Annotated in this window: 52 protein-coding genes (2 of these 52 cut by a window edge); 23 read left to right on the forward strand and 29 right to left on the reverse strand. The window is 65.0% G+C overall.

Features of this window, described 5'->3' with window-relative positions; translation table 11 throughout:
• Nucleotides 1–167: the 5' end (the start) of a CGNR zinc finger domain-containing protein gene (locus tag CT676_RS02965; protein ID WP_135213791.1), read on the reverse strand. Its footprint begins 427 nt before the window's first position; the window shows 167 of its 594 coding nt (coding positions 1–167); its start codon is at nt 165–167; the stop codon falls past the left edge of the window.
• 139 nt (nt 168–306) lie between these two features.
• Between CT676_RS02965 and CT676_RS02970 the strand changes: the two genes are divergently transcribed.
• On the forward strand, nt 307–1722 hold the full coding sequence (locus CT676_RS02970) for an amidase (protein WP_135213792.1): 1416 nt from the start codon (nt 307–309) through the stop codon (nt 1720–1722).
• Nucleotides 1719–2975 (forward strand): MFS transporter, encoded by a 1257-nt coding sequence (locus CT676_RS02975; protein ID WP_135213793.1) that lies wholly within the window; start codon nt 1719–1721, stop codon nt 2973–2975. The genes CT676_RS02970 and CT676_RS02975 overlap by 4 nt, the downstream gene beginning before the upstream one ends.
• On the opposite strand, the gene CT676_RS02980 is transcribed toward CT676_RS02975, so the two are convergent.
• Nucleotides 2956–3120, reverse strand: coding sequence for a Flp family type IVb pilin (locus tag CT676_RS02980; protein WP_028149628.1), 165 nt, complete (start codon nt 3118–3120; stop codon nt 2956–2958). The genes CT676_RS02975 and CT676_RS02980 overlap by 20 nt on opposite strands.
• A 312-nt stretch (nt 3121–3432) precedes the next feature.
• Between CT676_RS02980 and CT676_RS02985 the strand changes: the two genes are divergently transcribed.
• Complete coding sequence (locus CT676_RS02985; RefSeq protein WP_167767927.1) at nt 3433–6165, forward strand: EAL domain-containing protein; 2733 nt, start codon at nt 3433–3435, stop codon at nt 6163–6165.
• A gap of 90 nt (nt 6166–6255) precedes the next feature.
• Here CT676_RS02985 and CT676_RS02990 read toward each other — a convergent pair whose 3' ends face one another.
• A complete protein-coding gene (locus CT676_RS02990; protein ID WP_028149630.1) occupies nt 6256–7593 on the reverse strand; it encodes a S41 family peptidase in 1338 nt (445 codons plus the stop codon).
• Between the two features lie 306 nt (nt 7594–7899).
• Between CT676_RS02990 and CT676_RS02995 the strand changes: the two genes are divergently transcribed.
• The 8 genes from CT676_RS02995 (at nt 7900) to CT676_RS03030 (ending at nt 14605) form a co-directional block, all read left to right on the forward strand.
• Nucleotides 7900–9033, forward strand: coding sequence for an alpha-hydroxy acid oxidase (locus CT676_RS02995; RefSeq protein WP_135213795.1), 1134 nt, complete (start codon nt 7900–7902; stop codon nt 9031–9033).
• Nucleotides 9034–9046: 13 nt separating this feature from the next.
• The gene (locus CT676_RS03000) at nt 9047–9673 is read left to right on the forward strand and encodes an HAD family phosphatase (RefSeq protein WP_135213796.1); all 627 of its coding nucleotides are present in this window, start codon (nt 9047–9049) and stop codon (nt 9671–9673) included.
• A gap of 197 nt (nt 9674–9870) precedes the next feature.
• Nucleotides 9871–10023 (forward strand): hypothetical protein, encoded by a 153-nt coding sequence (locus CT676_RS03005; RefSeq protein ID WP_244623050.1) that lies wholly within the window; start codon nt 9871–9873, stop codon nt 10021–10023.
• Nucleotides 10024–10254: 231 nt separating this feature from the next.
• Complete coding sequence (gene glp / locus CT676_RS03010) at nt 10255–11466, forward strand: gephyrin-like molybdotransferase Glp (RefSeq protein ID WP_135213798.1); 1212 nt, start codon at nt 10255–10257, stop codon at nt 11464–11466.
• A gap of 176 nt (nt 11467–11642) precedes the next feature.
• On the forward strand, nt 11643–12344 hold the full coding sequence (gene lexA, locus CT676_RS03015) for a transcriptional repressor LexA (protein ID WP_014494969.1): 702 nt from the start codon (nt 11643–11645) through the stop codon (nt 12342–12344).
• A gap of 207 nt (nt 12345–12551) precedes the next feature.
• The gene (locus CT676_RS03020; protein ID WP_135213799.1) at nt 12552–12812 is read left to right on the forward strand and encodes a hypothetical protein; all 261 of its coding nucleotides are present in this window, start codon (nt 12552–12554) and stop codon (nt 12810–12812) included.
• A 192-nt stretch (nt 12813–13004) separates the two neighbouring features.
• Nucleotides 13005–13439, forward strand: coding sequence for a hypothetical protein (locus CT676_RS43850; protein ID WP_167767913.1), 435 nt, complete (start codon nt 13005–13007; stop codon nt 13437–13439).
• A 224-nt stretch (nt 13440–13663) separates the two neighbouring features.
• On the forward strand, nt 13664–14605 hold the full coding sequence (locus CT676_RS03030; protein WP_135213800.1) for a GAF domain-containing protein: 942 nt from the start codon (nt 13664–13666) through the stop codon (nt 14603–14605).
• 9 nt (nt 14606–14614) lie between these two features.
• Here the strand turns inward: CT676_RS03030 and CT676_RS03035 are convergent, their stop codons facing one another.
• The 4 genes from CT676_RS03035 to CT676_RS03050 all read right to left on the reverse strand — a co-directional run bounded on the left by CT676_RS03035 (nt 14615) and on the right by CT676_RS03050 (nt 19415).
• Nucleotides 14615–16921 (reverse strand): ComEC/Rec2 family competence protein, encoded by a 2307-nt coding sequence (locus CT676_RS03035; protein ID WP_135213801.1) that lies wholly within the window; start codon nt 16919–16921, stop codon nt 14615–14617.
• 95 nt (nt 16922–17016) lie between these two features.
• Nucleotides 17017–17250: a DUF2171 domain-containing protein gene (locus CT676_RS03040; RefSeq protein WP_028149639.1), complete on the reverse strand. Its 234-nt coding sequence runs from the start codon at nt 17248–17250 to the stop codon at nt 17017–17019.
• Between the two features lie 88 nt (nt 17251–17338).
• Nucleotides 17339–17725 (reverse strand): nuclear transport factor 2 family protein, encoded by a 387-nt coding sequence (locus CT676_RS03045; RefSeq protein WP_135213802.1) that lies wholly within the window; start codon nt 17723–17725, stop codon nt 17339–17341.
• 13 nt (nt 17726–17738) lie between these two features.
• Entirely contained in the window at nt 17739–19415 is a 1677-nt protein-coding gene (locus CT676_RS03050) for a glutamine--tRNA ligase/YqeY domain fusion protein (RefSeq protein ID WP_135213803.1), read from the reverse strand.
• A gap of 143 nt (nt 19416–19558) precedes the next feature.
• On the opposite strand from CT676_RS03050, the gene gltX reads away from it, so the two are divergent.
• From gltX to CT676_RS03095, 9 genes are all read left to right on the forward strand, one after another.
• Nucleotides 19559–20986 (forward strand): glutamate--tRNA ligase, encoded by a 1428-nt coding sequence (gene gltX / locus CT676_RS03055; RefSeq protein WP_135213804.1) that lies wholly within the window; start codon nt 19559–19561, stop codon nt 20984–20986.
• Between the two features lie 162 nt (nt 20987–21148).
• Nucleotides 21149–22453, forward strand: coding sequence for a citrate synthase (gltA, locus tag CT676_RS03060; protein WP_071913479.1), 1305 nt, complete (start codon nt 21149–21151; stop codon nt 22451–22453).
• Between the two features lie 123 nt (nt 22454–22576).
• The gene (locus CT676_RS03065; RefSeq protein ID WP_244623051.1) at nt 22577–23026 is read left to right on the forward strand and encodes a GFA family protein; all 450 of its coding nucleotides are present in this window, start codon (nt 22577–22579) and stop codon (nt 23024–23026) included.
• 123 nt (nt 23027–23149) lie between these two features.
• Nucleotides 23150–24328 (forward strand): ROK family transcriptional regulator, encoded by a 1179-nt coding sequence (locus tag CT676_RS03070; RefSeq protein WP_193560866.1) that lies wholly within the window; start codon nt 23150–23152, stop codon nt 24326–24328.
• A 58-nt stretch (nt 24329–24386) separates the two neighbouring features.
• A complete protein-coding gene (locus CT676_RS03075; RefSeq protein WP_135213806.1) occupies nt 24387–25673 on the forward strand; it encodes an ABC transporter substrate-binding protein in 1287 nt (428 codons plus the stop codon).
• The gene (locus tag CT676_RS03080) at nt 25670–26590 is read left to right on the forward strand and encodes a sugar ABC transporter permease (RefSeq protein WP_167767914.1); all 921 of its coding nucleotides are present in this window, start codon (nt 25670–25672) and stop codon (nt 26588–26590) included. Before CT676_RS03075 ends, CT676_RS03080 begins: the two co-directional genes overlap by 4 nt.
• On the forward strand, nt 26583–27440 hold the full coding sequence (locus CT676_RS03085) for a carbohydrate ABC transporter permease (protein ID WP_167767915.1): 858 nt from the start codon (nt 26583–26585) through the stop codon (nt 27438–27440). Before CT676_RS03080 ends, CT676_RS03085 begins: the two co-directional genes overlap by 8 nt.
• Before the next feature lie 10 nt (nt 27441–27450).
• The gene (ugpC, locus tag CT676_RS03090) at nt 27451–28560 is read left to right on the forward strand and encodes a sn-glycerol-3-phosphate ABC transporter ATP-binding protein UgpC (protein WP_135213808.1); all 1110 of its coding nucleotides are present in this window, start codon (nt 27451–27453) and stop codon (nt 28558–28560) included.
• Nucleotides 28557–29324 carry an SDR family oxidoreductase gene (locus CT676_RS03095; protein ID WP_135213809.1) on the forward strand — a complete coding sequence of 256 codons (768 nt, stop codon included), beginning with the start codon at nt 28557–28559 and terminating at the stop codon, nt 29322–29324. The genes ugpC and CT676_RS03095 overlap by 4 nt, the downstream gene beginning before the upstream one ends.
• Nucleotides 29325–29427: 103 nt before the next feature.
• Here the strand turns inward: CT676_RS03095 and lpxB are convergent, their stop codons facing one another.
• The 3 genes from lpxB to lpxA are packed head-to-tail and all read right to left on the reverse strand — an operon-like array spanning nt 29428 to nt 32274.
• The gene (gene lpxB / locus CT676_RS03100) at nt 29428–30606 is read right to left on the reverse strand and encodes a lipid-A-disaccharide synthase (RefSeq protein ID WP_135213810.1); all 1179 of its coding nucleotides are present in this window, start codon (nt 30604–30606) and stop codon (nt 29428–29430) included.
• Nucleotides 30603–31460: a UDP-2,3-diacylglucosamine diphosphatase LpxI gene (gene lpxI / locus CT676_RS03105; protein ID WP_049807903.1), complete on the reverse strand. Its 858-nt coding sequence runs from the start codon at nt 31458–31460 to the stop codon at nt 30603–30605. Before lpxI ends, lpxB begins: the two co-directional genes overlap by 4 nt.
• A gap of 19 nt (nt 31461–31479) precedes the next feature.
• On the reverse strand, nt 31480–32274 hold the full coding sequence (gene lpxA, locus CT676_RS03110; protein ID WP_135213811.1) for an acyl-ACP--UDP-N-acetylglucosamine O-acyltransferase: 795 nt from the start codon (nt 32272–32274) through the stop codon (nt 31480–31482).
• A 277-nt stretch (nt 32275–32551) separates the two neighbouring features.
• Between lpxA and CT676_RS03115 the strand changes: the two genes are divergently transcribed.
• A complete protein-coding gene (locus tag CT676_RS03115) occupies nt 32552–32875 on the forward strand; it encodes a KTSC domain-containing protein (RefSeq protein WP_135213812.1) in 324 nt (107 codons plus the stop codon).
• Between the two features lie 24 nt (nt 32876–32899).
• Here the strand turns inward: CT676_RS03115 and fabZ are convergent, their stop codons facing one another.
• From fabZ to CT676_RS03190, 15 genes are all read right to left on the reverse strand, one after another.
• Nucleotides 32900–33361: a 3-hydroxyacyl-ACP dehydratase FabZ gene (gene fabZ / locus CT676_RS03120; RefSeq protein ID WP_028151691.1), complete on the reverse strand. Its 462-nt coding sequence runs from the start codon at nt 33359–33361 to the stop codon at nt 32900–32902.
• A complete protein-coding gene (gene lpxD / locus CT676_RS03125) occupies nt 33358–34425 on the reverse strand; it encodes a UDP-3-O-(3-hydroxymyristoyl)glucosamine N-acyltransferase (protein WP_135213813.1) in 1068 nt (355 codons plus the stop codon). The genes fabZ and lpxD overlap by 4 nt, the downstream gene beginning before the upstream one ends.
• A gap of 128 nt (nt 34426–34553) precedes the next feature.
• Complete coding sequence (gene bamA / locus CT676_RS03130) at nt 34554–37094, reverse strand: outer membrane protein assembly factor BamA (RefSeq protein WP_135213814.1); 2541 nt, start codon at nt 37092–37094, stop codon at nt 34554–34556.
• A 174-nt stretch (nt 37095–37268) separates the two neighbouring features.
• Complete coding sequence (rseP, locus tag CT676_RS03135) at nt 37269–38420, reverse strand: RIP metalloprotease RseP (RefSeq protein ID WP_028151694.1); 1152 nt, start codon at nt 38418–38420, stop codon at nt 37269–37271.
• 44 nt (nt 38421–38464) lie between these two features.
• A complete protein-coding gene (gene dxr, locus CT676_RS03140; RefSeq protein ID WP_028151695.1) occupies nt 38465–39688 on the reverse strand; it encodes a 1-deoxy-D-xylulose-5-phosphate reductoisomerase in 1224 nt (407 codons plus the stop codon).
• Between the two features lie 4 nt (nt 39689–39692).
• A complete protein-coding gene (locus CT676_RS03145) occupies nt 39693–40535 on the reverse strand; it encodes a phosphatidate cytidylyltransferase (protein ID WP_135213815.1) in 843 nt (280 codons plus the stop codon).
• Nucleotides 40532–41290: an isoprenyl transferase gene (locus CT676_RS03150; protein WP_014494938.1), complete on the reverse strand. Its 759-nt coding sequence runs from the start codon at nt 41288–41290 to the stop codon at nt 40532–40534. Before CT676_RS03150 ends, CT676_RS03145 begins: the two co-directional genes overlap by 4 nt.
• A 92-nt stretch (nt 41291–41382) precedes the next feature.
• Nucleotides 41383–41946 carry a ribosome recycling factor gene (frr, locus tag CT676_RS03155; RefSeq protein ID WP_014494937.1) on the reverse strand — a complete coding sequence of 188 codons (564 nt, stop codon included), beginning with the start codon at nt 41944–41946 and terminating at the stop codon, nt 41383–41385.
• 63 nt (nt 41947–42009) lie between these two features.
• Entirely contained in the window at nt 42010–42726 is a 717-nt protein-coding gene (gene pyrH, locus CT676_RS03160) for a UMP kinase (protein ID WP_028151698.1), read from the reverse strand.
• A 60-nt stretch (nt 42727–42786) separates the two neighbouring features.
• Entirely contained in the window at nt 42787–43710 is a 924-nt protein-coding gene (tsf, locus tag CT676_RS03165; protein ID WP_028169462.1) for a translation elongation factor Ts, read from the reverse strand.
• A 134-nt stretch (nt 43711–43844) separates the two neighbouring features.
• Entirely contained in the window at nt 43845–44840 is a 996-nt protein-coding gene (locus CT676_RS03170; RefSeq protein ID WP_028151700.1) for a 30S ribosomal protein S2, read from the reverse strand.
• Nucleotides 44841–45059: 219 nt separating this feature from the next.
• The gene (locus CT676_RS03175) at nt 45060–47567 is read right to left on the reverse strand and encodes a caspase domain-containing protein (RefSeq protein ID WP_135213816.1); all 2508 of its coding nucleotides are present in this window, start codon (nt 47565–47567) and stop codon (nt 45060–45062) included.
• A 175-nt stretch (nt 47568–47742) separates the two neighbouring features.
• Nucleotides 47743–48498, reverse strand: a complete 756-nt coding sequence (locus CT676_RS03180; protein ID WP_135213817.1) for a carbonic anhydrase — start codon at nt 48496–48498, stop codon at nt 47743–47745.
• A gap of 325 nt (nt 48499–48823) precedes the next feature.
• Complete coding sequence (gene dnaE / locus CT676_RS03185; protein ID WP_135213818.1) at nt 48824–52327, reverse strand: DNA polymerase III subunit alpha; 3504 nt, start codon at nt 52325–52327, stop codon at nt 48824–48826.
• Between the two features lie 472 nt (nt 52328–52799).
• Nucleotides 52800–53519 (reverse strand): outer membrane beta-barrel protein, encoded by a 720-nt coding sequence (locus CT676_RS03190; RefSeq protein ID WP_063983028.1) that lies wholly within the window; start codon nt 53517–53519, stop codon nt 52800–52802.
• Nucleotides 53520–53773: 254 nt separating this feature from the next.
• Between CT676_RS03190 and CT676_RS03195 the strand changes: the two genes are divergently transcribed.
• Complete coding sequence (locus CT676_RS03195) at nt 53774–54094, forward strand: DUF3551 domain-containing protein (RefSeq protein WP_135213819.1); 321 nt, start codon at nt 53774–53776, stop codon at nt 54092–54094.
• 1 nt (nt 54095) lies between these two features.
• The gene (locus CT676_RS03200; protein WP_135213820.1) at nt 54096–54350 is read left to right on the forward strand and encodes a DUF3551 domain-containing protein; all 255 of its coding nucleotides are present in this window, start codon (nt 54096–54098) and stop codon (nt 54348–54350) included.
• 89 nt (nt 54351–54439) lie between these two features.
• On the opposite strand, the gene CT676_RS03205 is transcribed toward CT676_RS03200, so the two are convergent.
• From CT676_RS03205 to CT676_RS03220, 4 genes are all read right to left on the reverse strand, one after another.
• Entirely contained in the window at nt 54440–55090 is a 651-nt protein-coding gene (locus CT676_RS03205; protein WP_135213821.1) for a hypothetical protein, read from the reverse strand.
• Between the two features lie 29 nt (nt 55091–55119).
• Entirely contained in the window at nt 55120–55680 is a 561-nt protein-coding gene (locus tag CT676_RS03210) for a papain-like cysteine protease family protein (RefSeq protein WP_135213822.1), read from the reverse strand.
• A gap of 113 nt (nt 55681–55793) precedes the next feature.
• On the reverse strand, nt 55794–56633 hold the full coding sequence (locus CT676_RS03215) for a phosphatase PAP2 family protein (protein WP_135213823.1): 840 nt from the start codon (nt 56631–56633) through the stop codon (nt 55794–55796).
• A 49-nt stretch (nt 56634–56682) separates the two neighbouring features.
• Nucleotides 56683–56860: the 3' end of an adenylate/guanylate cyclase domain-containing protein gene (locus tag CT676_RS03220; RefSeq protein WP_135213824.1), read on the reverse strand. 1700 nt of this gene lie beyond the right edge of the window; 178 of the gene's 1878 nt are visible here — the last part of the coding sequence; its start codon lies off the right edge, out of view; the stop codon is at nt 56683–56685.

Below are 56860 nucleotides of genomic sequence, written 5' to 3' on the forward strand. Positions count from 1 at the left end.
CCGCGTTCCCGCATCCAGTCCGCAAGTTCCTTCGGCCCGCCGAGCTCATCGCTCTCCGGGTGCTCCACGCCGAAATGCATGAAGTGGCGAACATCGAGCGTGTTGGCGAAATCGTAGACGTTCGCCAGCGTGTCGGGAACCTGGAATTTGCGCGACTCTTTCGACATCGGAACACCAAAGATTGGAACACCAGTAAAACAGATTTACTGGTTGACAGCAAGCGACACCTGTATCCTAATTATACTGGTGTCGAATCCTTCGGGATCGAGCGCCCATTGCGATCACCAGAACGGAGACCCCGAGCCGATGGCCGATGCCCTGCACTATCTCGAACTCACCGCGCTCGCAGCGCGCCTCAGGGCGCGCGACATCTCCGCGCTGGACGTGACGCGCGCGCAACTCGACCGTATCGACGCCATGGACCGGGATCTCGGCAGCTACGTTCATGTGATGGCGGAAACCGCCATCGCAGAGGCAAAAGCCGCGGACGCCGAAATCGCACAGGGCCGGTATCGCGGACCGCTGCATGGCGTGCCGATTGCGCTCAAGGACCTGTTCTGGACCAAGGGCATTCCGACGGCGGCCGGCACCATGCTTCATCGCGACTTTCGTCCCCACGAAGACGCAACCGTCGTGCGCCGGCTCAAGGACGCAGGCGCCGTGATACTCGGCAAGCTGCAACTCACCGAGGGCGCCTATTCCGATCACCATCCATTGGTGACGCCGCCGAAGAATCCGTGGAATGCGAGTTACTGGCCGGGCATTTCGTCCAGTGGCTCGGCGGTCGCAACCGCTGCCGGGCTTTGCTTCGGCTCGCTCGGCTCCGACACCGGCGGTTCGATCCGCTGGCCCTGCGCCGCCAACGGGCTGACCGGATTGAAGCCGAGCTGGGGTCGCGTCAGCCGACACGGCGCCTTCGAGCTGGCCGCGACGCTCGACCATGTCGGACCGATCGGCCGCAGCGCGGCCGATGCGGGCGCGCTGCTCGGCGTCATTGCCGGACACGACCCCAACGACCCCACCTCGGTGTTCAATCCGGTGCCCGACTATCTGGCCGCGGCCGCACAGGACGTGCGGGGCTTGCGGATCGGCGTCGATGCCGCCTGGAACAGCGACGACGTGGACGTTACGACACAGCACGTGCTGGCAGACGCCATCGACGCGTTCCGCGCGCTAGGCGCCGACATCGTCGATGTCAGATTTCCTGACGTAGTGCAGGCGATTGCCGACTGGACACCGAATTGTGCGGTGGAGGCTGCGGTCGCGCACGAGACGACCTATCCTGCCCGCAAGAACGAGTACGGCCCGATGCTCGCCTCGCTGATCGAGGCCGGCCGCGCGCTGTCCGCTCTCGATTATCAGAAGATCCTGCTGCGGCGGCTGGCGCTGCGCGGCCGCGTCACCGCGCTGTTCGAGACCATTGACCTGCTGCTGATCCCGGTACACCCGTTCCCGCCGGTGACGCTCGCCATGATCCAGACGCTCGGCGAGCAGCCGGATCTGATCGCGAAGCTGCAGCGCTACACCTGTCCGTTCGACATGACCGGTCATCCCACGATCACGCTACCGGGTGGTGCATCGGCAGACGGACTGCCGATCGCGTTCCAGCTCGTCGCCGCTCATCTCGGCGAGGCCATGCTCGTGCGCGCCGGCGCGGCGTTCCAGCGTGCCACGTCCTGGCACCGTCGCCATCCTTCCCTCACCTCGCGGAGGCAGCATTGACCATTCAATCCACGCTCGCTCAGCGAGGCATTTTCCATGGCTGGTTCGTCGTCGCGGCGGCATTTGCCGTCATGTTTGTCGGCTTCGGCTCCGCCTACACGTTCAGCGCATTTCTGGAGCCGCTCCAGCGCGATTTCGGCGCCTCGCGCGGTTCAATCTCGCTCGTGTTTTCGATTGCGGGCTTTCTGTACTTCGCGCTCGGACTCGTCAGCGGTCCCCTCGCCGACCGGTTCGGCTCGCGTCCGCTGGCCATAGCCGGCATGATCCTGATCGCGGTCGGACTTGCGGCCGCGAGCGCGGCACGTTCCCTTGTCGAGGTCTATCTCGCCTACGGGCTGGGCGTCGGCCTCGGCCTCGGCTGCGCCTATGTTCCCGCGATCGGCGCGGTGCAGCGCTGGTTCGTCAAGCGCCGCGGCTTCGCCTCCGGGCTCGCGGTGAGCGGCATCGGGCTCGGTACGCTGGCGATGCCGCCGCTCGCCTCATTGTTGATCGCATCGGTGGGCTGGCGCGGCGCCTATCTGGTGCTGGGCGCGATCGCGCTGGTGCTGGGCGGCGGAGCGTCGCTGCTGATCGAGAACGATCCGAAGCACCGCGGCCTCGGACCCGACGGTGATCCGCCTCGCGAGGCCGCGGGCGCAAGCAATGCCGGCGGCGCTTCGGTGCGCGAGGCCGTCCGGTCGACGCGGTTCATCGCCCTCTACGCATCGTGTCTGGTCTGCTCGTTCGGCGCCTTCGTCCCGTTCGTCCATCTCGTGCCTTACGCGCGCGACCACGGGGTCGCGGCGTCTTCTGCGGTGCTGCTGCTCGGCGTGATCGGGGCCGGCAGCACCGCTGGCCGCTTCTTTCTCGGCGCGCTCGCCGACCGGATGGGCCGCGATCGCTCGCTCATCATGGTCCTGGTCGGAATGGCGTTCGCGATGGCGATCTGGGCCATCGCCGCCGATGTCTGGACCCTCGCCGCTTTTGCCTTCGTCTACGGCGTGTTCTACGGCGGCTGGGTCGCGGTGCTGCCCGCGGTGGTCATGGACTATTTTGGCGGACGCAACGTCAGCGGAATCATCGGTATTCTCTACACCAGCGTGGCGTTCGGCACGCTGGTTGGTCCGAGTGCGGCCGGCTTCGCCTATGACGTCAACCACAGCTATACGTTGCCGATCCTGATCAGCGCCGCCGCGAACGTCGTCGCGGCGCTGATCGTGGCGGCGATACTGGCGCGCAGCGGAGCCCACGCGATCAGCGCAGCGAAGAGCTGATCGACCCGAATTTGGCGTTAAGCTTGGAGCCCATGCCGTTCACGACGGAAATGATGGCCAGCGCGATGCCGGCGGCAATCAGGCCGTATTCGATCGCGGTCGCACCACGCTCGTCGGCCAGGAAGTTCTTCAAGGTGTTTGTCATCGTTCGTGTCCTCTCTGTGTCGTCGGCAGGCATGTTCGCAAATCACGTGCCAATGCCGACTCGAGGATCGCCAACATCTTAGATGGTTAAGCCTTGGTTGACCGTGGCACGACCGGCAGGAATTGACCGGCATCGCGAGAGCTTGCGGCAATTCCTGCACGTCCTGCGTCGCGCGCATCGATTGCTTTTGTGCGCGGCCGTTCATGTCGCATTAACCGCGCTTCCTAACTTCGCCTCCATATCGTTTCCGTAAACCAATGGATGTTCTCGGGATCAAGAAGCGATCCTGACGTGTGCGCGGCAACGATCGACATGATGACGAAATACGGCAGTCGCCTCTTTGACCAGGTCTTCGTGCGCAGCGGACCGATCCGCTGGCTGGTCGTGGGCGGCACGTTGCTGATCGCGGCCATCGCCATTGGCTCGGTCCTGATGGCGCAGAATTTCCGAGAGCGCGCGCTGCGCAACAGCGGGCGCGAGCTGGAAAACACCGTCCTTCTGCTCGCTCATCATTTCGATCAGCAGTTGCAGGATTTCGCGGTCATCCAGAAGGATTTCGTCGACCACGTCCGCGCGACCGGCATCGCAAGCGCCGAGGACTATCGCAAGCGCCTCTCCGGCCAGGACGTCCACCGGATGCTGCGCTCGAAGATCGAGGCGCTGCCCTACATGGGCGGCGTCAACATCATCGATGCCGAAGGCAATCTCATCAACTCCTCGACGGCGTGGCCGGCCCCCAAAGTGAACGTCGCCGATCGCGCCTATTTTCGTACTTTCAAATACGATCCTTACTCGCCGAACGTGCTGATCGAGCCGGTGCACAGCCGCGTCTCCGGCGCCTGGACCATCCTGATCGTGCGCAAGATCGTGGGACCGAACGGCGAGTTCATGGGCGTGGTCGGACGCGGCATCGAACCGGCCAATTTCGAGAAGTTCTTCGCCTCCGTCGTGCTCGGCGAAGGCGCCACGATCTCGATGCTGCATCGCGACGGCACGCTGCTCGCTCGCTATCCCCATTCCAGCGAGCAGATGGGCAGGAATTTCAAGACCGGCCCGTTCGAGCAGCAGAGGATATTCGGGCTCGATCACTTCGCCGGCCGCATCATGAGCCCCGTCGACGGAGAAGACCGTCTGATCTCCTCGCGTGCCCTGCCCCACTTCCCAATCCTGATGATGGCCACCACGACGCGCGCGGCGGCGCTAACGGACTGGCGCGAGCAGATCGGCATCCTGATCTCGGTTGCGGGCGCCTCCGCGCTCGCCATCGCGGGCGTGCTGATCGCGATCGTGCGCAAGCTGCTGGAGCAGCACCGCGCCTCCCGCGAGCGGCTGACGCTGGAGAAGCAGCGCCTCGACCGCGCCGTCAACAACATGACGCAGGGCCTGCTGCTGTTCGATGCCGAGCGGCGGCTGGTGATCTGCAACCAGCGCTACATCGAGATGTACGGCCTGTCGGCCGAGGTGGTGAAGCCCGGCTCAAGCTTCCACGACATCATCGCCCACCGCAAGGCGACCGGCTCGTTCACTGGCGACATCGGCGACTATGTCGTCCGTGTGCTGCGCGACATCCATGTGCGTAACTCCATGGTGGTCGACACCTCCGACGGGCGCTCGATCCACATCCTCAACGAGCCGCTCGCGGACGGAGGCTGGGTGGCGACCCACGAAGACGTCACCGAGCGCCGGCGCATCGAAGAGCGCATCACCCACCTCGCCCATTACGACGCGCTGACCGACCTGCCCAACCGCACCATGTTCCACGAGCACCTGCGCGCGGAGCTCGCCGCCATCGCCGGTGGCGAAGAGATCGCGGTGCATTACATCGACATCGACGAGTTCAAGGGCGTCAACGACGCGCTCGGCCATCTCGTCGGCGACGAGCTGTTGAAATCGATCGCGACGAGCCTCAGCCGCTGCGAGGGTCCGCAGGACTTCGTGGCGCGGCTCGGCGGCGACGAATTCGCCATCGTACAGAGCGCGGTGACGTCGCTGGAGCAGGTCAACGAGCTCGTCGCGCGGGTCTTCCAGGCCATCCGCGCGCCGTTCGACTGCATGGGCCATCATCTCACCACGGACGCCAGTATCGGCATCGCGCTGGCGCCACGACACGGCACCGCGCTGGACCAGATCCTGAAGAACGCGGACATGGCGATGTATGCCGCCAAGGCCGCCGGACGCCGCACCTATCGCTTCTTCGAGCCGGAGATGGACGCCAAGGTCCAGGAGCGCCGGCAGCTCGAGATCGATCTGCGCCATGCCATCGCCCAAGGTGGGCTCGAAGGCGGGCTCGAGGTCTACTACCAGCCCTGTCTCGCCCTGAAGGACGACCGCATCACCGGCTGCGAGGCGCTGGTGCGCTGGCGCCATCCCGAGCGCGGCATGGTCTCGCCCGCCGAGTTCATCCCGATCGCCGAAGACACCGGCCTGATCAACGAGATCGGCGAATGGGTGCTGGCCACCGCCTGCCGCGATGCCGCCAACTGGCCCGACGACATCCGCCTCGCCGTCAACGTCTCGCCGGTGCAGTTCAAGAGCGGCACGCTGGCGCTGAAGATCATGGCGGCCCTTGCCGCCTCCAATTTGCCGGCGAGCCGGCTCGAGCTCGAGATCACCGAGGCCGTGCTGATCCGCGACGACGACACCGCGCTTGCGATCCTGCATCAGCTCCGCGCCATCGGCGTGCGGATCGCACTCGACGATTTCGGCACCGGCTACTCCTCGCTGAGCTATCTGCACCGCTTCCCGTTCGACAAGATCAAGATCGACCGCTGCTTCGTCAGCGACATCGCCGGTCCCGACGGCTCCGCCAGCATCGTGCAGGCCGTCGTTAACCTGGCTGCCGCCCGCCGCATGACCACAACGGCCGAGGGCGTCGAGACCGAGGAGCAGCAGCGCTTGCTCCGCGCGCTCGGCTGCTCCGAGATGCAGGGCTACCTGTTCAGTGCCGCAAAACCGGCCGGCAAGGTGCTGGAGCTGTTCGCGCTGCATCGCAGCCGCCTCGCCCAGCGCGGTGGCGAAGGAAGCCGGCGCCGCGAGGCCAGCTAGGGCGGTCTTCCCAACAATTGGAAGCGTCACCGCACGAATTCGCCCGGGAGCGGTCATCCGCTCCCGGGCGATATCTGAACGTCGTAAGGCTTAGTTCGGTACCGCCGCCTTCGGCGCAGGCTTGGCGGCGACCGCATTCGCGGTCACGCCGTGCAGGAAGTCGTAGGCCGCATGCAGGGCCTTGTCGTCCTTCTCTTCCGGCGGGACATAGGACTGCGATCCGGTCTGCTCGGTGCCGTCGGCGGCCTGCAGATGGCCGCGCATCTGGGACTCCGCCATGGTGTCCATCCGGCCCTTCAGCTCGGGCGGCACATCCTGGAGGATCTCGATGTCGGGCGCGATGCCCTGGGCCTGGATCGAGCGGCCCGACGGCGTGTAGTAGCGCGCCGTGGTCAGCGCCAGCGCGCCATTGCCGGCGCCGAGCGGAATGATGGTCTGCACCGAGCCCTTGCCGAACGAGCGCGTGCCGATGATCGTGGCACGCTTGTGGTCATGCAGCGCGCCTGCGACGATCTCCGAGGCCGAAGCCGAGCCGCCATTGACCAGAATCACCAGCGGCTTGCCTTTGGTGAGGTCGCCGCCATGCGCGGTGAAGCGCTGGGTCTCTTCGGGATTGCGGCCGCGGGTCGAGACGACCTCGCCACGCTGGAGGAACGCGCTCGACACCGACACGGCCTGGTCGAGCAAGCCGCCCGGATTGTTGCGCAGGTCCATCACGTAGCCGACCAGCTTCTCCGGCGGGACCTCCTTGGAGATCGACGCGATCGCCTTCTTCAGGCCGTCGGTGGTCTGCTCGTTGAACGAGGTGACGCGGATATAGCCGATGTCGCCGTTCTCGACGTGGAAGCGCACCGGACGCACATGGATGATCTCGCGCTTGATCGCGACGTCGAGCGGAGCGTCGGCGCCCTTGCGCACGATGGTGAGCTTGGTCTGGGTATCGACCGGCCCCTTCATCTTGTTGACGGCCTGCTCGAGCGTCATGCCCTGCACGGCATCGCCGTCGATCTTGCTGATGAGGTCGCCGGACATGATCCCGGCCTTGGACGCCGGCGTGTCGTCGATCGGCGAGACGACCTTGACCAGGCCGTCCTCCATCGTGACCTCGATGCCGAGCCCGCCGAACTCGCCGGAGGTGGTCTCCTGCATCTCGGTCCAGGCCTTGTCGTTCATGTAGCGTGAATGCGGATCGAGCGAGGTCACCATGCCGGTGATCGCGCCTTCGATCAGCTTGGAATTGTCGGGCTTCTCGACATAGCTCGCCTTCACCCGCTCGAACACTTCGCCGAACAGATTGAGACGGGAATAGGCATCATCCGCGCTCGCTGCCGCCCGTGCCGCCCATACTCCACCGTGCGGGCTGGCGACCAGAAGGGTTAGACACGCTCCCGTGAGTGCGCCCAGGGGGAACAGCAGGTTTTTCCGCATGGATAGGCTGGCCTTCTTGCTGGAGCTTTGCTTTGGGCTTGTGAGGCGCCATGCAAATGGCGATCCAGCCCGCTGTTCACAATACCATTCTGGTTTCTTCAAGGCCGGGACGCCACGCCGGCGGGTACATCGTAAAAATCCCTTCGCCCGGGCCTAAACTTTTGGCAACGTTCCGAGACCGTTTCGCGCAAGGCGGGAATCGGCCGGCCGGCCCACGCCTCTCAGCTATGCGATTTTAGGATGGTTTTGGAGGGCCGGACACGATAGGCGATGACAACAAGGCTTCAAATTCTCGGGAGGACAACAATGAACGACGCGCCCCGCATCCGGCCGGAAAGGAACGTCGAACTCGGCGCCAGCGCCGAGCCATTCCAGAACCTGCACGAATTCATCCGCAAGGCGCGCGCCAACCTCAACCAGAACGCCTGGGACTATATCGTCGGCGCCGCCGAGACCGAGACCACGATGCGCCGCAACCGCATGGCGCTGGACGAGATCGCCTTCCGGCCGCGCGTGCTGCGCGACGTCCGCGAGGTCGACGGCTCGGTCGAGCTGTTCGGGCGCAGGATGCGGCTGCCGGTGGTGCTGGCCCCTGTCGGCGCACTGGAGATCTTCGATCCGGATGGCGCGGCGAGCGTCGCCCGCGCCTGCGGCACCTTCGGCGCGGCGCACATGCTGAGCTCGGTGTCCGAGCCCGGCCTGGAGAAGACCGCCGAGGCCGCCCCTGACGCGCTGCGGCTCTATCAACTCTATGTGCGCGGCGACGACGATTTCGTCGCCGATGTCGTCAGCCGGAGCGAGAAGAACGCCTACGCCGCCTTCTGCCTGACCGTTGACACCGCCCATTACAGCCGTCGCGAACGTGACATTGCCAAGCGCTATGTTCGCGAGAGCCGCCTGCGCGCCACCGGCGGCGATTACCAGAAGGGCCTGGAGTGGCGGACCGTGAAGATGATCAAGGACAAGTTCAAGATCCCGCTCATCCTGAAGGGCATCGCCACCGCCGAGGACGCCCGGATCGCGGTCGACCACGGCGTCGAGTGGATCTACGTCTCCAACCATGGCGGCCGCCAGCTCGATCACGGCCGCGGCGCCATGCATGTGCTGCCCGAGATCGTCGACGCCGTGAAGGGACGCGCCAAGATCATGGTCGACGGTGGCTTCTGCCGCGGCACCGACATCGTCAAGGCGATCGCGGCGGGCGCGGACATGGTCGGCATCGGCCGGCTGCAATGCTGGGCATTGGCGGCGGCCGGCGAGGCCGGCGTGAGGCGAATGCTGGAGCTGCTCGAGGACGAGGTGCTGCGCTGCCTCGGCCTCTTGGGCGCCACCTCATTCGCCGAGGTCGACAAGTCCTGCCTGCACCAGGCGACTGCAACGAATGCGCCGAGCGTGTTCAGCGCGTTCCCGCTGTTCGACCATGACCCCTATCGATATTGAGTGAAAGGATGCAATGAGCTCGCTCTCTCCCGGCAGCGCGGACGCGCTGCTGTTCGATCTCGGGCGCGTCGTGCTCGACATCGATTTCTCCAAGGCGATCGCCTGCTGGGCGGGACATGCCGGCTGCAAGCCGGACGCCATCGTCGCGCGCTACGTGCGGGACAGCGAAGCCTACCGGCTGCACGAGGTCGGCAAGATCAGCGACGAGGCCTATTTTGACTCGCTGCGCGCCTCGCTCGGGATCGGCATTTCGGACGCGCAGTTCCTGGAGGGCTGGAACGCGATCTTCGCCGGCGAGATGCCCGACATCGCCGAGCTGCTGCCGCGTGCGGCGAAGCAGTTGCCGCTCTACGCCTTCTCCAACACCAACCGGCCGCATGTGGACCACTTCTCGAAGGAATATGCCGGCCTGCTCGGCCATTTCCGCGAGCTGTATCTGTCGTCCAGCATCGGCCTGCGCAAACCGGATGTGGAGGCCTTCGACCATGTCGTGGCCGCGATCGGCGTGCCGGCGAACCGTATCGTGTTCTTCGACGATCTTGCCGAGAACATCGAAGGAGCGCGGTCGCGCGGCCTGACCGCGGTCCACGTGACCTCGCCCCGCGACGTCGGGAATGCCCTCAAGGCGCTCGGAATCTGACCTCTGGCCGGCAAGCCGACGGGCCGCGAGTGGAACTATTTTGCCTGGGGGCGAGGAACCAAAACCCTTTGTGCATTTTTATACGGAGTTCCCGGAACGATTGCCCCTCTCGGGACTCATGAGTCCGTTGGGAATTCTACATCGGGCTTATCGTCGTGTTGGGCAAAACCTACCTTACCAAGCAAGCCTCTCTGCTGATGAAATTCGCCAGAACCACCTCGGATTCTGACCTCTCCGCAAAACTGATCAGCAAGGCCGCCGACCTGAAATCCCAGGCCGACCCGCTGCCTGACAAGGATCAGGGCCCCGCAGCGCCGGACGTCAGTCCGTACAAGCCGCCGGGGAGTTGACCGATGCTGGCCGTGGCTCTCGTCCTTCTCGTCCTCGCCATGGCCATCCTCGTACCGGTCTGTCTCGCCTTCTGGATCATGCCGCGGCGGACTTGATGCTCACCCTTCATCGCAGAGCGGATGACGCAGGATAAATCATCCTGCGCGGCCACTGTTTTGCCTCTGCGCCTGCACTCGGCTAGAACTCTCGCCGCCGATTTGCCCGAACGGGCCCAGCAGGAGTTTTCACCCGTGGCCCTGATGCCGGTTTCCGACGCGCTCGCTGCGGTGCTGGCGGGCGCAGAGCCGCTGCCTGAAGAGATGATCGCGCTCGACGCAGCCTTCCACCGCGTGCTCGCGCGCGACGTCGCCGCGCGGCGCACGCAGCCGCCGCAGGCGATGTCGGCAATGGACGGCTATGCGGTGCGCGCGGTCGATGCGGCGAAGATCGACTCCCAGCTCACCCTGATTGGCGAGGTCGCGGCGGGCCGCCCGTTTGCGGGATCGGTCGGCGCCGGCGAGGCCGTGCGTATCTTCACCGGCGGTGTCGTTCCCGATGGCGCTGATGCGGTCGTGATCCAGGAGGACACGATCGCGGACGGCAAGCGCATAACGATCAAGGAAGCCGCCGTAACGGGGCGGCACATCCGCCCCGCCGGCGTCGACTTCTCGGAAGGCGACGTGCTGCTGCGCAAGGGAGCCCGGCTCACCGAGCGCGACCTCGCGCTCGCCGCCGGCATGAATTACCCGCAATTGCCAGTCCGGCGACGCCCGAAGGTCGCGATCCTCGCGACCGGCGACGAGCTGGTGATGCCGGGTACGACGCCGGGCCACGGCCAGATCGTCTATTCCAACGGCTACGCCCTGCACGCGCTCGCCCGCAGCGAGGGCGCCGATACCATCGACCTCGGCGTTGCCGCCGATACGCTGGAGGCCACCACGGCCGGCATCGGCCGCGCGCGGGAGAGCGGCGCCGACATCCTGATCACGACCGGCGGCGCGTCGGTCGGGGACCACGATCTGGTCCAGCAGGCGCTGAGGGACGAAGGTATCTCGATGGCGTTCTGGAAGATAGCGATGCGGCCGGGCAAGCCGATGATGAACGGGCGGCTCGGCGCGATGCGCGTGATCGGCCTGCCCGGCAATCCCGTGTCATCCTACGTTTGCGGCTTCCTGTTCATGGTGCCGTTGATTCGCGCGCTTTCGGGCCGTTCGATGATTCATCACCGCCGCGAACGCGCGGTGCTCGGCCGCGATGTCGGCGCCAACGACCAGCGCGAGGATTACCTGCGCGCACGCCTCGAGCTCCGCGATGACGGCACGCTCGTCGCCCTTCCGGTCAATCACCAGGATTCCTCGCTGCTTGCGAATCTCGCTGCGGCACAGGCACTTCTCGTGCGCGCGCCATTCGCGTCGAAGGCCGAAGCCGGCACGCCTTGCGAGGTCTTGCGGCTGCCCGTCTGAGCGCTTCGTTCGCGTGCGTTCCGCGAACTTTGTCGCGTTCACGGTAAATTAAGCAGTTGCGGAACATGTATCGAACATATAGTGTCTGTTCATGATTTGTTTCGAGAATGTAGCGGCTTACTGCTGAATTCAGCGTCTCGGAATCGAACGACATCAACCGGGGGATTTTGGTCGAGATGTTAACGCGCAAACAATACGAGCTCCTGCGGTTCATCAGCGAACGGCTGAAGGAAAGCGGCGTGCCGCCCTCCTTCGATGAGATGAAGGACGCGCTCGACCTGCGCTCGAAATCGGGCATCCATCGCCTGATCACTGCGCTCGAGGAGCGCGGCTTCATCCGGCGCCTGCCCAACCGGGCCCGCGCCATCGAGGTGATCAAGCTGCCCGAGCTTCAGGCCGCTGCCGGCAGCCGCCGCGGCTTCACGCCGAGCGTCATCGAAGGCAATCTCGGCAAGGTCCGCACGACTTCGAGCCCGCCGGCGGACGAGGGCGAGCGCCCCGTCGCGGTCCCCGTGATGGGCCGCATCGCGGCCGGTACGCCGATCGAGGCCTTGCAGACCCGCAGCCACACCATCAGCGTACCGCCTGACATGCTCGGCTCGGGCGAACATTACGCGCTCGAAGTGCGCGGCGATTCCATGGTCGAGGCCGGCATTCTCGACGGCGACATGGCGCTGATCCAGCGCAACGAGAGCGCCGATACCGGCGATATCGTGGTGGCGCTGATCGACGACGAGGAGGCGACGCTCAAGCGCTTCCGCCGCCGCGGCGCCTCGATCGCGCTCGAGCCCGCCAATGCGGCCTATGAGGTCCGCATTCTGCCGCCCAACCGGGTGAAGATCCAGGGCAAGCTGATCGGGCTGTACCGGAAGTATTGATACCGGACGTGCCGGTATCGGTTATTTGGCGCCCCGCGCGCTTTCGATCGGCGGCGCCGATCCGAGATTGGAGCGGACGATTGTCCGCTTCCGCTGGATAGTCTTTCTGGTTTCGCGCAGATTATCCGGCCCCTCCTCCAGCGGTAAATCCTCGGCACGCCGCACGAAGCAGCCCTGCTTCGCGGCCTTCAGGTTCGAGGAGAAGTCATGCGCCGGATCGTTCTGAGCACAATTGCTGTGGCGCTGATCGCAGCATCAGCGTCGCAAGCCTTGGACGTACAAGCCTTGGACGTACAAGCCTTGGCCGTGCAAGCCTTGGCCGTGCAAGCCTTGGCCGCGCAATCGCGGCCCCATGTCCGCAAGGACACCGCCGTAAGCGAGCAAGTCCGCAAGGCCCTCGACGCCGTCGACCAACCGTCGCGGCCGGGCTGGCACTATTCCGGCTGGTCGGCGCCTGCGGGGCGCTGACACGCGCCTGCAGAATGCAAAGGGGCGGGCTTTGTTCCTGGCGGATTCGGGAAAGTTAATGTGATTGCGGCCTGCGGCGGCGAGCCGTAGATTTGCCTACAACCCGGCAGAACGTTTGGTATTTCCACTCTGATAGAGGCCTGCGCCTCGATTAAGAGACGTGGGTCGCCATCCCTGCATGAGGAGCACCCGATGTGTGACTACAGCCTGCATGCCGTCGCGTCGCGTCCCGCCGAAGTCGGCGAGACGATCGTCACGACAACTTTCCGCGGCACCTCGACGCGCGGCTTTGCCTCCGCGGCCGATCCGACCGTCGCGGTCTGCCTGCTCCCGGGAACGGAGCTCGCCTTCGCCGACAACGTCCGCTACGACAATCGCTGGATCTGGACGCGCACCGTCAATTCGCGCGTCGGCAAGTTCGGCAAGATCGATCCGCACATTCCCGATCGCCATCATGATGCGATCGAATTCCCCGACGGCAAATCCGTGCTGGTGACGCAGCTGGTCGAAGGCCAGCGTGCGACCGTGCTGCAGCTACCGGTGACCCAGCCGCTCGGCGATCGCGAGCACAAGCCGCAGACCATCACCGACAGCCGGCCAACCATCACCCGCCTGCCGATCGGCTGACATCGCCATTCCCGACCGGCAGGTCGGGCCAGGATTGAAAATCGCCATCGCCGGCCGAGGCCGGCGAGATGGTGTTGCTCGTGCCCCGCGAAACGCCATCGGGCGGACCACGCCGTTGCGCCTCCCACCGCACGAAGTTTGCGCTGTCCTGCCTGAATTTTGAACGTCCGTTCCGCAGCCAAATGGCCGATGCTTGGTGCGGTTTGGGACGGCGGGCACGTTCGATGAAGACCTTCATTCGCGTCGTTGAACTCTGGGTGCCTGACCGCACGCGCATGCGGCTGGAATTCGGCGGCGGCCTCTACGGCGAAGGGTTGTCCGCGTTTAGGGACGTGAGCGAAGATTTGCACTTCGCATATGACGAGGGGCTTCCCGGCAAGGCCTGGGCCAGCGGCCACCCTGTGATCCTCACCAGATTCACCGATTCCTATTTCAAGCGGACCGATCAGGCCATCGCCGCCGGGCTGACCTGCGGCGTGGCGGTGCCCGTGTTTTCAGGCGAATTCCTGCAAGCCGTCATGGTGCTGTTCTGCGGCGATGACGAGGCCCATGTCGGCGCGATCGAGCTCTGGCACAACGATGCCGAAACCTCCCACGAGATGGGGCTCGTCGACGGCTATTACGGCACCGCCGACATGTTCGAATTCAACTCCCGCCACACCAGATTTCCGCGCGGCTTCGGCCTTCCAGGCCGCATCTGGAAAGCCAGCCTGCCGCTGATCATCAAGGACCTGCACGATGCCAGGAGTTTTCTGCGCTGGGAGGACGCCGCCAAGGTCGGAATCAATCTCGGCGTCGGCGTTCCCTACCGGACCGGCACCGATCAGACCTGGGTGCTGACATTCCTCTCCGCGCAGGCGACCCCGATTGCGCGACGCTTCGAGATCTGGGTCCCAGACGAGGCCCGTTCGGCGCTGGTCTTCCGCGCCGGCGATTGCAGCGCGCAGACCGACCTCGCCGCGCTCTATGCGACGAAATCCATCGCCAAAGGCGAAGGCAGTATCGGCGGGGCCTGGGCCACCGGCATGCCCGCACTCAACGACGATCTCGCGCGTGACGTCTCGGTCGCGGCCTCGCAGGCCTGCGCCTCTGGACTGAGCCAGATGGTCGTCCTGCCGGTGATCGGCAACGCCAGGCTCGACGCCGTGCTGGCCTGGTATCTGTAACCCGTCCGCTCAATCCTCGGCCTGCAGGTCGGCTTCCGATGGCGTCGCGTCGCGGTTGCGGGGAGCCGCCGCCTGCGGCGCAAGGCTCGCGCTGAAATCCGCCTCGCCGGCCGCCGCCGGCGACCACGGACGGTCTGTCCCCCTCGTCTTCGCCGCCTGAACCGCAAAACCGTCGCCGCTTCGCGTCAGCGCCAGCGCCAGCGCGCCCTGCCTTGCGAGACGCTGACGGTCGACAACCATCGCCGCGCAATCCGGCGGCGCCGGCCGCGCCGTCACCACCAGCGCGGCACGGCTGCAATCGTCAGCCAGTGAATCGATGCGCAAGGCCAGCGCGACCAGGCGCCCGTCGGCGAGCGGCGTCACGCAGGCGGCTTCGTCGCACGACACGCCGGCGGCCAGTGAGGCACTGCCGGCATCGCGCGGATCGGCGTCGGCGGCGAGCCATTCCTTCAGAAGAAAACTGTCCTTGCTCGACCTGATCAGATGCAGGTGCCCATCCCTGCCCCGCACCGCGACGCTCTGGCCGTCACCGGCGATCAGGACATCGGGCTGCCGCGGACACAGTCCCCAGAGGATCGCGGCTAACAGCACCACCGCGCCGGCCCAGCGCAACGGCGTGCGCAGCAAGCCCATCACGATGATTCCCAAGCTTGCAGCGATCAGCGGTGCGATGCCGAAAGCCGAGATGCGGCCGACCGCGCCCGGCAAAGCGGCCACCCAGCGCGACACCGCAACCATCCAGTCGATGCCGATCCCCATCAGCCACCAGAACGGACCATCAAGTCCAAACGGCGCTGCAATCAAACCCAACAGGCCCGCGGGCATCACCAGGGCCGAAACCACCGGCATCGCCCCGAGGTTAGCGAGCACGCCGAACGGGGTGACACGGTGAAAGTGGAAGGCGGCATAGGGCGTGGTCGCGAGCCCCGCGATCAGCGAGGCCAGGAACAGCATCGCGATCTCACGCCCGCCCCACATTGCAATCCGCGCGGTCGCGGAATGATCGGGCGACGCAAACAGGTTCGGCATGCCGATCTGCACCAGTGCCACCAGTCCGAGCGTCGCAGCGAAGGACATTTGAAAACTCGGATGCACAAGTGCTTCCGGTGCGACCGCGAGCACGATCAGCGCGGCCACCGCCAGCGTGCGGAAGGTGATGGCACGGCGATCGACCATGACCGCGATCAACACCACCGCCGTCATGAAGAACGAGCGTTGCGTCGCGACCTCCGCACCCGACAGCAGCAGATAGAACGCGGCTGCGACCAGCGCAGCGGCCGCCGACCATTTCTTGATGGCAAAGCCGGCCGCCATTCCAGGGATCAACGCCAGCAGCGCGCGCACCGCGAAGAAGACCACGCCGGCGACGACCGCCATGTGATAACCGGAAATCGAGAGCACATGTCCGAGCCCCGAGATGAACATGGCGTCGTTGACGGGCGTGCTGATCGCATCGCGCCGGCCCGTGAGCAGCGCGGTCGCAATCGCCCGGTTGTCGCCCTTGAGCGTGGCTCGGATGCGCGCGTCGATCGCATCGCGCAGACCCTGCATGAAGGCGGCATAACGCAGCCGCAAGCCACCGGCATCCGGCGGCACCGATGCCGCAATCGTACCCATCACGAAGCCGGAGGCGCCGATGCCCTGGAAGAACATGTCGCGCGAAAAGTCATAGCTGCCGGGGCGCACCGGCGACAACGGCGGCAACAGCCGCGCCTTCAACTGCACGAAGCTGCCGACCTCGGGCGCAGTCCCCTTGCGCACGGAGAGGCGCACGCGCTCGAGCTTGACGTCGCTGCGCTGCGCCTCCATCGCGGTGACGCGCAGCACGAAGCGGTCAGTGCGCTCTCGGATGTCGCGGGTCTCGACGAAGCCCGACAGCGAGACGGAATAGAGCGGCTTTGCCAGCACCGTGTGCGCGATCCGCGCCGTCTTCCAGGTCGCCGTGGCAAGGCCGGCCGCGACCGCCGCGATCATGATCGCCGGCGCAAGCAACCGGCTCCGCCGCAACAGCACGGCGCCAAGCGTGAGCGCGATGGCCGTTGCGGCAACGACCCACAGCACCGGTTCATGATCGGCGGCAAAGTAGAGCGCGATGCCGCCGCCGAACGCGACCGGCACCCACGGCAACAACCGCCCGGCGCCGGCCTCGGCGCGCGCCCATTCGCGCAGGGTCCCGGCCAGCGACGTCCAGAGGTCAAACCCTGCCGGCACGAGGCCGCCCGCGGATGCGGATGCAGCTCGGCCGACGGGCCAAGTCCCCGCGATCCAAGTCCCCGCGATCCCCTGGGACCGAACTGGCCGGCCCGGCTCCGCCATTCCCTGCACCTTACGATACGCGACAGGCCAGGAGGCTACCGGAACGTGCGGCTGCGCGAATAGCGGTACGGATCAGGAACGGAGCGAACGTCCCCCTACTTTTCCTCTTCCATCGTCACGGCGACGTCCGCCTTGGCCGAGAGCCGAACCTTGTTGCCCTCGACACCGGCGACGAGGCCCTTGTCGATGAAGTGATGGTGGCCCTTGTGGCTGCCCTCGCCGCTGTCCTTCTTGGTCAGCTTGATGCGATGGCCCTCGACCTTGTCGACCGTGCCGATGTGGACGCCATCGGCGCCGATGACTTCCATATGCTCTGCGATGTTCTGCATGGTGGGTTCCTTGTTGGACCCACCCCAACGCGCGGGGGCAGCGTTCGTTGCTATCGCCGCAATGACGATGCCGTGCGCGGCAGCAGCATCAGATCAACGGCGCGCGCGACGAGGCATGGTGATTGACGATCTTCCAGTCGCCGTCCTCGCGGAGGATGACCCAGCTCATCTTGACCGAGAACTCCTCCCTCTCGCCGGCGAGGTCAAACGACACGATCGCGGCCATGTTGATCAGGTCCGGGCTGGCTTGCGCGGCGCGCACCTCGGAAAACACGGCACTCGGCTTGCGCCAGCGCGGCAGGCCGTTGAAGTAGTCGGCGACGCCGTCCCTGCCCCGATAGAGTCTTGGATTCGAGCCGAAGAAGAACGCGTTCTTCGCATAGAGCGACGACAGCGCAGCCGCATCGAGCGTCGCGAAGCCGGCGCACCATTTCGCGATGATGGCGGAAACGATCGCGTCGGCTTCACTGCTCATAGGCCCAATCCCCTCAGCCCTTGGCGACTTCCTTCGCGAACGTGTCGCGCAGGCCGATGGTGCGCGAAAACACCGGCTTGCCCGGCGTCGAGTCCTTGTCGCGCACGAAATAGCCCTGACGCTCGAACTGCATCGGCTCGGTCGAATTGCTTTCCGCAACCGATGCCTCGATCCGCGCGTTGGAGAGGATCTCCAGCGACTGCGGATTGAGATCGGCCGCGAAGTTCGAGGCGTCCGGGATCGGATTGGAGAACAACTGGTTGTAGATGCGGATCTCCGCCGGCACCGACGTCGCCGCCGGCAGCCAGTGCATGGTCGCCTTGACCTTGCGGCCGTCGGGCGCGTTGCCGCCCTTGGTCGCGGGATCGTAGGTGCAGCGCAGCTCCACCACTTCGCCCGCGTCGTTCTTGATCACGCCGGTGCACTTGACGAAATAGGCGTAGCGCAGCCGCACCTCGTTGCCGGGCGACAGGCGGAAGAACTTCTTGGGCGGGTTCTCCATGAAGTCGTCCTGCTCGATATAGAGCTCGCGGCCGAACGTGATCTTGCGCGTGCCGGCCGAGGGATCGTCGGGATGGTTGATCGCCTCAAGCTCTTCAGTCTGCCCTTCCGGATAGTTCTCGATGACCACCTTGAGCGGCCGCAGTACGCCCATGCGCCGCTGCGACGTGCGGTTCAGCTCCTCACGGATGCAGAACTCCAGCATGCCGACGTCGACGACGCTGTTGGCCTTGGCAACGCCGATGCGCTTGACGAATTCGCGCAAGGCCGCCGGCGGCACGCCGCGGCGGCGCATCCCCGCTACAGTCGGCATGCGCGGATCGTCCCATCCGGCGACATGACCGTCGCGGACGAGCTGGGTCAGCACGCGCTTGGACAGCAGCGTGTAGGTCAGGTTGAGCCGCGCCATTTCGTACTGGTGCGGCTTGGACGGCACCGGCAGCTTTTCGATGAACCAGTCGTAGAGCGGCCGATGATCCTCGAACTCCAGCGTACAGATCGAGTGCGTGATGCCCTCGATCGCGTCCGACTGGCCGTGCGCATAATCGTAGCTCGGATAGATGCTCCACTTGGTCCCGGTGCGCGGATGGTGCGCATGCAGGATGCGGTACAGCACGGGGTCGCGCAGGTTGATGTTGCCCGCGGACATGTCGATCTTGGCCCGCAGCACGCGCGCGCCGTTCGGGAATTCACCGGCCTTCATGCGGCGGAACAGGTCGAGATTCTCGTCCACGCTGCGGTCGCGGAACGGCGAGTTCTTGCCGGGCTCGGTCAGCGTGCCGCGCGCGAGGCGGATCTCCTCCTGGGTCTGGTCGTCGACATAGGCGAGCCCGTCGCGGATGAGCTTCTCCGCCCATTCGTACAGGCGGTCGAAATAATCCGAGGCGAAGAACAGGTTCTTGCCCCAGTCGAAGCCGAGCCAGTGCACGTCGGCCTGGATGGAATCGATGTATTCCTGCTCTTCCTTGACCGGGTTGGTGTCGTCGAAGCGCAGGTGGCAGCGGCCCGGAAACTCCTGGGCGATGCCGAAATTGAGCGCGATCGACTTGGCGTGGCCGATATGCAGGTAGCCGTTCGGCTCCGGCGGGAACCGGGTCACGATCTCCTGGTATTTGCCCTGATCGAGGTCGGCCTGGATGATGTCACGAATGAAATCGCGCCCAACCTCGTTCGCCACCGGTTCTGTCATTACGAAAATCCTGTAGGGAAATCAGCGGCCCTTCTGCCAAATTCGTTTGGCTGAGCCAAGAGCTTAGCGGTCCGCTGCCGGGCTTTAGTTATGCTCCGGTCCTGTTATATACCACCGCCTCCAATGCATAGGCCCTGCCAAGAATGACCTCCTCCGTCGTTACCCGCTTTGCTCCCTCGCCGACCGGCTTCCTCCATATCGGGGGCGCCCGCACGGCGCTGTTCAACTGGCTCTATGCGAAAAAGCACGGCGGCAAGATGCTGCTCCGGATCGAGGACACTGACCGGGAGCGCTCCACGGAGGCTGCGATCGGCGCCATCCTCGACGGCCTCAAATGGCTGGAGCTCGGCTGGGATGGCGACGTCATCTACCAGTTCAGCCGCGCCGCGCGTCACCGCGAGGTCGCCGAGCAGCTCCTCGCCGAAGGCAAGGCCTATCGCTGCTACGCGACCGCAGAGGAGCTCACCGCCATGCGCGAGAAGGCGCGCGCGGAGGGCCGCACCCGCCTCTATGACGGCCTATGGCGCGACCGTGACCCGGCAACCGCGCCTTCCGACGTCAAGCCCACCATCCGCCTGCGCGCGCCGCAGACCGGCGAGACCGTGATCGAGGACCAGGTCCAGGGCCGCGTGGTCTGGCAGAACGAGAACCTCGACGACCTCGTCCTGCTGCGCGGCGATGGCAATCCGACCTACATGCTCGCGGTGGTCGTGGACGACCACGACATGGGCGTCACCCATGTTATCCGCGGCGACGACCATCTGATCAACGCCGCCCGCCAGAAGCAGATCTACGACGCGATGGGCTGGGCGCTGCCGAGCATGTCCCACATCCCCCTGATCCACGGCCCGGACGGCTCAAAACTGTCGAAGCGCCACGGCGCGCTGGGCGTCGATGCCTACCGCGCCATGGGGTACCTCCCGGCCGCGCTCCGCAATTACCTCGTCCGTCTCGGCTGGAGCCATGGCGACCAGGAGATCTTTTCGACCGAGGAGATGATCGCCGCGTTCGACCTCGCCAGCGTCGGCCGCGCCGCCGCCCGCTTCGATTTCGCCAAGCTCGAAAACCTCAACGGCCACTACATCCGCCACGCCGACGATCAATCACTCGTGAAGATGTTCGAGGACGTGCTCGACCACGTCGTGCCCAGCCGCAACGAGCTTAAGGCCAAGTTAAACGACACGACGCGGGCGCAGCTTCTCAAGGCCATGCCGGCCCTGAAGGAGCGCGCCAAGACGCTGATCGAGCTGATCGACAGCGCCTATTTCATCTTCGCCGACCGGCCGCTGGAGCTCGATCCCAAGGCGGCAGCGCTGCTGACGCCCGAGAACCGCAAGCTGATCGGCCAGCTTCATTCCGCGCTGGAGAAAGTCGAGACGTGGAGTGCGGCGAATGCGGAGGCCGCGCTGCGCGCCTTTGCCGAGGAAAATAGTCTCAAGCTCGGCGCCGTCGCCCAGCCGCTGCGGGCGGCGCTAACGGGACGGTCGACATCGCCTGGTATATTTGAGGTTTTGGACGTGCTGGGACGCCAGGAAAGCCTGGGCCGGCTTAAGGACCAGGCCAAGGACTAGGCTAGGCTACGACGTAAGTCGACCATGCGTGCGGCGATCTTGCAGCGCACACAGCAATAATATACCCATCTCACCCGTACCTTCTGGAATATCCGGCCTGCCCCACCAAGTCATCGGGGCCTTCCGGGTCCGGCCCGTTTCACCACACATCGGGGACCTCTGATGGACGCAAAAGCAAGCAATAAGACCGCCACGCTGACGGTCGGAAACAAGAACTACGATCTCCCGATCCACAGCGGCAGCGTCGGGCCTGATGTCGTCGATATCGGCAAGCTCTACGCCCAGTCCGGGCTGTTCACCTACGATCCCGGCTTCACCTCGACCGCAAGCTGCGAGTCCAAGATCACCTATATCGACGGTGACGCGGGCGTGCTGGAATACCGCGGCTATCCGATCGAGCAGCTCGCCGAGAACGGCGACTTCCTCGAGACCTGCTATCTCCTGCTCTACGGGAACCTGCCGACCGCCGCGCAGAAGAAGGATTTCGACGACCGCGTGATCCATCACACGATGGTGCACGAGCAGATGGCCCGCTTCTTCCAGGGCTTCCGCCGCGACGCCCATCCGATGGCGGTGATGGTGGCCTCCGTCGGCGCGCTCGCCGCGTTCTACCACGACTCCACCGACATCAACGATCCGAAGCAGCGCATGATCGCGTCGATGCGCATGATCGCCAAGATCCCGACGCTGGCGGCCATGGCCTACAAATACACGATCGGCCAGCCCTTCGTGTATCCGAAGAACTCGCTGAAGTTCGCCGAGAACTTCCTGCACATGTGCTTCGCCGTGCCGTGCGAGGAGTACAAGATCAATCCGGTGCTGGCTGACGCGCTGGACAAGATCTTCATCCTGCACGCCGACCACGAGCAGAACGCCTCGACCTCGACGGTGCGCATCGCCGGCTCCTCCGGCGCCAACCCGTTCGCCTGCATCGCCGCCGGCATCGCCTGCCTCTGGGGCCCGGCGCATGGCGGCGCCAACGAAGCCGCGCTCGCGATGCTCGCCGAGATCGGCTCGGTCGACAAGATTCCGGAATTCATCGCCAAGGTGAAGGACAAGAACAGCGAAGTCCGCCTGATGGGCTTCGGACACCGCGTCTACAAGAACTACGATCCGCGCGCCAAGATCATGCAGAAGATGTGTCATGCCGTTCTCAAGGAGACCGGCCATGGCGACGATCCGATGCTGAAGGTGGCGCTCGAGCTCGAGAAGATCGCGCTCAGCGACCAGTACTTCATCGACCGCAAGCTCTACCCGAACGTCGACTTCTATTCGGGCATCACGCTGAAGGCGATGGGCTTCCCGGTCTCGATGTTCACCGTGCTGTTCGCGGTCGCCCGCACCGTCGGCTGGATCAGCCAGTGGAGCGAGATGATCGAGGACCCGCAGCAGAAGATCGGCCGTCCGCGCCAGCTCTACACCGGCGTCACCCGCCGCGACTACGTCGCGATCAAGGATCGCAAGTAAGATCGGCCTCAGGGCTTTTGGAAACGGCGCCATCCTGCGATGGCGCCGTTTTTGTTTGCGGGCGACATTTGTAGGGTGGGCAAAGCGCAGCGTGCCCACCACCTCTCCGCGAGCGAGACAAAAATGGTGGGCACGCTGCTTTGCCCACCCTACGATATGGAGAACCCGATGCTGACCGGAAGCTGCCTCTGCGGAGGCGTTGCCTACGAGGTCGATGCGACCCCGGGCACCATCATGCACTGCCATTGCCAGACCTGCCGGAAGACGCACGGATCGGCCTTCTCCACCGTCACCAACGTCCCGCGCGACCGCTTCCGCTGGACCAGCGGCGAAGACTTGCTGCGCGGCTTCGAATCCTCGCCCGGCAAAACCCGCTATTTCTGCTCGCAATGCGGATCGCACATCGTCGCCTCGCGCGAGGGCAAGAGCACGGTCCTGCTGCGGATGGGCTGCCTCGATACACCGATCACAGAACGGCCCGAGATGCACATCTGGCGATCGGATTCCGCCAACTGGTACGACCCGAAGGCCGAATTACCGGAGTGGGCCGAAGGCACCGCACCGAAAGCCTGACCGGTTCTTCGCCTCATCTTGCTGCCACGCACAACAACAAGTCGACTGATCGCGTCCGCAATCGCTTGACAGTCGAAACGCTCCGCGCGCAAATTCTTACACTAAGTAAGAATGACGACAGGGATGGAAATGCCGGAGCAGCCGAGAAGTCGGCGGCAGACGCGCGCTGCCATTTTGACTCACTTGCTCCAGTCCGGCGGCTCGTTCCGGCCGCCGCTGGCCAAGGCCGTGCGCCTGTCCGAGGCGAGCCTGTCGCGCATCCTGTTTGACCTGAAAGCCGAAGGCCTGATCGAGGAAGTGCGGCGCCCTGCCCCTTATGTCGGCGGTCCGACGGGCCTCGTCTCGCTCGATGGCTCCGTGGCGCTCGCGGCCCTCGAGCTGACTGGCCAGTGGCTCAGCGTGGGCGTTGGCGGCCTGTCGGGCGAGCTGCATTACACCGAGCGCCTCCCGCTGCCGGCCAAGCTGACGGTCGAGAGCGTCGGCCGCGTGTTTCGCGAGGCGACTACGTTATTGCGCGACTGGACGCGCCGCCGCCGCATCACGCTTGCGCAGATCGGCATCACCATTCCCGGCCTCGGCCGCTTGAGCGAGTTCGGCAATCCGATCATTCCCTGCGATGTCGAACGCATCGGCGGCATGTTCGGCGAGCTGTTTGCGGACGTCCCGGTCGTCTTCACCAATTCGGTGGTCGCGCACGCCATTTTTCATCGCTGCCGCACGGACAACTACCCGTTCAGCGATGCGCACCTGTTCGTCTTCGTCGGCCAGGGCGTCGCGGGGACGTGGATGGACGATCCGATCGAGGAGGATGCGCTCCAGCCGGTCGAGCTTGGCCACATGGTGTTCGGCAACGATGGACCGCGTTGCCGCTGCGGCCACCACGGATGCGTCGAAGCCTATACGTCGCTGCCGGCGCTGGCCAAGCTTCTGCGCACCACCGAAGCGGAATTGCTCCAGCTCGGCAGTGAATGGGTGGCCGCGATCCCGCTCACCTCGCGTGTGCGGCAGGAATTGCGACAGCGGCTGTTCAGGCTTGGCCTCGCCATCGGCAACACGCTCAACGTCAAGCCATGCCGCGGCGTCGTCGTCAGCGGTTGGCCGTCGGCTCTCTCTGAGGAAGATCGCAAAGCGGTGGTCGATGGGATCGACGCCTGCCTTCTCGGCGGGCGGAAACTGGCGCAGGTGTCGCTCGCCTTCGTGCCGCCCTCGAACGGCAACGATCCGCAAGCAGCTCTCGCCTTCGCCGCCTTTTGTCTCGCCAGCCGCGGCGGGATGCCCGCGGCTTCCACGGAGGCCGCCTGACATGCCCTGAGCCGCGTGGCTCAACGCGCCAAGAAAGTTCACACCGGGAGGAACTGCCATGCCGATCACGACAACAAGGCGCCGTCTGCTCGCTGGATCTGCGGCCGCACTCGCATTACCGGCATTCGCCCGCGCGCAAGGCGCGGCCAAGCCGCGCCTGACCGCGATCTCGCAATGGTCCGCAGGCAGCGACGGGGCGGCGATCACCGCACTCGGCAAGAAATTCGAGGAGAAAGGCGGCGTCTGGCAGCACTCGCCCGTCCCCGGCTTCACCACCGAGATGATGAACAAGCTGCGCGCTCAGATCATCGCCGGCGATCCGCCGGCCTGTTCGCAGCTGAAGGGCCCCGAGATTGCGGCCTGGTCGAAGATCGCCCCGACTGTCGATCTCGACGCCCTCGTCGCGGCCGCCGGCTACGAAAAGGTCGTCGCTCCGGACCTCGCAAAATTGCACAAGCCGGGCGGCAAGTGGATTGCGCTGCCGTTGCAGATCTACAGCACCAACATGCTGTTTCTCTCCAAGCGCGCGATGGACAAGGCCAAGGCCGACAAAGTCCCGGTCACCTGGGCCGACTTCAACGATCTCGCCGACAAGATGAAGGCGGGCGGAATCACCTACCCCATCGCCAACGGCGGCACTCGCCCCGATGACGGGCAGAAATTCGAGGCCTCTTTGGCCGGCATCAGTCCCACGGCATACCGTGCGGCCATCATGAATCTCGACAAGAAGGCCCTGGAGGGCCCCGAGATCAAAGCTGCCTTCGTCCAGGTCCGCAAGATCGCCAACTGGATGGACCCCAACGTCGGCGCCCAACCCTACGCCACCAATTTGAAGCGCTTCGTCGACGGTGACATGGGCATGATGATCATGGGCGGCTGGGCGCAGGGCGTGTTGCGTAACGCCGGTTTCAAGTTCGACGACTTCATGATCACGCCGGGCCCGAGCGACAATGGCAAGCCGGTCTTCCTGTTGAATGCCGACGCCTTCATCTTCTGGCAGCGCAAGGAGCCGGACCTCCAGGCCGGTCAGACGTTGATGGCCCAGCTCGTCATGGATCCGGCGATCCAGACCATGTACTCGCAGATCACGGGATCGATCCCGGTGCGCACCGATGTCGACCTCTCCGGTGATGGCTGGTCGGACGGTCAACGGCGAACCGCAGCCGCGCTCAAGGACGCTGTCGCCAACAACCAGGCCGTCCTGAGTCTTGCGCACAACATGGCGCAGGAAAACGGCCTCACGGCCGCGATGATCGACGTGCTCACCGAGTATGTGAAGAACAAGACGATCACGCCGGAGCAGGCGGTCACCCGCCTCGCCGAGGCCGTCGAGGGTTCGCGTTGACCGACACCGTCTCCACAGCAACGCGGCCGGCGACGTCTGACGTCGTGCGCCGGCTGCCCGAATATCTGATGATCTGGGTGCCACTGCTGTTGTCGGCTGCGCATCTCATTTCGTTTTCGCTGTGGACGATCTGGATTTCGTTCACGCCCTCCACGCTTGTTCCGGTTACGGGCTGGGTGGGTCTGCGCAACTACAACGCGGTCCTGGCATCGCGGAACTGGCAGATTGCCTTCGACAATCTGCTGCTGTTTGGCAGTGCTTTCGTGCTGCTGAGCTTGATCACCGGCCTTATGCTTGCGATCCTGCTCGATCAGCGCATTCGCGGCGAGAATGTGCTGCGATCCATCTTCCTGTATCCGCTTGCGGTGTCGTTCGTCGTCACCGGCACGGTCTGGAGCTGGCTACTCAATCCCGGCATCGGGATCCAGAAGCTCGTCCATGACCTCGGCTGGACCTCCTTCCGGTTCGACTGGCTGATCGACCGCGACATGGCGATCTGGACGATCGTGATTGCCGCGATCTGGCAATCCTCGGGCTTCGCCATGGCGCTCTTCCTCGCCGGCCTTCGCTCCGTCGATTCCGACATCATCAAGGCCGCCCAGATCGACGGCGCCGGACCGGTCCGAACCTATTGGCGGGTCATTCTGCCGACGCTCTTTCCGATCACCATCACCGTCGTCGTCGTCCAGTTGCAGTTCGCGATTTCAGCCTTCGACCTCGTCCGTGCGCTCACCAATGGCGGGCCGGGAATCGCGACCCAGCTGCCGGCCCTTGTCGTCTACGACCTCATGTTCCAGCGCAGCCAGCTCGGCCGGGGCGCCGCGGCGGCGGTGCTCATGCTGCTCATCCTGCTCGCGGTGCTGCTGCCCTATGCGGCGTGGCGTTATGTCCAGCGAAGGCAGGCCACCCATGCGTGACCGCAGCTTCGCACCGAGCCGAATTCTGATCTATCTCGTCGTGACATTGTTCGCTGCAGCCTATCTCGCGCCACTCGTTGTTGTTGTCCTGAACTCTCTCCGCACCAACGAGGAGATCGCGCAGGGTTCGATGATCGGCTGGCCCCAACATCTGGCCTGGAGCAACTACGCCAAGGCCTGGAGCGGTTTCTGCGTCGCCGAGACCTGCGCCGGCATCCGGCCGTACATGCTGAACTCCGCGCTCGTCACCATCCCGGCGACGATTTTCTCGACCCTGCTCGGTGCTGTCGCCGGTTACGCCGTGTCGCTCTGGCGCTTTCGTGGCGATAACTGGATCTACGGCATCGTGACCCTCGGCCTCTTCCTTCCCCAGCAGATGCGCCTGCTTCCCTGGACTATCGTGCTGCGGGACACCGGTCTCATCAACACGCTGACGGGCCTCGTGCTGATTCACACGATCCAGGGGCTCTCCTTCACCACGCTGTTCTGCCGAAACTACTATGTCGCCATCCCCCATGAATTGATCAGGGCCGCACGCATCGATGGCGCCGGGTTCTTTCGTATTTTCTGGCGCATCATCCTGCCGCTCTCAGCTCCTATTCTGATCGTCACCGTGATCTGGCAGTTCACGCATATCTGGAACGAGTTCCTCTATGGTGTGACATTCACCACCGGCCAGCAGCAGCCCGTCACGGCCGCGCTCATCGCGCTCTCTGCCGCAATTGCGGACATTCCGCAGCATGGCGTGCAGAGCGCGGCGGTGATCATCGCAGCGCTGCCCACTTTGCTGATCTATCTCCTCGGCGGACGGTACTTCGTGCGCGGCCTGACCGCCGGCGCAGTGAAATGATGGGGTCGTCATGGCAGCACTGAGTATTCGCACCCTGTCCAAGCGCTACGCCAATCTGGAGGTTCTGAAGGGCATCAACCTCGACATCGAGAGCGGCGAGTTCACCGTGCTGGTCGGGCCATCCGGCTGTGGCAAGTCCACCCTGCTCAACATCGTCGCCGGGCTCGATCGTCCGAGCGACGGAACGATCGAGATCGGCGGACGCGTCGTCAACGACGTCCCGCCCAAGGATCGCGACATCGCCATGGTGTTCCAGTCCTACGCGCTCTATCCGTCGATGACGGTGCGCCAGAACATCACCTTCGGCATGGAATGCCGCCACGTTCCGAAGGCCGAGCAGGAGAAGGCGCTGGCGAATGTGGCTCGCCTCCTTCAGATCGAGCCCCTGCTCGGCCGCAAGCCGTCGCAGCTGTCCGGCGGCCAGCGCCAGCGCGTGGCGATGGGACGGGCGCTGGTGCGCGATCCCCTGCTCTTCCTGTTCGACGAACCGCTCTCCAATCTCGATGCGAAGCTGCGCGTCGAGATGCGGATGGAGATCAAGCGGCTGCACCAGCGCATCGGCGCCACCATCATCTATGTCACCCACGATCAGATCGAGGCGATGACGATGGCAACGCGCATCGCCGTGATGCATCGGGGCGTGGTGCAGCAGTTTGCCGATCCGGACACCGTCTACCGTTATCCGGCCAATCTGTTCGTCGCCCGCTTCATGGGTTCGCCGCCGATGAACACCATGCCGGGGCGGCTCGAGGCCGATAGCGGCGGACCTGTGGCCGTGATCGGCGCGGGGCGACCGGACGAGGTTCGTCTGCGCCTGCATGGACACGACGCGGCAGCATCTTATCTCGGCCGCGAGGTGGTCGTCGGGATCAGGCCGGAATGCATCGCCGAGGCCAGCCGCGTCTTTTCCGGCGAGGCGCCCGTCCTCGTCGACGCGCCGGTCGAGATGATCGAGCCGACCGGCGCCGAGACAATCGTGCTGCTGCGTCTCGGCGGCGAGACTGCGCTGGCGCGCATCACGCCGGATATCCGTCCCGCGCCCGGCGCGACCGCCACCTTCGCGCTCGACACGCGGCGCATTTGCCTGTTTGACCCCGAGACGGAGCGGCTGATCGCATGACCCGGACCATCTTTCCCAGCCTTGCCGGCCGCGTGGTGTTGATCACCGGTGGCGCCAGCGGCATCGGTGCCGCCTTCGTGCGCGCCTTCGCGACCCAGGGCGCCCGCGTCGCCTTCCTCGACATCGATGCGAGTGCCGGCGAAGCGCTGGTGCGGGACGTCGCGGCCACATCCGGCTCAACGCCCCTGTTTGTGCCCTGCGACCTCCTCGACATCGACGCCTTGCGCGCGGCCATGGCGCGGGTGCACGGATCGCTCGGCGATGCAGCAGTCCTCGTCAACAATGCCGCCAACGACCAGCGTCAGGTGCTGGCCGAGGTGACGCCGGCCGAATTCGACTGGACGATCGGCGTCAATCTCAAGCACGTCTTCTTTGCGGCCCAGGCGGTGGTGCCGCAGATGCAGGCGCGCGGCGGCGGCTCGATCATCAACATGTCGTCGGTGGCGTGGATCCGCGGTGCGCCGGCGCTGCCGGTCTATGCCGCGACGAAGGCGGCGATCGTCGGCTTCACCAACTCGCTGGCCAGGTCAGTCGGCCCCGACCGCATTCGCGTCAACGCGATCGCGCCCGGCATGGTGATCACCGAGCGCCAGCGCCGGCTCTGGTTTCCGGACGAGCAGAAGATCTCCGAGCTGCGCACCCGCCAGGCGGTGCCTGATGCGGTAACGCCCGAGGACATCGCCAGCATGGCACTGTTTCTCGCAGCGGACGAGAGCCAGCGTATCACCAGCCAGTGTTTTCGGGTCGACGGCGGCCTCGCTTAGGACTGTAGGGTGGGCAAAGCGCAGCGTGCCCACCGCCTCTCCGCAACTAAGAAAGAAATGGTGGGCACGCTTCGCTTTGCCCACCCTGCGAAGCCGTCTGTTGTTAGCGCCTGCCCTTGCGCATCGTCGCGAGCACGATGTCGGCGGCGAGCACGCTCGGCGACTTGTTGCCGGTAGACATGATGGTGTCGAGCCGGGCAAACGCTTCGACCTGCCGTTTGCGCAGCGGCGTGTCCGTGACCAGCTCCGACAGTGCCGGCGCCAGCTTCTCCGGTACGCAATCCTCTTGCAAGAACTCCGGAATGACATCCTCGCCGATCACGAGATTGGCGAGGATCACCGAGGAGACGCGGATCGCGCGGCGCAGGATGAAGGCTTCGATCGCGCCGACACGATAGGCCGTCACCATCGGAATGCCGGACAGCGCGAGCTCGAGCGTGACCGTGCCGGATTTGGCCAATGCTGTACGCGCGGTTCGGAATGCGGCGCGCTTCTCGTTCTCGCCAACCACGATCCGTGGCTTGACCGGCCAGCTCGCGATCCCCTCGCGCACGGTGGCTTCGAGATGCGGCATGGTGGGCAGCACCAGTTCGAAGGCACGGCCTTCGGCCTGGAGCCGTCCGAGTGTCGCGCCAAACACGTCGAGATGGTGCCTGATCTCGCTGCGGCGGCTGCCGGGCAGCACCAGCAGAACCGGCGGTTCGGCATCGCGGCGCTTCTGCTCCTCCGCGTTCGGCCGCAGCGCTCCCAATTGCTCGATCAGGGGATGGCCGACATAGCTGCAGGGCGGTCCGCCCAGCTTGCGGTATTCCTCCGGCTCGAACGGCAGCAGGCCGAGCACGTGATCGACATAGCGGCGCATGGTGCGCGCCCGCCCGGGTCGCCAGGCCCAGAGCTGCGGCGCCACGTAGTCGACAATCGGGATCTCCGGCGTCTTCGCGCGCACGCGGCGGGCGACGCGATGGGTGAAATCGGGACTGTCGATGATGACGAGCGCGTCGGGTGCGGCCGCAGTCACGGCATCCGCGGTCTGGCGGATCAGCCGCAAAATCTTCGGCAACTGCTGGACGACCCCGGCGAAGCCGACGATCGACAGCTCCTCGATCGGAAACAGCGTCTCGAGCCCCTCACGCGCCATGGTCCGGCCGCCGACGCCCACGAACTGCACGCCGTCGCCGAGCCGCTGGCGCAACACTTTCATCAAGGCGCTGCCGAGCCGGTCGCCGGATTCCTCCGTCGCGATCAGGAAGATCTTCCGCTTGGGATCGCGGCTCTGCATCATGCTGTCAGGCCGATGACGAAGAGATATTTGGCGTCGGCGAGCGAGATCATCGCCTGCGGCTCGGCGGCGATGGTGTTCCCGGCGACGACGGCGATGCCGGCCAGTCCAGCGCGGGCGACGCCCTCGAGGGTACGCGGGCCGATCGTCGGCAGGTCGAAGCGCAAATCCTGCCCGCTCTTCGGTACCTTCACCAGCACCCCGCGTCCTGTCGCAGCGCGGATGCGGCCTTCCTCGCGCAGGCGTGCCACGCGCGCGAGCAGCGCGTCGGTGCCCTCGATATCCTCGATCGCCACCACATGGCCGTCGATCACGACCGCGGCCTGGCCGATGTCGAACGGGCCGAGCGCGGTCAGCACCGCGCGGCCGCGCTCGATGTCGGCCTTGCTGTTGTCATTCGGCCAGGCGCGGCTGATGCAGCCCTCGGGCATCAGCAGATCCGGCGCGACATCCTTGATGCCGACCATGCGAAAGCCGCCCTGCTCGAGGATGCGCCCGACGCCGGACAACAGATGATCGTCGCCGCCCCGGAAGGCGCGGATGACGTTGCCGAGCAGGCGCAGTGTCGTGACGTCGAATCTTATTTCGGACAGCGCGGGCCGCACCAACGTGCCGATGAAGATCAGATCGCGGCAGCCCTCCTCGCGGAACAGCCGCATGGCGCGGCCGAGCTGGCCGACCGAGATCCAGCGATGGCGGAATTGCTCCACCCGCGTCGGATCGCAGGCGCCACGCAGCGGGAACAGCACCGGCGTGATGCCGCGCGCGGCAAGCGAGTCGGCGACCGCGAACGGCATGGCGCCGCCGCCGGCGACGACGCCGACCGGCGACGAAATCTCCGAAGCCGCCGATGTCATGCCCGCGGCCATCCCGAAATCACTTCTCGATGGCGGGAAGACAGATCGGGCGATGCTTGCGCTTGCCGATGAAGTCGAGGATCTCGGCAATCGCGGGGTCTTCGCTGGCGAGCGGCTGGGCCGCCGCGAGCCGCTCGGCGAACGTGCCGGGGCCGTGGAAGAGCTTTTGGTAGAGCGATTGCACGGTCGCGCGCCGCTGCTTGGTGAACTGCCGCCGCTTCATCCCGATGAGATTGAGGCCTTCCAGCGCCGCATACTGGCCGTTGGCGAGGCCGAACGGAATGATGTCGTCGCGCACGCCCGAGAGGCCGCCGACCATCACCTGCGGGCCGATGCGCGTGAGCTGATGCACCGCCGACAAGCCGCCGATATAGACGAAATCGCCGATCTCGCAGTGGCCGCCGAGCGTCGCCGAGGTCGCGAAGATCACGTTGTTGCCAACCATGCAGTCATGGCCGACATGGCTGTTGTTCATGAAGTAGCCGCCGTTGCCGACGCGCGTCAGCCCGCCGCCCTTGATGGTGCCGACATTCATCGTCGCGCCTTCGCGGATGGTGCAGCCGGAACCGACCTCCAGCCTGGTCGGCTCGCCCTTGTAGCTGAGATCCTGGGGCGCCCCGCCCAGCACCGCGAAGGGCGAGATCACGCAGCCGTCGCCGATCGAGGTGTGGCCGATGACCGTGACTTGTCCGATCAGCTTGCAGTTCGCGCCGATCACGGCATTCGGACCGATGATGCAGAAGGGTCCGATCTCGGTACCCTCGCCGATCACGGCGCCGTCCGCGACCCGTGCGGTGGGATCAATCTTACTCATCAAGCAATCTGACTCATCAAGAAGGTCTGATTATGTGTTGAAGTCGCTCGGTTTTCTGGTGGTTAGCGCGACTATGCCCGATCTGTCCAGTGACGTATCATCTCGGCCTGTTTCAGGCGCCGGATGAGCCGGCCGTCCTAAGGCACGATGAGATTGGGATGAATCGTCATCGCGCTTCAGGCTATTGTTCGAGCATGATCCTTTCGGAAAACCGCTGCACGCTTTTCCGGATCATGCTCTAGCTCGTCAACGCCTTCATGTGGAGCTTGAAGTCATCGTGGTCAGGGCCCTGGCATTTCTGCTCGCACAGCTCGCGGCCGCCCCGATCGTCTCCGAGACGGTCGAGACCGGCGAACGCCGCTTCGTCGACCTCGGGACGTTCGAGTGCCGCGACATCACCCGCAGCACGGTGCTTCAGCGGGTCTGCTACGACCGCGCGCGGCGGGACCTCATCGTCGCGATCGACGGCCAATATGACCGCTATTGCGGGGTCGCGGCCGAGACGGTCGACAGCCTGCTCGGCGCGCCGTCGATGGGCCAGTTCTTCAACCGGAATATCAGGCGCGAGACGGCCGGCAGCCGTTACGGCTGCCGCGCATAATCCATTTCCGCTGGCTTGAGCCGCTCAGTCCGTCAGCATGGCGCCGACGTCGGCTTCGGCAACGATCTGGCCGTTGACCTTGGCGTCGCCGTGAAACCACCACATCGCCTTGCGGCGGCCGATCGAACGCATGTGATATTCGATGGTGTCGCCGGGCAGCACCGGCTTGCGGAACTTGCACTTGTCGATGGTGAGGAAATACACCGCGCGCGGCTTCTCGGTGCCCTCGACCGAGGTGATGCCGATCACGCCCGCGGTCTGCGCCATCGCTTCGATCATCATCACGCCGGGATAGACCGGGCGCTCCGGGAAATGCCCCTGGAAGGCCGGCTCGTTGAAGGTGACGTTCTTGATGCCGATGCCGCTGTAATCGGCGCGGATATTGATCACACGGTCGATCAGCAGCATCGGGAAACGGTGCGGCAGAGTCCGGAGGATCGCGTTGATATCCACCAGCTCGAATTTGATCGGTGATTCCTCCGTCATTCCCGTCCCTCGTTCTTCGGATCGGCCCTGCTGTCGCGTACCAGGCGCTCCACCGCGATAATTTCCTTGAACCACTGCTTGGTCGGCTTGGCGAAAAAGCCGCCCCAGCGCCCGTTCGGCGGGATGTCGTCCTTGACGCCGCTCATCGCGGTGACCTGGGCCCCATCGCCGATCTTGAGGTGATTGTTGATGCCAACCTTTGCTCCCAGCGCCACGTTGTCGCCAATCGTCAGGCTGCCTGCGAGCCCGATCTGGGCCGCCAGCAGGCAGTTCCGACCGATGGTCACATTGTGGCCGATCTGGACCTGGTTGTCGATTTTGGTGCCCTCCCCGATCACGGTGTCGCGCAGGGAGCCGCGATCGATGGTGGTGCCGGCGCCGACTTCCACATTGTTCTGGATCAGCACGCGGCCGGTCTGGGGCACCTTGAGATGGCCCTCGGGGCCGAAGAAGATGAAGCCATAGCCGTCCTGGCCGATCGAGCAGCCGGGATGGATCAGCACGTTGTTGCCGATCAGCGCGCACTGGATGGCCGTGCGGGCGCCGACATTGCAGTCCCGGCCGATCTTGACGCCGGGACCGATGACCACGCCGGCCCCGATCACGGTGCCGCTGCCGATCTCGACGTCAGGGCCGATGACGGTCAGGGGATCGACGATGACGTCGTCCTCCAGCCGGGCCGAGGGATCGATGATGGCCGACGGGGCGATGCCGTCATTACCGACCCAGGACTGCGGGCGCAGCGCATCGCCGTGCCATTCCCGGGCGAGCCCGACAAAGGCGCGGAACGGCTGCGCCACCCGCAGCACGGCCACATGCGCGGGCACCTGGGCCTCGAAGCGCGGACTCACCAGGCAGGCCCCAGCCTTGGTCGCCTTGAGCTCGTCGGCATATTTGAGGTTGTCGAAGAACGCCAGATGCATCGGGCCGGCTTCGCCGAGCGAAGCAAGACCGGTAATGACGTGACCGCCCCTGGCAGGGTCGACGAGCTGCGCCTTGGTCAGCGCTGCAATGTCAGCCAGCGCCGAGGCCGGCGGCTTTTTGAAGAAGGTCGGCTGCGCCATTCCACCCCATCGCGGTCCGGCTTCGGCATGAAGCGGTCAGGCCGCATCATGCCTTATCTCACGGATTGAGCACGATCTTTTTGGAAACCGGCCCCAACAAGGGGCCGGCTCATGCCCTGCTGATCGAATTAGAACGAGGTGCCGCCGCCGAACCTGAACTGCTGCACGCGATCGAACTGGCCCTTGGTGAGCGGCACGGCGTAGTCGAACCGCAGCGGACCGAACGGCGACTGCCAGATCAGGCCAATACCAACCGACGAACGGACGACATTGCCGTTGTCATACACCAGGCCGGTACAGGTTCCCGCCGAGGGCGGGTTGACGGTCGACGGCGTACAGTTCGAGTTCCTGGTCGTGGTCATTTCGTTGGTCAGCGACCACGTCGTCGGGCCCTGATAGTCGAAGAGGCCGCCGGCGTCGGCGTAGACCGCGCCCTTCAGACCCACTTCCTTCGGCAGGAACCAGAACGGCATCTGCAATTCGAACGAAGCGCCCCAATACTTGGTACCGCCAAGCGCGTCTTGCGTGCCAAAGGGATTCAAATCGCGCGGACCGATGCCGTTCGGAGCAAAGCCGCGGACCAAGTTCGGGCCCATCTGGAACTGATCCAGCATGCGGATATCGTTGTTGCCGATCTTGTTCAGCATGCCGCCCTGAAGGTGAACGAGGCCGACGATGTCGGACACCAGCGGAGCGTAGTACTTCGCGTCGACGACGGACTTCAGGTAGGTGACGTCGCCGCCCACGCCGGCGAAATCCTGACGGAAGTCGACGAGCAGACCGTCGGTGGGGTTCTTGTTGTTGTCCAGCGTGTTGTAGGTCAGCGTGTAGCCGAGCGCCGAGGTCAGGGTCTTGCCGCCGGCAAGCTCCTTGCGGACCGGCAGCGAGGCTTCGCCGTCGGAGTAGCAGCCGAGACCGCCGGTCGAGGTCAGATCGATCGGCGGCGTTTGCGATGCGGCAAAGGCCGGGCTCGGGTTGAAGGCCGACGAACCGAGGACGTTGTTACAGTTCGCCAGGTAGGACGGCAGCGTGATTTCCTGCTGGTAGATCGAGTAGCGCAGCTGGAGCGACAGATCTTCACGCAGGCTGAAGCCGAGGCGCGGGCTGAAGCCCAGCGTCTTCGTACCGTAGGAGATGTAGCTGTTGGAGAGCTGCTGACGCTGATAGAGGTCGAGACCGAGCGCGACGCGGTAGTCGAGCAGATACGGCTCGACGAACGACAGCGAATAGCCGCGCGCATACTGGCCGTAGGTCACCGACGCCTTGGCGAACAGGCCGCGGCCAAGCAGGTTACGCTCGGAGATCGAGACTTCCGCGAGCGCACCGTCCGTGGTGGAGTAGCCGCCCGAGACCGAGAAGTCGCCGGTCGATTTCTCTTCGAGATCGACGATCAGGACCACGCGGTCGCTGGAGGAGCCCGGCTCCGTCGTGATCTTCACGCTCTTGAAGTAGTCGAGGTTCTTCAGGCGGCGCTCGGCACGGTCGACCAGCGCGCGGTTGTAGGCATCGCCCTCGGAGATGTCGAACTCGCGGCGGATCACGTAGTCGCGCGTGCGGGTGTTGCCGCGGACGTTGATGCGCTCGATATAGGTGCGCGGGCCTTCGTCGATGTTGAACACGACGGCGACGGTGTGCGCCTCGAAATTACGGTCGCCGCCGGGACGGACCACGGCGAAGGCATAGCCGCGCCGCGACGCCTCGATCTGCATTTCCTCGACCGATTTCTCGACCGATTCGACGTTGTAGAGCGCGCCCACATTGACGCGCGAATAGTTGCGCATCGTGGTCGGATCGAAGTTCGGAATGGAGGAGCGGAAGTCGACGGTGCCGACGCGGTACTGCGAGCCTTCCTCGATCTTGAAGGTGACGTTGAAGCCCTTCTTCTCCGGATCGTATTCGGTGAGCGCGGCGACCACCTGGACGTCGGCGAAACCGTTCTTGAGATAGAAACGGCGAATCAGGTCACGGTCGGCCTCGACGCGATCGGGATCGTAGAGGTCGTTGCTGGCGAGGAAGCTCAGCAGGTTCGATTCGTGCGTCTTGATGACGTCGCGCAGGCGGTAGGACGAGAACGCGTTATTGCCGACGAACTCGATCGACTTGACGCCGGTCTTGGCGCCCTCCTCGACCGTGAAGATCAGGTCGACGCGGTTGTTCGGCTGCTCGATGATCTCGGGCGTGACGCGGACGTCATAGCGACCCGAGCGGCGGTAGATTTCGGCGATTCGCAGGGTGTCGGACTGCACCATGGCGCGGGAGAAGGTGCCGCGCGCCTTGGACTGGACTTCAGCGGTGAGCTGCTCGTCCTTGACCTTCTTATTACCTTCGAACGCGATGCGGCCGATCACCGGGTTTTCCACCACGGAGACGATGATCTGGCCACCGGAACCGCGATTGATTCGCACGTCCTGGAACAGGCCGGTCTCGATCAGGGCCTTCAGGCCGTCATCGATGGCGCCCTGATCCAGGCGGCCACCCGGGCCCGGCTTGAAATAGGAGCGGATCGTCTCCACCTCGACACGGCGATTTCCTTCGACGGAAATCGACTGGACGGTCTGAGCAAGCGCAGACGAAGACACAAAACCAGCCCCAACCGGGGCAAGCACCGGCGCGCCGAACAAGATCAGGGATGCGAGCAAGCCCCCCCGGAGTCGCAGTCCAAACTTCATTGCGCAACGCGCCCTTATCAGTACCAGACCCAACCCCAACGCCGGTCCGGGAGATTCCCCAAGTTCGAAGCCGCTTGTAGCCAATTTCCCCGATGTCGCAAACGGCCGCTGACACCGTAATTTCAATTTCATTCCAAGACGTTGCTCATGAGCAACGCCACAAAAAAGCCCGTATCAGGAAGCTGCCATCCGCAAGATGTCGTTATAGGTGGCAAACACCATCAGCATCAGCACCAAACCGAGCCCGATTCGGAACCCCATCTCCTGAGTCCGCTCGGACAGGGGTCGGCCCCGGACCACCTCCGCCGCGTAGAACATCAGGTGACCGCCATCGAGCAGCGGGATCGGGAACAGGTTCAACAGCCCGATCGACACCGACAGCACCGCGCACAGATTGATCACGAACTGGAACCCGGCGCTGGCCGCCTGCCCCGACATCTTGGCGATGCCGAGCACGCCGCTGACCTCGTTGGGATTGCCTTGTCCGACAAACAGCGAGCCAAGGAACTTGAAGGTGCTGGTGATGATGAACCAGACCTGCTCGACACCGATCTTGAGCGCTTCGCCGACGCCGACCGGCGTGGTCGAGGCCTCGCCGGCCTGGGACTTGTGCTCGACGCCGAGCACGCCGAGGCGGTGGCTGTTGCCAAAGGGATCCTTGCGCTCGAGCAGCGCCGGCGTCGCGGTCAGGGAGACGATGGCGCCGTCCCGCTTGACCTGGAAGGCAAGTGCCGAACCGGCATTCATCGCAACGATTCGCTGCATGTCGGCAAAGCTCTCGATCGGCTTGCCGTCGATCTGCACGACGACGTCGCCGATCTTGAAACCGGCCGTGGCCGCAGCGCCGTCGGCGACCACGCCGTCGACGCGGGCGATCGTGCTCGGCTTTCCGTAATAGAGCGCCATGGCGGCGAAGATCAGCGCGCCCAGGATGAAATTGGCGATCGGTCCGGCCGCGACGATGGCGGCGCGCGGGCCGACCTTCTTGTGATGGAAGCTACCGGCGCGCTCCTCGGCCGTCATGGCCGCAAGTGTCTCGGCCGACGGGGTCGAAGCCTCGCTCTCGTCGCCGAAAAACTTGACGTAGCCGCCGAGCGGGATCGCCGAGATCTTCCAGCGGGTGCCATGGCGGTCGTTGAAGCCGACGAGCTCCGGTCCGAAACCGAGCGAGAAGGTCAGCACCCGAACGCCTGCCCAGCGCGCGACCAGGAAATGGCCGAGCTCATGGAAGAACACGACGATCGTCAGGACGAACAGGAAGGGAACCGCGTAGCCGAGGAGCCCATGGCTCAACGTATTGAAACTATGGACGAAAAAGTCGATCATCGAATTCCCTCATCCAGCGCCGCAAGGCCCTGGCCCCGTGCCATCTAGGATGCCTTTAAGGCAATTTGAGGCAATAGGGCGGCAGCTCTATTTCGCGCAACATGGTCAACAGAGATTGCATCGTCAGCGGACGTCAGGGGAGCCTGGTTCCCGCCGCGAATCCAGTCGTCCAACGTCGCCTCGACCAGCCGCGCGATCGCGCCGAACCGGATCTTGCCGGCGATGAACGCGGCGACCGCAACCTCGTTGGCGGCGTTGTAGACGGTGGTCGCCCCCTTCCCGGTCCGGAGCGAATCGAAGGCCAGCCGAAGCCCAGGGAAGCGCTCGAAGTCCGGCGCCTCGAAGGTCAGCTGGCCGATCTTGGCCAGATCGAGCTTGGCCGCCGGCCCCTTGATGCGATCGGGCCAGCCGAGGCAGTGCGCGATCGGCGTGCGCATGTCGGGAGAACCGAGCTGGGCCACCACCGAACGGTCGGAGAACTCGACCATGCCGTGGATGATCGACTGCGGATGCACGAGGACGTCGATCTCGTCGGGCGAGAGCGCGAACAGATAGGACGCCTCGATCACCTCGAGGCCCTTGTTCATCATCGAGGCGGAATCGATCGTGATCTTCTGGCCCATGCTCCAGTTCGGATGCTTCAGGGCCTGCTCGAGGGTCGCCTGCTCGATGTCGGCGGGCTTCCAGGTCCGGAACGGCCCACCCGAGGCGGTGATGATGACGCGGACGAGTTCGTCGCGGTTGCCTGAGCCGAGCGCCTGGAACAGCGCATTGTGCTCGGAATCGGCCGGCAGGATGCAGGCGCCCGCTTTCGCCGCGCGCTGCATGAAGAAGTCGCCGGCGCAGACGAGACATTCCTTGTTGGCGAGCGCGACATGCGCGCCGCGATCGACCGCGGCCAGGGCCGGCTTCAGTCCGGCGGCGCCGCTTACGGCGGCCATCACCCAATCGGCCGGACGCGCGCCGGCTTCGATCACAGCGCTTTCGCCCGCGCCGCATTCCGTGCTCGTTCCCGCGAGCGCAGCCTTGAGCTCGGCGAACTTGGACGTGTCGGCGATCGCGACGTAGCGCGCGGAAAACTCCTTGGCGAGCTTGGCCAGCGCTTCGACATTGCCGTTCGCCGTCAAGGCTTCGACGCGATAGCGCTCGGGAGAGGCGCGCAGCAGATCCATCGTGCTGTCGCCGATCGAGCCGGTGGCGCCGAGAACCGTGACACTGCGGACGGTCGACGCCGCAGCCTTGTTGTTACGCAATGGGACCGCGCTCATATCCTCACCAAACCATAAGACCGCTTCCGGCGCTATGCACACCATGGCGGAGAAAGCCGATAATCCATGCCATCAGGATGGCGGCAACAAAACCGTCCAGACGGTCCAGTAGCCCGCCATGGCCGGGAATCAAGTGACTGGAATCCTTGACGCCGAAGCGCCGCTTCACCGCGGATTCGAACAGATCGCCCGCCTGCGATACCACCGACAGGATGGCGCTGACGAGCAGCAGTGGAACCGCCTTTCCGATCCCGCACGCCGCAAAGCCGGCCGCAACCAAAAGGCTCGCCGCAAAGCCGCCGAGCGCCCCGGACCAGGTCTTCTTCGGGCTCACGCGCGGCCATAGTTTCGGTCCGCCAATGCTGCGTCCGGCGAAATAGCCGCCGATATCGGTCGCCCACACCACGAGCAGCACGAACATCAGCGCGGCGAACCCGTTGACGAGATCCTGCCGCACCAGGATCGAGGCCAGCAGCGCCGCCGATGCGTAGGCGAAGCCGGTGGCCGCCCAGATGAACTTGGCCCGCGCGATCAGCGTCACGATTGCGCCGCCGATGAGGCCGGTGATGATCGCGGTCTTGAGCGCGCCGAAGGCGACGCAGGCCCCCATCATGGCAATGACGATCGTCCCTGCCCCGGTCAGTGCAGCAGACCCCGCGCCCACCACCATCAGCCATTCCGCGAACAGCCCGATCGACACCAGGGTGACGAGAAGCGCCCACAGCCAGCCGCCGGCATAAGCGAGTGCAATAGCGAGCGGCGCCAGCACCAGCGCTGCGAGGACTCGCATCACGAGATTGCTCGGGGCAGGCTTCTCGCCCGCTGATGCGGCGTCGGGTTCGCTCACGAGGCGTTTTTCGCGACCAGACCGCCGAAACGGCGCTCGCGTCTGGCGAATTCGGCGATCGCGCCTTCCAGCGCCGCCTTGTCGAAATCGGGCCAGTGGATCGGCACGAAGACCAGCTCGCTGTAGGCGGCCTGCCACATCAGGAAGTTGGACAGCCGCTGCTCGCCGCTGGTGCGGATGATGAGATCGGGATCGGGGATGTCGGGCGCATCGAGATGAGCCCCGATCGTCTCGGCGTCGATCGTTTCAGGGGCGCGCTTGCCGTCTGCGACTTCTCGCGCGAGCTTCTGCGCGGCTTTCGCGATTTCCTGCCGCGAACCGTAATTGAAGGCGACGACCAGCGTCAGGCGCGTGTTGTCGCGCGTCAGCTCCTCGGCCTCGTTGAGGAGTGCACAAATGTCGCTGTCGAGTCCGTCGCGCTCGCCGATGATGCGGACCTTGACGCCGTCGCGGTGCAGGCTCGCGAGATCGTTGCGGATGAAGCGACGCAGGAGACCAAACAGATCGCCGATCTCGCTCGCCGGGCGCGACCAGTTCTCCGAAGAGAAGGAGAAGATGGTGAGATAGCGGATGCCGAGCTCGTGCGAGGCACGCACCACCCGGCGCAGCGCCTCGACACCGCGGCGATGCCCTTCGGCCCGCGGCAGGCCGCGCGCGGCGGCCCAACGCCCGTTGCCATCCATGATGATGGCGACATGCGCAGGCGCGTCGGACCGGTCTGGTCCTTCGGTTGCTGGCGCGGCGGCGTTGGACATGAAGGCGGCCCTAAAGCATGATCCGGACAAGTGCGAAGCGGTTTTCCGAAAGATCATGCGCGAACAATAACCTAAAGCGCGATGATCGCGCTTTAGACGGTGAGGATTTCTTTTTCCTTGGCAGCCAGCAACTGGTCGATCTCGGAGATGGTGCCGTCGGTCGCCTTCTGCACCTCGTCGGCGTGACGCTTCTGATCGTCTTCCGACATCTCGTGATTCTTCTCGAGCTTCTTGAGGACGTCGAGGCCGTCGCGGCGGACGTGACGCGCGGCGACCTTGGCCGCTTCCGCGTATTTGTGCGCGACCTTGACGAGCTCCTTGCGACGCTCCTCGTTGAGCTCGGGGATGCGAAGGCGCAGCACCTGGCCTTCGGTCGCGGGCGACAGGCCGAGATTGGAATCGACTATCGCCTTCTCGACCGGCTTGACCATCGACTTGTCCCAGACCTGCACCGAGATCAGCCGCGGCTCCGGCACGCTGACGGTGGCAAGCTGGTTGAGCGGCATGTGGCTGCCGTAAGCCTCGACCTGCACCGGGTCGAGCATCGAGGCCGACGCGCGCCCCGTGCGCAGGCCGCCAAGCTCGTGCTTGAGGGCCTGGACGGCGCCCTGCATGCGACGCTTCACTTCGTTGAGGTCGAAATTACCCGTGGCCATCACGTTTCTCCTTCAAAATCCCGGCGACCCACTCCGCGCCCCTCAGGCGCGACCGACGAGGCGTCAGCCGGCGACGACGGTTCCGTGGCCGCCGCCACGCAGCACAGCGCCGATCGAACCCGGCTCCGCGATCGAGAATACGATGATAGGCAGCAACGTCTCGCGGGCAAGCGCGAAGGCGGTCGCATCCATCACCTTGTAGCCGCCCTCGATCGCCTGCGAATGCGTCAGCCGGTCGAATCGCGTGGCGGTCGGATCCTTTTTGGGGTCGGCCGAGTAGACGCCGTCGACATTGGTTGCCTTCAGCACAGCCTCGGCTCCGATCTCGGCGGCCCGCAGCACCGCGGTCGTATCGGTGGTGAAGAACGGATTGCCGGTTCCGCCCCCGAGCAGCACGATCCGGCCCTCGGCGAGGTATTTGTGCGCCGCGGTGCGGGTGAACAGCTCGGAGATCTCGGGCATGACGAAGGCCGACAGCGTACGTGCCGGTGTGCCCTTGCGCTCGATCGTCGCCTCCAGCGCGAGGCAGTTCATCATGGTGGCGAGCATGCCCATGGTGTCGCCGGTGGTGCGCGACACCCCTTGCGAGGACACTTCGACGCCGCGCACGATGTTGCCGCCGCCGATCACCACCGCAACCTCGGTGCCGAGCTGGCGGGCGGCGATCAGATCGTCCGCAACCCGGTCGAGGGTCGGCTGATCGATGCCAAAACCCTGCTGCCCCGCGAGATACTCGCCGGACAGCTTGATCACGACGCGACGATAGACCGGATCAGTCATGAGCACTTTCCCCGCCCGGGCGCCGCTTCCGGCGGCAAGCCGGAAGGAACGTACCGGCGCTTACTTCTTGCCGCTGGCCGCTGCGACCTCGGCCGCGAAGTCGCTTTCCTGCTTCTCGATTCCCTCACCGAGAGCATAGCGCACAAAGCCCGCGATCTTCACCGCGCCGCCGACCTTGCCTTCGGCTTCCTTCACCGCCTGCGCCACCGACTTGCCGGTGTCGTGGATGAAGGCCTGCTCGAGCAGGCAGACTTCCTTGTAATAGGTCTTGAGGCCGGACTCGACGATCTTCTCGATCACGTTCTCGGGCTTGCCCTGCTGGCGATATTTGTCGGCGAGCACGTCCTTCTCACGCTTCACGACCGCCGGATCGAGGCCGGACGGCTCGAGCGCGAGCGGGTTGGTGGCCGCGACATGCATCGCGATCTGGCGACCGAGGGCCGCGAGCTCGTCGGCCTTGCCGGGCGATTCGAGCGCGACGATCACGCCCATCTTGCCGGCGCCTTCGACGACGGCGCCGTGGACGTAGCTCGACACGACGCCCTGCGTCACTTCGAGCGAAGCTGCGCGACGCAGCGTCATGTTCTCGCCGATGGTGGCGATCGCGTCGTTGATCGCGGCTTCGATCGTGACGTCACCGACCTTGGCGGCCTTGATCTTCTCGACATCGGCGCCGACGTCGAATGCGACCTGCGCGACCATCTTGACGAGGCCCTGGAACTGACCGTTGCGCGCGACGAAGTCGGTCTCGGAGTTGACCTCGACCACGACGCCCTTGGTGCCCTTGGTGAGCGCGCCGATCAGGCCTTCCGCGGCGACGCGGCCGGACTTCTTGGCGGCCTTCGACAGGCCCTTCTTGCGCAGCCAGTCCTGCGCCGCTTCCATGTTGCCGTCGTTTTCGGTGAGCGCGGCCTTGCAGTCCATCATGCCTGCGCCGGTGGACTCGCGCAGATCCTTGACCATCGCAGCTGTGATCGTTGCCATCGTTGAAAATCCTTCTTGCCTGCCGGTTTGCCGCGGCGTGGCATCAAACAGCCCCGCCGCGGTCCATCTCAGGAATTCGCGTCAACTGAAATGGTGGCCGGACTTATATCCGGCCAACCCATCGCTCTTTTTGACTATTCCGCTTCCGCGGTCAGCGCCTTGGCCTTGGCCACCCAGGCATCCGCACGGCTCGGCAGACCGACTTCTTCGCCGATCTTGTGCGCGGTGTCGTGATCGAGCTCGGCGAGCTGCCAGAAGTGGAAGATGCCGAGGTCGTTGAACTTCTTCTCGATCGCGCCCGACACGCCCGGGAGCTTCTTGAGGTCGTCGGCGGTGCCGCGCGGACCGGCAAGGCCCTGGAAGCCGCTCGAGGAAGCGGCCGGCAGCTCTTCGGCGACCGGACGAGCCGAGGCACCGATGTCGATGCCCGAATCGCCCTGGGCGCGCGAGATGCCGTCGATCGCCGCACGTGCGATCAGGTCGCAATACAGCGCGATCGCGCGGCCGGCATCGTCATTGCCCGGGACCACATAGGTGATGCCCTTGGGATCCGAATTGGTGTCGACGATCGCGGCGACCGGGATGTTGAGCCGCTGGGCTTCCTGGATCGCGATGTCTTCCTTGTTGGTGTCGATCACGAAGATCAGGTCGGGCAGACCGCCCATGTCCTTGATGCCGCCGAGCGAGCGATCGAGCTTGTCGCGCTCGCGCTGAAGCGTCAGGCGCTCCTTCTTGGTGTAGGAGCTGGCGTCGCCGCCGGACAGCACGTCATCGAGATGACGCAGGCGCTTGATCGAGGCCGAGATCGTCTTCCAGTTGGTCAGCGTGCCGCCGAGCCAGCGCGAATTGACGAAATACTGCGCGCAGCGCTTGGCAGCGTCCGCGACGCCGTCCTGCGCCTGGCGCTTGGTGCCGACGAACAGGATGCGGCCGCCCTTGGCGACGGTGTCGCTGACCGCCTGCAAGGCGGTGTGCAGCAACGGCACGGTCTGCGCGAGGTCGACGATGTGGATGTTGTTGCGGGCGCCGAAAATGAACGGTGCCATTTTCGGATTCCAGCGGTGAGACTGGTGACCAAAGTGCACGCCAGCTTCGAGGAGCTGACGCATGGTGAAATCGGGTAGCGCCATAGTTTCAATTCTCCGGTTGGTTCCTCCGGAAACGTGTGAGCAAAACGGAGCGTTCTCGCCCCGGTTGCCACCGGACGGCCTTGTGAGCCATGTTTCCGTGTGAGATGGGGCGCTATATAGCGCCATTTCGGCCAGAAGCAAGGAAATAAGGGCCTTTCGGGGGCTGTTTTCGCCTCCCGAAGGCCCTCTTCCGTAAAGACCAGGCCAGTCCGTAACGACCTAGCACTTGGGCTGGTTCGGCGGGCACTTTTTCGCCGCCGGCGCCGCTGGGCGCGCCGGAGGTGCCGCTGGACGCGGCGGCGGCGCGACGGCCATCCGCGGCGGCGGCGGTGGTGCCGGCCGGGCGACCGGCGGTGGCGGCGCGGGCCGCGCCACGGGTGGAGGTGCAGGCCGGGCCATGGGCGGAGGCGCCGGCCGTGCAACCGCCACAGGCGGAGCCGCGCGGGCCGGCGGAGGCGATGCGACATGCGGCGGCGATGCCGGACGAGCGACGGGCGGCGTCGGCCTCGCCACGGCCTGCGGCCGCGATGCTGGAGCTGACGGCGACGGCCGGGCGGCCTGCGCTGGAGGGGTCGCGGGCAAGTTCTGCGGTTTGACCAGCTCGCGCGCGGTCGAGGGCGGCGGCGTGACCGGCTTGCCCGTGGCGCCCGAGGGCGTGCCGGGCGGTGTGCCCGCAGCAGTTGGCGGCGCGACAGCCGGCTCGCGGGTTGCAGACTTGCCGCCAGCGGGCGCGCCACTGGGCGGGGTCTGAGCAACCGGCGGCTTCGGCGGTTGGCCGGGCGCAGCCGGGTTCGCGGTGGGCGCAACGGTCGTCGGAGTGCCGGCCGTTGGCGCGCCAGGATGGGACGGCAGCGTTGTGCCGGGCGCAGCCGTGGTCGGCGCCCCCGGATGCGTCGGCGGGGGCGCACCGGGTGCATTTGCCGTCGGCGCCAAGGGCCTGCCGCCAGGCGACGTCCCTGCCCCGGCCGGCGGCGCTGGCGGCCCGCCTTGGGCGCCGGGAACCGGCAGCGTGTTGGTCTGTGGCAGCCTGGTCGGCGGTGCGGCGGGGGGCGTGCCGGTCGGCGCGACATTGGCCGGCGTCCCTGGAGGTATCCCCGGCCTCGCCGTCGGCTGGACCGTCGCGCTCGGCGGCATCGGCGCCTTGCCCTGCTGGATCAGCGCGGCGCGCTGCGTAGCGGCTTGCGGCAACATTGGCGCTACCGGGTTGGCGCGGTCGGCAATCGCCGGCCTCAGATTGCCAGGCCCGGTCCCTCCTCCCGCTCCCACGGGCGGGGCGGGCGGCCGGTTGATCACGGTGTTGATGACCGTGGTGTTATGGATGTTGTTGAAGACGATGTTGTTCGGCGGCGGCGCGACATAGATCGGCGGCCTGACGAACACCGGGATCGGCACGAACATCGGCTGCGGCAGCACGAACAGGCCGACAACGGGCAGCGGTGGCTCGAGCACGACGAAATCCGGCGGCGGCGGCGGCAGATAATAGACCGGCGGCGGCGGTGGCGGCGCGAAGCCAAAATCAGGGTCGCTGAAGTACAGCACGGGACGGTCGACATAGACCACCTCCTCCGGCGGCGGGGGCGGCACGTCATAGTCGATCATCGCGAAGGTCGGCGGTGGCTCGGGCGGCGCGGTGAGAATCGCCAGACGCCGGCGCGCATCGGCCGCGTGCGGCCCGCGCGGATAGCGGCGCAGATAGGACCAATAGGCCTCAGGCGTATCGTTCCGGTAGGTCCGCCGCCAGGTGATCGCCTCGCGGCGCGCCGCGACGATCGCCATCACGCGCTTCGACAGCGGGTCACCCGGATAGGCCGCGAGAAACTCTTCATAGGCCGGCAGCGTGTCGCGCTCGAGCGCGGCCGCATAGGCGTCCTGCACGCCGAGATCGCGGATCGGCTTGTTGCGGAACGCGGCAACCTGGTCGGGCGCGGCCTCCGGCGGCGGCGCATCGGGCCCGCGCTCGAAGAACGAGAAGGGCGCCGATATCTTCGCCTCGTTCCAGGGCACCTGCGCGCCCTTGCTGGCCTCGTTGACGCGCAGACGGACGCGGTCGAACACCTCGGCGAGCGGCAGGCCGCCGGTACGGATCATCTCCGCCAGCGATTGCGCATAAATACCGTACGGGCCGGGCTCTTCCGGCGCGACCGTGCCGGGCGCGGCGTTGAAGGCGATCAGCATGTTCGGATCCGGCTCGACCAGCGCCAGTCCGCTCGCGATCTGCTGGCCGCCCTCGATGAAGGGCTGCGCGCGCGCCGCGTCGAGCACGACGATGTTGGCCTTGAGCGGAACAGAAGCGAGCTGGCGGGCGTAGTCGCTGATCCGCAGGCCTTCGGTCGGAATGTCGGTGTCGCGGGTGATGTTGGAATCGACCGGGATGAAATAGTTCTCGCCCGCGAGCTGCACGCCGTAGCCGGCAAGATAGATCATCGCGACGGTGCCGGGGCCCGAGGCCTGCGCCTTCTGGATGAAATCGCGAAGACTCTTGCGCAGCGTGTCGCCGTCGAGATCGCGCGCGCCGACCACGTCGAAGCCCGCCGCTTGCAGTGTCTGCGCGATCAGGCCGGCATCGTTCGCGGTCGTCGCCAGCGGCGACTTGGCGTAGGCGCCGTTGCCGACCACGAGCGCGATGCGCTTTTCCTGCTGCTGCGCGCGCGCCGGATCGGGCGCGGCCGCAGCGAACGCCAGGATCGGCAAGAGAAAACAGATGAAGGCCTTGTAGGTCCCACGCATGGCTTGCTTGCCCGCTATCGTTGTTGAGCTGCCACCGTACATGAGACGCGCGGCCGGCTGAATGGCTCTTGAACGAAAAGCGCGGATTGAGGCGGCGGCATGGCGCCCCCGCCCCGTCAAACCCCTGCGTCAGGCCCGCGTAAGCCTCGCGACCGCGCTGTGGCGCGAACCTCGCTCAGCCCTGCGCGATCAGATCGACTGTTCCCGTGGTGAGCCGGTAGATGCCACCGACGACCTTCAGCTTGCCCTGCTCCACGGCCGCATTGAGGATCGGCGCGGCCGATTTCAGCTTCGCGACGTTGTCGATCACGTTCTGCCGGATCGCCTTGTTGAGCACGTCCCCGCCCTGCTGCATCGCAGCCTTTGCGGCGGGCGCGATCGCATCGACCAGCGAGGGAATGTGGCCCGGCGGCGACGTGTTGTCCTTGATTGCCTTCAGCGTCGCATCGACCGCGCCGCAGGCATCATGGCCAAGCACCAGGATCAGCGGTGCGTTGAGCACGGCCACCGCATATTCCATGCTGGCAATGGTTTCGGTGCCGGCAAAATTTCCGGCGACGCGGCAGACGAAGAGATCCCCGCGGCCGCTGTCGAAGGCATATTCCGGCGCGATGCGCGAATCGGCGCAGCTCAGAACCGCCGCGAACGGATTCTGTCCACCGGCCAGCGCCTCGCGCTCGTGCTTGAAATCGTGGCGCCGCGCCACACCGTCGACATAGCGCGCATTGCCCTCCATCAGCCGCTTCAGCGATGCGTCGGGCGACAACACGTTCTGCGGCTTGGGTGGCTGCTTGGCCTCCTTTGCCAAGGCGCCGCTCGCGAAAGCTCCGCCGGCGAAGGCCATGCCGAACGCAGCGGCGCCAAACAGCATCGCGGATCGCCGCGACGGCGCGATGTCTCGATGCAGAGATTCAGAGCACTTGTCGCACATGTGACGTTTCCCCAGGTACAGTGGACGAATGGAAGCGTCGCGATGATAGGTGCATCGATGTGAAGAAATCACCAATGATAAATGATGCAACTGATGATTGCTGCAACGCGAACCATGTTGCAAAGCCGAAGCGATCGCTCGCCTCACGCGCAACAACCGCACAGAGCTGCGCCCACCTGCATATATTCGAGATCGGCTACTAAAGCATGATCCGGAAAAGGGCAGCAATTCTCACTCACCACAAACGCGGCACGCGTTTGTGGTGAGATCATACGCTAACGCCGATCCCAAGCGCGATGACGATTCTTCCGGATCTCATCGTGCTTTAGAGCTGCTGCACGTCCACGACGCCCGCGACCGCCTTGATCGCGCCGGCGATCTGCGGCGAGACCTTGAAGCGGCCGGGAAGCTTCATCTCGACCTCGGTCTCGAGGTCGAGCATCATCACCAGCGAGACCTCGCCGTCGCCGTTCGAGCGCGGCGCGATGCCGGGACTGCCGACTTTTGGCGCGGCGCCGTTCGAGGCCGCCATATCGGGTCCGGCCAGTCGCTTGGCGATCGACTCCAGCGGCTTGGTGTCGCGCACGAAGATGCGCAGGCCCTTCTGCGTCTTGGCGGCGGCGTCATCGAGCGGCTCGGCATGCAGCACGCGGGCACGGACGTCCTCGCCCTGCAATTCCGCGCCCAACTGGAGCAGCACGGCGGCGCCCGGCTCGAGCACATCGCGGTATTGCGCGAGGCCCTCGGAGAACAGCACCGCCTCGAAATGGCCCGTGGGATCAGACAGCCCCATGATGCCCATCTTGTTGCCGGTCTTGGTGCGCCGCTCCATGCGCGACACCACGGTGGCCGCGACCTTGCCGGCGGTGGCGCCGGTCTTCACCGCACGCGAGAACTCGGCCCAGCTCTGCACCCGCAGGCGCTTCAGGACCATCGCGTAATCGTCGAGCGGATGGCCCGACAGGAAGAATCCGATCGCGTCATATTCGCGGCGCAACCGCTCGGCCGGCAGCCAGGGCTCGATCTGCGGCAGCATGATGGTCGGCGCGTCCGCCGACATGCCGAACATGTCGTTCTGGCCGATGGTCTCGGCCTGATGCGCACGCTGGCAGGCGGCCAGGATCGAGTCCGCGCCGGCAAAAACCCGCGCCCTGTTCGGCTCCAGCGTGTCGAAGGCGCCGGCAGCGGCGAGGCTTTCGATGATGCGCTTGTTGATCGCGCGCGGATTGACCCGCGCGGCGAAGTCGGCGAGCGAGGTGAACAGCCCTCGCCTGGTCCGCTCCTCGATGATCTGCTCGATCGCCTGGATGCCGACGCCCTTGAGCGCGGCGAGCGCGTAGTAGATCGTCTTGTCACCGACCTCGAAGGTCGGGCCTGAGCGGTTGATGTTCGGCGGCTCGACCTTGATGCCGAGGCGCTGCGCCTCGGAACGGAATTCGGAGAGCTTGTCGGTGTTATTGAGATCGAGCGTCATCGACGCCGCGATGAACTCCACCGGGTAATGCGCCTTCATATAGGCGGTGTGGTAGGACACCAGCGCATAGGCCGCCGCGTGGCTCTTGTTGAAGCCGTAGTCGGCGAACTTTGCGAGCAGCTCGAAGATGGTCTCGGCCTGCCCCTTCGGCACGCCGTTCTTGACCGCGCCGGCGACGAAGATGTCGCGCTGCTTGTCCATCTCGGCGCGGATCTTCTTGCCCATGGCGCGGCGCAGCAGGTCGGCGTCGCCGAGCGAATAGCCCGACATGACCTGCGCGATCTGCATCACCTGTTCCTGGTAGATGATGACGCCGAAGGTCTCCTTCAGGATCGGCTCCAGCACCGGATGCAGATATTCCGGCTCCTCGTCGCCGTGCTTGCGCGAGCAATAGGTCGGGATGTTCGCCATCGGGCCCGGGCGATAGAGCGCGACCAGCGCGATGATGTCCTCGAAACGGTCGGGGCGCATGTCGACCAGCGCGCGCCGCATGCCCTGGCTTTCAACCTGGAACACGCCGACCACCTCGCCCCGCGCCAGCATCTGGTAGCTTTCGGCATCGTCGATCGGCAGCGTCGCGAGATCGATGTCGATGTTGCGCGGCTTCAGGAGCTTCACCGCGACGTCGAGCACGGTCAGCGTCTTCAGGCCGAGGAAGTCGAACTTCACGAGCCCGGCCGGCTCGACCCATTTCATGTTGAACTGGGTCACCGGCATGTCCGACTTGGGATCGCGGTACATCGGCACGAGTTCGCTCAAGGGGCGATCGCCGATCACGATGCCGGCCGCGTGCGTCGAGGCGTGGCGGGTCAGGCCTTCGAGGCGCTGCGCAATGTCGAAGGCGCGCGCCACCACCGGATCTTCATCGCGGAACGCCTGAAGCTTCGGCTCGCTCTCGATCGCGGTGGCCAACGTCACCGGCGCGGCCGGATTCTGCGGCACCAGCTTGGTCAGCTTGTCGACCTGGCCATAGGGCATCTGCAGCACCCGGCCGACGTCGCGCAGCACGCCGCGCGCCTGCAGCGTACCGAAGGTGATGATCTGCGCGACCTGGTCGCGACCGTAGCGCTCCTGGACATACCTGATCACCTCGCCGCGGCGGTCCTGGCAGAAATCGATGTCGAAGTCCGGCATCGAGACGCGTTCCGGATTGAGGAAGCGTTCGAACAGCAGGCCGAACTTGATCGGGTCGAGGTCGGTGATGGTCAGCGCCCAGGCGACCAGAGAGCCGGCGCCCGAACCGCGCCCCGGTCCGACCGGAATCCCTTGGCCCTTCGCCCATTTGATGAAGTCCGACACGATCAGGAAGTAGCCCGCGTACTTCATGCGCATAATGACGTCGAGCTCGAACGCCAGGCGCTTGCTGTAGTCCTCTTCCGTGGTGCCCTGCGACAGGCCGTGCACGCGCAGGCGGTTGGCGAGCCCCTCCTCCGCCTGCCGCTTCAGCTCGGCCGCCTCGACCGACGCGGCGTCGGAGCTTGCGGCGGCGCCGACGGTGAAGAACGGCAGGATCGGCTTGCGCGTCATCGGGCGGAACGAGCAGCGCTCGGCGATCTCCACCGTCGAGGCCAGCGCCTCCGGAATGTCGGCGAACAGCACTGCCATCTCGGCGCGGGTCTTGAAGCGGTGATCGGGTGTGAGCTGAACGCGATCGGTCTCGGCGATCAGCCGCCCGCCGGCAATGCAGAGCAGCGCATCGTGCGCCTCGTAATCGTCGTTCGAAGCGAAATACGGCTCGTTGGTCGCAACCAGCGGCAGGCCTTTTGCGTAGGCGATGTCGATCAGCCCGCTTTCGACGCGGCGCTCCTTGTCGATGTTGTGGCGCTGCAATTCGACATAGAGGCGATCGCCGAACAGGCCGGCGAGACGCTCGCAGCGCGTCGCCGCAATTTCGGCCTGCCCGCTGGCAAGCGCGAGCGAGATCGGCCCGTCAGGGCCGCCCGTGAGTGCGATCAAGCCTTCGGTCTCACCGTCGAACCAATCGAACTTGATGAACGGCGCGTGGCTGTCAGGCGATTCGAGGAACGCGCGCGAGTTCAGCCGCATCAGGCTGCGATAGCCGCGCTCCTGGGCCGCCAGCAGCACCACACGCGACGGCAGCAGCGCGTTGCGCGCGTTGGGATCCTGGTCGCCGAAATCGATCGCGAGCTCGCAGCCGACGATCGGCTGGATGCCGGAGCCCGCCATCTTGTCGGAGAACTCCAGCGCGCCGAACATGTTGTCGGTGTCAGTCAGCGCCAGTGCGGGCTGGTGGTCTTTCTTCGCAAGCTCGGCGAGCTTGGCGATCTTGATCGAGCCCTTGAGCAGCGAATAGGCCGAGTGAACGTGAAGGTGGACAAATCCGGCGCTCGGCATGGTCGCGTGACGGCCTCTTGCAGTGAGATGGAGCGGTCGCCGGCTCCAGGGGGATCATGAGGACATCTTCCGCCCACCCAGCCGACTCGCCTCACAATGGTGGGGCGTCACCGCTTCAGAGTCCACGCCGGAGCCACGAAACGGCCGCGTCGTCCCGCTTTTCCCCAAGGGCATGACCAAGGGGTCTGGCCAGCTGCGGCCTAGAGCTGCGGAATCACCTGCGCCCAGATTGCGATCATCCCGACGAACAGCGAGATCGAGGCGAGTGCGGCGGCTTCTTCCACGAAAATCCTGAACATGGCTTGCTCCATCACCAGAACGTATGAAGAACATTGTTCTCATTTCGTTCTTGAGAGTCAAGCCGTGTGAGCTCTCTCGAAAAGTGATGGTTAACTCGCTGAATTCACGCAACAAAAAAGCCCCGGCGCAAGGCCGGGGCTTTTCGACGATCGCTCGAAATGAGCGACCAGTCTCAGTAGCGACCGATCATCGGGCCGCCGAACTTGTAGTTCAGGCGGACGAGACCCATGTCGACGTCCTGGCGGATGCGCTCCGAGCCGGCGAAGCCAGCGAAGGTCACGTCCTTGTCGGACAGGAAGATGTGGTTGTACTCGACGCCAACCGACCAGTTCGGCGCGAAGCCGTACTCGAGGCCGGCACCGACCGTGCCACCCCAGCGGCTGTCGCTGGACGAGGAGAGCAGCGCGCCCGCCGTGCTGGAGATCTCGTACTTGTTGCTGACCACAGCCGCACCGCCCTTGACGTAGACCAGGACGTTGTTCCAGGCGTAGCCAACCTGACCGGTGATCAGACCGAACGCATCGATCTTGGTGCGGTTGCGGGTGGCGAACAGCGCGCTGGTGTTGTCGCCCGAGAAGTCAGCCCAGTTGCCCTGGCCTTCCACACCGAACACCCACTGGCCGGACTGCCAGCGATAGCCGATCTGACCACCGACCGTGCCGCCGGTCGCATCGTGCGAGCCTTCGCGGCCCACGCCAACGAAATCCCAGGTCGCGTGCGACGAACCGCCGCCGCCGTTGATGCCGATGTAGAAGCCGCTCCAGTCATAGACGGTCGCGATCATCGCGGGCGCCTTGGTGTAAGGCCGCGCAGCGAGGTCAGCAGCCAGCGCCGGCGCAGTCGCGCTCAGCGCGACAAGGCTCACAGCAGCAAGCAACAGATTCTTGTTCATTTGATTCCCGTTCCAGTTTCGTCGTTAGGCCCCCGGGCCGTAGGGCCGTCATATCAGCGCTCGACGGAATTGCTGTAACCCCGACGCAACAGTCGGGGCCAAAGGGCTGTGCTGCGTTAATGAATGTTTAGCAGCGCGCGCGCGAAACCCTTTGAAACAAGGGTTTTCATGAGTTCCAATGTCGACTACACGACGTATGTTGCATCTGTGCCTGGACATCTGATGCACGCACGATTGTGTGATTGGAGATTGAGATGCGCAGACAGATTGCCCTCCCCATTATCGCCACATTTTCGCTCGCAATCGCCACATTCGCGCTCACGCTGAGTGCAAGCACGCCCGCACGCGCATTCGGCACGCATCACGCGTTCTGCCTGACCGGCCAGGAATGGCCGGGGCTGAGCAATTGCACGTTCGACAGTTACGCACAGTGTCAGGCAAGCTCGTCGGGCCGCGCGCTGACCTGCATCGCGAATCCGTATTTCACGGGCCAGAGCGACGATCCCTACGCCTATCAGAATCGTCCGCGCGCCCAGACACCGGGCTATTCACCCGGCTACTACCCACCGCGCTGAGATGCGCAGCGCCCGCTTCGTGCTCGTCGCCACCGGCCTGCTCTTCTCGGGCGTGCCGGCGCACGCGCAGACCTACGATCCCAGCTATCCCGTCTGCATGCAGATCTACGGCCCGGTCGGCTATTTCGACTGCCGCTACACTTCGCTCGAACAGTGCAGATTTCTCGCCGTCGGCCGCTCCGCGAGCTGCGCCGTGAACCCGTACTTTCCGCAGAAGCGGTCAAAGGCTCCCCGGCGGCCGAAGCAGGCCGACTAGGCGTGCTCCCATGCCGGGACTTGCCAACTTTGACGCCCTTGCGAGCTTAACGCACTTGCGAGCTTTTCCATCCCGCCGACATTGCCCGCTCACCCCCTCGTCGCGTATTCGGAAGTTACTTTCCGAGCGAGGTCTTGCACGACAGCCAAGAACGCAGCCGACGCCATCGGCCGATACGGCTCCAAGGCCTGGTCCGAGGGCGGTAACGTCAGCAGCAGGTCCGCATCGCCATGACAATCTTGATAACCTTGCAGCCAGAGCGCTGTCACATGGACCGCCGGCACGGTGAGCAGGAAAGCCTCGAAGCGTCCTTCCCGAACTTCAGGAAGCTTCTCGGCACGACGGATCGCCTCCGACGTCGCTGCCACAAACGGCCCTTCGTTCAGGTCACCCAGTTCATACGTCGTCTCATACGTCGTCGCTGCCGACTTCACGATTGTCGCAGCAGCGATCGGCTCCTGTTCCTCTCCTCCACCATCATCAGCGGCGGTGCGCCGCTTCGCTTCAATCACAAGAAATCTCCAATTGCCTAGCTTCGCAGCCGCTCTGAGTTTGTCTGCGCGACGGATCTTGCCAAAAGCCAGATAGGCAATGCGATGCGGCAGGGAAATGAAGACCGCGTCACGGTTGGCAGTGGAAAGCCTTGATCGCGGGAATTTCGGGTTGCCCACCCGGCTGGCCACCGCTCGCTTCACAGCTACGACCGCAGCCGCCGGAGGATCGCTGGGATGAATTGCCATCTTTTCTCTCCTTTCGCGGTGGCGAGGTTCTAGACCGGGGGCTTGGTGAAGTAAGTGTCCGTCCAGACACCTTTGGCGTCCTGATAGTTTGAGCAAAATCGATTAAACTGGATCTCTGGTGTTAGGCCGAAAAGGGGATCCTCAATGACCAGGCTGTCGGTATCCTCCAGATATCCGACGATCGCGACGAAGTGCGCCGGTCCCTCCTCATCTTCGTCTCCCGACCAGACCGTGCGAACACAAATGGGTCGCCCTGCACTGATCTCCTGCTGCACCTCCATTCGTGTCGCTCGTTGGTCGAGGGCCAACACGGCGAGGCAGCGGACTCGATTGAGCGGTGATCCGAGAGAATGCGTCACATCGAATTCCAGACCCGGCGTGCCGCAAGGGAAATCACAGCAATCATGCCGGTTCAATTCGAGGTCGGCGATGCGGCACTGCGTGAAAGTACTGGTCTCGTCGTAATAGCCCGAGATGCTGGAAGCGACGGCTGCCCAGCACCAATTGATGTGACACTGATGTTGCATCGTGAAATCTGGCGCCAACTGAATCCGTGTCCTTTCGATGACGGAAATTTCTTCCATACCCATTGCAATACCTCGTGGTTGAGATCGATTGGTCCAACTTCAATTCCTTGTGGCCGTGCGGAGCGCATCCTTGCAAAATCCAAGGATGCGATCTCGGCTGCGGCATTAGGCACTGTTCAATGCTCTTGTATTGCCGCCTCGGTCACCGCATGGAAGGTGCTGCATTGCTGGAGGTACGGAAACACGGCTTCAGCAATGGCCTTCCCGGCAGCCGTGTCACTCGGGTAGTGGACGCCAGCGATCTCGCGATTCTTCCCGATCCGCGCGGCCAGCGCCCTCAGTGCACTCTTGGCACCGGGGATAATCTCTCCCAGCGCCAGTGCCATCAGATGACTCTCCAGCGAATGTCCGCTCGGATAGGAGGCGTGCCAGGGCGACGCGACCATTGGGAAAAGCGCCGGACACACCTGTTGCGGCCGCCCGCGATTGAACCTGAGCTTGTAGTAGACGGCGACCATCAGTCCAACATGATCGGCCATCTCCAGAATCTTGATCGTATTTGGATGCGCCGACGGCGAAAGCATGAGGACCTGCGCAAAATAGCCGACAAGCCTCACGTCCTGATCGACGATCTCATCTGCCAACCTCTTGCGACGATCCATCGATGCCCCAAGCAGTTCATCGATCTCCCCGAAAATGACATCGTGATCCGTTGGCGGGCCGGCGACAGTGATGGTTTGCCAATCGGTCCTGGCAAATTCGAGCAATGCGATCTGGGCAAAAAAGTCAGGGCGCCAGGCAGACAGCGGGAATGTCGCCCCGTAATTCAAGCTACCGGGCAGGACTCCGACGAAACTCTCGAAGATCGGGAAAGGACGCGGGGGAATTCCACCACCAACGTAACCGCCGCTGACTGCGCCGTTTCCGCCACCACCGCCGCCACCGCCACCGCCGCCGCCGCCGCCACCACCGCCGCCGCCACCACCACCACCGCCTCCTCCTGCAACACCAGGCATTGTGCTCTCCATCGAGGGGCTAATAATTTGAACCGGGCTCCTGGCCCCATCAATCCGGCAACCCAGCTGCTCCTAATCGCTCGACATACAAAGACCCCTGGGGCTCTTTGAACGGACAACGGCGCGCATAGTCCGATACCCTGAAGCCGGGCAGGATGTTCTTATGGTGCTGCGAAACCTGCCGCGCTTCCTCCAGGCGACCAACCGCGACGAGGCTTGCGGCGAGG

It is taken from the genome of Bradyrhizobium sp. MOS001 (genome assembly GCF_004634465.1).
In the GTDB taxonomy this organism is placed as follows: Bacteria; Pseudomonadota; Alphaproteobacteria; order Rhizobiales; family Xanthobacteraceae; genus Bradyrhizobium; species Bradyrhizobium barranii.

What these genes read in the sequence shown, in the direction of transcription:
- CT676_RS02970 (WP_135213792.1), top strand. Translation starts at nt 307, where the DNA reads ATGGCCGATGCCCTGCACTATCTCGAACTCACCGCGCTCGCAGCGCGC.
- CT676_RS02980 (WP_028149628.1), bottom strand. Translation starts at nt 3,120, where the DNA reads ATGACAAACACCTTGAAGAACTTCCTGGCCGACGAGCGTGGTGCGACC.
- CT676_RS02985 (WP_167767927.1), top strand. Translation starts at nt 3,433, where the DNA reads ATGATGACGAAATACGGCAGTCGCCTCTTTGACCAGGTCTTCGTGCGC.
- CT676_RS02990 (WP_028149630.1), bottom strand. Translation starts at nt 7,593, where the DNA reads ATGCGGAAAAACCTGCTGTTCCCCCTGGGCGCACTCACGGGAGCGTGT.
- CT676_RS02995 (WP_135213795.1), top strand. Translation starts at nt 7,900, where the DNA reads ATGAACGACGCGCCCCGCATCCGGCCGGAAAGGAACGTCGAACTCGGC.
- CT676_RS03000 (WP_135213796.1), top strand. Translation starts at nt 9,047, where the DNA reads ATGAGCTCGCTCTCTCCCGGCAGCGCGGACGCGCTGCTGTTCGATCTC.
- CT676_RS03005 (WP_244623050.1), top strand. Translation starts at nt 9,871, where the DNA reads ATGAAATTCGCCAGAACCACCTCGGATTCTGACCTCTCCGCAAAACTG.
- lexA (WP_014494969.1), top strand. Translation starts at nt 11,643, where the DNA reads ATGTTAACGCGCAAACAATACGAGCTCCTGCGGTTCATCAGCGAACGG.
- CT676_RS03020 (WP_135213799.1), top strand. Translation starts at nt 12,552, where the DNA reads ATGCGCCGGATCGTTCTGAGCACAATTGCTGTGGCGCTGATCGCAGCA.
- CT676_RS43850 (WP_167767913.1), top strand. Translation starts at nt 13,005, where the DNA reads ATGTGTGACTACAGCCTGCATGCCGTCGCGTCGCGTCCCGCCGAAGTC.
- CT676_RS03030 (WP_135213800.1), top strand. Translation starts at nt 13,664, where the DNA reads ATGAAGACCTTCATTCGCGTCGTTGAACTCTGGGTGCCTGACCGCACG.
- CT676_RS03035 (WP_135213801.1), bottom strand. Translation starts at nt 16,921, where the DNA reads ATGGCGGAGCCGGGCCGGCCAGTTCGGTCCCAGGGGATCGCGGGGACT.
- CT676_RS03040 (WP_028149639.1), bottom strand. Translation starts at nt 17,250, where the DNA reads ATGCAGAACATCGCAGAGCATATGGAAGTCATCGGCGCCGATGGCGTC.
- CT676_RS03045 (WP_135213802.1), bottom strand. Translation starts at nt 17,725, where the DNA reads ATGAGCAGTGAAGCCGACGCGATCGTTTCCGCCATCATCGCGAAATGG.
- CT676_RS03050 (WP_135213803.1), bottom strand. Translation starts at nt 19,415, where the DNA reads ATGACAGAACCGGTGGCGAACGAGGTTGGGCGCGATTTCATTCGTGAC.
- gltX (WP_135213804.1), top strand. Translation starts at nt 19,559, where the DNA reads ATGACCTCCTCCGTCGTTACCCGCTTTGCTCCCTCGCCGACCGGCTTC.
- gltA (WP_071913479.1), top strand. Translation starts at nt 21,149, where the DNA reads ATGGACGCAAAAGCAAGCAATAAGACCGCCACGCTGACGGTCGGAAAC.
- CT676_RS03065 (WP_244623051.1), top strand. Translation starts at nt 22,577, where the DNA reads ATGGTGGGCACGCTGCTTTGCCCACCCTACGATATGGAGAACCCGATG.
- CT676_RS03070 (WP_193560866.1), top strand. Translation starts at nt 23,150, where the DNA reads ATGGAAATGCCGGAGCAGCCGAGAAGTCGGCGGCAGACGCGCGCTGCC.
- CT676_RS03075 (WP_135213806.1), top strand. Translation starts at nt 24,387, where the DNA reads ATGCCGATCACGACAACAAGGCGCCGTCTGCTCGCTGGATCTGCGGCC.
- CT676_RS03085 (WP_167767915.1), top strand. Translation starts at nt 26,583, where the DNA reads ATGCGTGACCGCAGCTTCGCACCGAGCCGAATTCTGATCTATCTCGTC.
- ugpC (WP_135213808.1), top strand. Translation starts at nt 27,451, where the DNA reads ATGGCAGCACTGAGTATTCGCACCCTGTCCAAGCGCTACGCCAATCTG.
- CT676_RS03095 (WP_135213809.1), top strand. Translation starts at nt 28,557, where the DNA reads ATGACCCGGACCATCTTTCCCAGCCTTGCCGGCCGCGTGGTGTTGATC.
- lpxB (WP_135213810.1), bottom strand. Translation starts at nt 30,606, where the DNA reads ATGATGCAGAGCCGCGATCCCAAGCGGAAGATCTTCCTGATCGCGACG.
- lpxI (WP_049807903.1), bottom strand. Translation starts at nt 31,460, where the DNA reads ATGACATCGGCGGCTTCGGAGATTTCGTCGCCGGTCGGCGTCGTCGCC.
- lpxA (WP_135213811.1), bottom strand. Translation starts at nt 32,274, where the DNA reads ATGAGTAAGATTGATCCCACCGCACGGGTCGCGGACGGCGCCGTGATC.
- fabZ (WP_028151691.1), bottom strand. Translation starts at nt 33,361, where the DNA reads ATGACGGAGGAATCACCGATCAAATTCGAGCTGGTGGATATCAACGCG.
- lpxD (WP_135213813.1), bottom strand. Translation starts at nt 34,425, where the DNA reads ATGGCGCAGCCGACCTTCTTCAAAAAGCCGCCGGCCTCGGCGCTGGCT.
- bamA (WP_135213814.1), bottom strand. Translation starts at nt 37,094, where the DNA reads ATGAAGTTTGGACTGCGACTCCGGGGGGGCTTGCTCGCATCCCTGATC.
- rseP (WP_028151694.1), bottom strand. Translation starts at nt 38,420, where the DNA reads ATGATCGACTTTTTCGTCCATAGTTTCAATACGTTGAGCCATGGGCTC.
- dxr (WP_028151695.1), bottom strand. Translation starts at nt 39,688, where the DNA reads ATGAGCGCGGTCCCATTGCGTAACAACAAGGCTGCGGCGTCGACCGTC.
- CT676_RS03150 (WP_014494938.1), bottom strand. Translation starts at nt 41,290, where the DNA reads ATGTCCAACGCCGCCGCGCCAGCAACCGAAGGACCAGACCGGTCCGAC.
- frr (WP_014494937.1), bottom strand. Translation starts at nt 41,946, where the DNA reads ATGGCCACGGGTAATTTCGACCTCAACGAAGTGAAGCGTCGCATGCAG.
- pyrH (WP_028151698.1), bottom strand. Translation starts at nt 42,726, where the DNA reads ATGACTGATCCGGTCTATCGTCGCGTCGTGATCAAGCTGTCCGGCGAG.
- tsf (WP_028169462.1), bottom strand. Translation starts at nt 43,710, where the DNA reads ATGGCAACGATCACAGCTGCGATGGTCAAGGATCTGCGCGAGTCCACC.
- CT676_RS03170 (WP_028151700.1), bottom strand. Translation starts at nt 44,840, where the DNA reads ATGGCGCTACCCGATTTCACCATGCGTCAGCTCCTCGAAGCTGGCGTG.
- CT676_RS03175 (WP_135213816.1), bottom strand. Translation starts at nt 47,567, where the DNA reads ATGCGTGGGACCTACAAGGCCTTCATCTGTTTTCTCTTGCCGATCCTG.
- CT676_RS03180 (WP_135213817.1), bottom strand. Translation starts at nt 48,498, where the DNA reads ATGTGCGACAAGTGCTCTGAATCTCTGCATCGAGACATCGCGCCGTCG.
- dnaE (WP_135213818.1), bottom strand. Translation starts at nt 52,327, where the DNA reads ATGCCGAGCGCCGGATTTGTCCACCTTCACGTTCACTCGGCCTATTCG.
- CT676_RS03190 (WP_063983028.1), bottom strand. Translation starts at nt 53,519, where the DNA reads ATGAACAAGAATCTGTTGCTTGCTGCTGTGAGCCTTGTCGCGCTGAGC.
- CT676_RS03195 (WP_135213819.1), top strand. Translation starts at nt 53,774, where the DNA reads ATGCGCAGACAGATTGCCCTCCCCATTATCGCCACATTTTCGCTCGCA.
- CT676_RS03200 (WP_135213820.1), top strand. Translation starts at nt 54,096, where the DNA reads ATGCGCAGCGCCCGCTTCGTGCTCGTCGCCACCGGCCTGCTCTTCTCG.
- CT676_RS03205 (WP_135213821.1), bottom strand. Translation starts at nt 55,090, where the DNA reads ATGGCAATTCATCCCAGCGATCCTCCGGCGGCTGCGGTCGTAGCTGTG.
- CT676_RS03210 (WP_135213822.1), bottom strand. Translation starts at nt 55,680, where the DNA reads ATGGGTATGGAAGAAATTTCCGTCATCGAAAGGACACGGATTCAGTTG.
- CT676_RS03215 (WP_135213823.1), bottom strand. Translation starts at nt 56,633, where the DNA reads ATGCCTGGTGTTGCAGGAGGAGGCGGTGGTGGTGGTGGCGGCGGCGGT.